The following is a 56,648-nucleotide window of genomic DNA, read 5'->3' on the forward strand; positions in this document are numbered from 1 at the left end:
CTTGGCTGGCATCTTTAGTATCACCTAAATCATCCTCTAATCCGCCCGCCATAAGCGCGTCAAGTTCCTCTTGGGTCATAAAAGCTCCTAATAAAATTTGCCTTGATTATATAGGATTTAAATAAAAAGAAAGTTTAAAAAGTATGCGTTTATCTTTAAATTTATCAAATTTTAGGTAGCATTTTTGAAAAATAAACGACTTTAAAAGGCTAAAAATGACCGTCGATCTTCACAACCACACACCTCTTTGCAACCACGCAGTTGGCGAACCACTAGAATTTGTGAGATGCGCCATAAAAGCTGGCACAAGATACTTTGGCTTTAGCGATCATGCGCCGATGAACTACGATGAAGCTTATAGGATGAAATTTGAGGAGATGCAAAGCTACGAAGACGAAATTTTACGTTTAAGAGATGAATTTAGCGGTGAGATAGAAATTTTACTTGGTTATGAGATGGACTTTTTAGATGGCTTTATGGACGAGCGAGTTTTTGCTAGAAAGGTTGATTATCTAATAGGCTCTGTGCATTTTTTTAACGGCTGGGCGTTTGACAACCCTGAATTTATCGGCGGCTACGAGGGCAAAGACTTGGATCAAATTTGGCAGGAGTATTTTGACCACATAGAAAGATCAGCTAGGCTTGGTAAATTTGACATCATGGGTCACATCGATCTTTTAAAACTCTTTAAATTTTTACCCAAAAAAGATGTCAGGATCCTAGCCAAAAACGCCATAAAAGCGATAAAAGAGGCAAATTTGGTAGTTGAGATAAACACAGCTGGCTTTAGAAAGCCTATCGGCGAGCAATATCCAAGCGTAAATTTACTTGAGCTAATCGCTGAAAATGACATCACTATCACCTTTGGCTCAGACGCTCATGCCAAAGAAGAGATCGGTAAAAACGGCGAAATTTGCGAGCAGATAGCTAGAAATTTGGGGTATTCAAAGTGTGCGATATTTAAAAATAGAGATAGAGAATTAGTAAAATTTTAGTTTGGGGTCAAATAAAATATAAAAATAATCTTAAATATAAAATTTTGTGATACAATACGAAAATTAAAAACCAGAAGGAGATAAAAAATGGGAAAATTTGTCCAAAACATCGATCATTTTTTTGATTTTTGCAAAGAAAATGAAGTTAAATTTGTAGATTTTAGATTTACCGATCTAAACGGCGCTTGGCACAGCATAAGCTACAACATAAAAGCTGTTACAAAAGAGAATTTCACAAACGGCATCCCAATGGACGCTAGCTCGATGAACGGCTGGCAGCCTATCGACAAGAGCGATATGATAATGAAGCCAGAAGCGACATCGGCGTTTTTGGACCCATTTACCTCTGACATCACAGTCGTTGTTTTTTGCGATATCTACGACATTTACAAAGGTCAAATTTATGAAAAATGCCCTCGCTCGATCGCAAAAAGAGCGATGCAATATGTAAAAGATAGCGGACTTGGCGATGAGGCATATTTTGGCCCTGAGAATGAATTTTTTGTATTTGACAACGTCAAAATCATCGACAGCCCAAACTACGCGATGTATCAAGTAGATAGCGAAGAAGGCGAGTGGAACGACGCTGCGGACTTCAAAGATAGCTACAACACAGGTCACCGCCCACGCAGAAAAGGCGGCTACTTGATGACTCAGCCAATCGACAGTATGGTCGATCTAAGAGCTGAAATGATGCAAGTTTTAGAGCAAGTTGGCCTTGAAGTATTTTTAGGACACCACGAAGTCGCACAAGGTCAAGGCGAGATCGGCGTGAAATTTGGCAACCTAGTCGAGGCTGCTGATAACGTTCAAATTTACAAATACGTCGTTCGCATGGTCGCTCACCTAAACGGCAAGACAGTTACATTTATGCCAAAACCGCTTTATGGCGACAACGGCAGCGGCATGCACGTGCATCAATCAGTCTGGAAAGATGGTAAAAATTTATTCTACAAAGAGGGCAACTACGCAAATTTAAGCGACTTTGCTAGGCACTACATCGGCGGCGTTTTAAAACACGCAAGAAGCGTTGCAGCCTTCACAAACCCTAGCACAAACAGCTACAAACGCCTAATCCCAGGCTTTGAAGCGCCATCTATCCTCACCTACTCGAGCCAAAACCGCTCAGCGAGCATCCGCATACCTTACGGAGCTGGCGAGAAGTCAGTTAGGGCTGAGATGAGATTTCCAGATAGCACAGCAAACCCTTATCTAGCCTTCTCAGCGATGCTAATGGCGGGTCTTGACGGCGTTAAAAACAAATACGAGCCAGTTGGTCCGATGGATGAAAATTTATTTAAACTTCACCTAGATGAGATCAGAGAACGCGGCATCGAGCAGCTACCACACACGCTTCGTGGCAGCCTTGAAGCGCTTATCCGCGATAACGAATACCTAAAACCGATAATGAGCGATCTTTTCATCGACACTTATCAACACATGAAATTTGAAACTCAGGTTTGGCCTTACGAAGCGCGCCCAACTGCTTATGAGTTTAAGACCTGCTTCTCTTGCTAAAACGCGATCTCCAAGCTCATTTTGGGCTTGGAGACTTTTTTAATCAAATTTAAAATATAAAATCCTGCGATTATTAAATTTAGAGCTAAATCCAATAAGCATTATCGCTTAGAAATTTTTTAAACACAACAGATAAATTTTTTAAAAATATAAAATCTATATAGTTAAATTTTGAGCTAAATTTGGCTTTACGCACAAGAATAAATTTTAAATTTAATAAGCCAAAACTCATGCAAATTTAGAAATTTAAGCTCATATCCAAAAAAGCCATACGAATAAATTTAAGACTTCAAGCTTTAAACATAAAAACAAGAATACCTATCAAAATTTTGGCTACTTTTGTTTAGAAATTTTGTCCAAAAGGACAAATTTAAAAATTAACAAGTCATAGCCATTGTAAATTTACTTTCATAGTTTGGGGATTTTACTTAGCAAAATGGTCATAACAGATAAATTTAGGCTTTAAATTTAAGTATCAAGTCTAAACGACAAGCTAAATTTTGACTAATTTTATTTAGAAATTTTGCTTTAGAAAGGTTAAATTTAATAAACCTAAACTAATACAAATTTTCAACCTTAAGTTTATATCCGAAATAGCTACAGCAGATAAATTTTGAACTAAATTTGATTTTGCAAACAAGGGGCAAATTTACCAGAATTTTAAATTTATCTGCCTCATTAAAAGCTCAAATTTAACAAGCCCTAGCTCTTTTAAATTTGCAATATAAATTTGAGATTTTATTTAGTCAGGATAGCAGCAGATAAATTTATTAAAAAGCTAAATTTGGCCACTTTTATTTAAAAATTTAGACCAAAAAGTCAAATTTACAAAAGAGCCAAATCCCTAGCTATTTTGCACTTCAGGCTGTCCAAAGAGCCTATTTGCCTCTTTTATCACGCCCTCTTCTCTTTGCTTTTTAAGCTCCTCTGGGCTTTTGCTCTGGCTTAGCGACATCAGCTCTTTTGCAAAGTCATTTTGCGGCTGAGATAGCGCATTTACCCTAGTTTCAGGCGCAGCAGGCTTGCTTACTGGCTCATCTTTTTGCTCATCTTGCTGCCTAGCCTTTATCTTAGCGATCTCATCGTCAAGGTAGCTATATTTGTCCTGTGGTTCTTGTGGCGGAGTTTGCAGCTCAGGCTTTGGGGCAGGAGCTTGGGTTTTAGCATTTACAATCTTTATTTTTCTACCAAAAATTGTATGTAAAATTTCATGCATTACGCCCCAGCTTTTTTTGAAAAATGCCAGCTCATCGCCAGTTGCATTGACGACTAGGCCAAGCTCATTTTCATTTAAAAAGCTAAAACTTATGTGATTTTTAAAAATTTCTCCAAGCTCGAAGCTTCTATCATAAATTTTTGCCACAAACTGCTCATACGGTGTCTTTGGCGCCTCTTTTACGGCTAAAATTTGCTCACTCACACCAGCTTTTGGCTCGATCACAGCCACCCTAGGTTCGCTCTTAGCAAGCTTTATGGCTTCATCGATATCTTGCAGATTTAGCGCCTCTATCATCATAAAAAGCATAAGCATGAGCACAAAGCCATTGTCGCTTGATACGCTTAGCATCGACTTTGCCTGCGCCAAAATCCTAAAAAATCTCTCATATATAAGAAGCGAAAATTTTGGATCATTGTCTAAAAATCTCTGCTTTAAATTTGCCAAAATTTCATCTATGATCATCTCTGGCTCATAGGTCTCAAGCTCAGTTACAAGCACTCTAATAGCGTTTTTATCGGCATTTGCGACGTGTTCGATGATCTGCTCGATCCTACTTGGATCAAGAAGTCCAAGCATCTCCGCCACGCTTGATTTTGTGATATTGCCAGCGCCATAAATGATAGCTTGATCAAGTAGTGTTAGCGTATCTCTTAGCGAGCCGCCGCCGCTTCTAGCTAGTATCTCAAGCGCCTCCCTCTCGTAGCTCACGCCCTCTTTACTAAGGATAAATTCAAGATGTTTTACGATCTCATACCTGCTTATTTGCTTAAATCTAAAATGCTGCGTCCTTGAAAGCACCGTCGTCGGAAGCTTAAGCGGGTCGGTCGTTGCAAGGATAAATTTAACATAGCTTGGCGGCTCTTCGAGCGTTTTAAGAAGGGCATTAAACGCCTCTTTTGTTAGCATGTGCACTTCGTCGATGATGAAAATTTTATATCTAGCAGCCGTAGGAGCGTATTTTGTCTGCTCGATGAGCTCCCTTATATCGTCGATCTTTCTGTGGCTGGCTGCGTCCATCTCGATGATGTCCATATGGCGCGACTCGTTTGCCATCACGCACTGCGCGCAGACCTCGCAAGGCCTAGAAGTTGGCCCTTTCTCGCAGACCAAAGCCTTTGCAAATATCCTAGCGCTCGATGTCTTGCCGCTTCCCCTAAGGCCTGAAAACAAATAGGCATGGCTCACTCTATTTTCGTCAAGTGCATGGGTTAGGCTCTTGCTTACGGCTTCTTGTCCGATGAGCTCGTCAAAATTTTTTGGTCGATATTTTAGGGCTAGTGCTTGCAACTGCTTTCCTTTTTGCAATTTTAATTTGCTGATTTTATAAAAAAAGGCATAAATTTATGGTTATGATAAAGTTAAATTTTGCTAAATTTAAGCCAAAATTTAGCGGAAAGGATAAATTTGCAAGCATTTATATCTGGATTTTTCACCTCTTTATCGCTCATTTTAGCCATTGGCGCGCAAAACGCATTTGTCCTAAAACAGGGCATCAAAAGAGAAAATATCTTTATCATCTGCCTTATTTGCGCCATTAGCGATGCTCTCTTGATCTTTGCAGGAGTTTTTGGGCTTGGTAGCCTCGTGCAAAATTTCTCCGTCATCAAGCAAATCGCCCTATATGGTGGCTTTTTATTTTTACTTTTTTACGCGCTAAAGAGCTTTCACACGTGCTTTTTTAAGGACCTTAGTATGGATACGAGCAGCGATTATGCCAGATCAAATTTAAAGAAAAATATCCTTTTAACGCTCGCTTTTACCTGGCTAAATCCTCACGTCTATCTTGACACCATGATCCTAATAGGCTCGGTTTCTACTAAATTTAAAGATGAAAATTTGATATTTGGCGTGGGAGCTAGTCTTGCCTCGTTTTGTTTTTTCTTTACACTTGGCTATCTGGCTAGGTTTTTAGCGCCCATTTTTGCAAGACCCATCTCTTGGAAAGTTTTAGAGTTTTTTGTCGGCCTCATCATGCTCGCCCTTGCTTTCATGCTCATTTTTGCTAGCTTCTAGCCTCTTTTTTAGAGCCTCTTTTTTACGAAGTTCGAGCTGGTAGGCTTCATTTAGCGCGTCTTCGCCATCTAAATTTGCTCCGTCTAAAAATTTGCGGTAGTCTTCAAACTGCCTATTTTTTATCCCCCAAAGCACGCCAAAAAGCAGGGCTGCCCCCATCAAAACCGAGATAAAAACAAGCATCGCAAGAGTCGTTGTATCCACTATTTGTCCTTAAATTTTCTAACTATAAAAAGCGAGTTTAGTATGACGCTTAGCGAGCTTGCCGACATGAAAAGCGCAGCAAAGAGCGGCATGACGTAGCCACACACCGCAAATGGCAGGCTAAGGGCGTTATAAAGCAGGCAAAAGAGTAAATTTTGCTTTATCGTTTTATAAGTAAATTTTGAAATTTTCACCGCTTTTGCAAGGCTTTGCAAGCTATCATCAAGTAGCACCACGTCGCTTTTTTCTAAGCTCACCGCAGCGCCACTTCCCATGCAAATAGCCACGTGAGCAAGGCTAAGCGCGGCTGCGTCGTTTATGCCGTCCCCCACCATCAGCACCTTTTTGCCCTGCTGCTTAAGACCAGCTATAAATTTAGCCTTTTCATCAGGCAGCATCCCTGCTCCAAACTCGCTCACACCAAGCTCATCTGCCACGTTTTTTACCACATTTTGCACGTCGCCACTTAGGATACATACCTTCATGCCAGCACTCTTTAGCTCGTCCATCAAAGCCTTTGCCTCAGGCTTTACGCTATCTTTTAGGTAAAATTTAGCCACCAGCTCGCCCTGCTTGCCCACAAAAAAGCTCACATTTTCTTCGCACTCATCAAATTTCACCCCATTTTCAGCCAAAAAGCGCCTACTTCCAGCCACAAAACGCTCACCCATAATATCAGCGCTAACTCCCTTTGCCACGCTTAAATTTGCATTTTCAAGCTCAACTTTTTTTGCGCCTTTTTGCTTTAAAAACTCGGCCACCGCCACACTTATTTGGTGGTTTGAGATGAGGCAAAGCGAGTAAATTTTATCGGTACCAACGCCCTCTTTTATAAAAAACTCGCCAACTTCAAATTTAGCCTTTGTAAGCGTCCCAGTCTTGTCAAATACCGCTACATCGCACTTTGCAAGGCTTTCAAAAAATTTAGCCTCCTTAAAAAGCACCTTGTTTTTAAAGGCAACCCCAAGGGCGCAAACGCTGCTAACTGGCGTGGCAAGGGCAAGCGCACAAGGGCAAGCGATCACGATGACGCTCACGGCTGTCACTACCGCTTCTGAAAAGCCAAATTTAAAATACCAAAACCAAAATGTAAAAAACGCTAGAGCAAGCACGCTAAGAGAGAATTTCGAGGCGATTTTATTGACCGCTAGCTCGATATTTGGCTTTTTTAGCTCTGCGTTTTGGAGTAAATTTATAAGCTTATTAAGGTATGAGTTTTTAAAAATTTGCCTTGCCTCATAGACGATCTGCCCGTTTAGACAGACGACGCCGCTTTTTACCTCGCCGCCAGAGCTTAGCAAAAGTGGCAAGCTTTCGCCTGTTAAGCTTGAGCTATCGATACTTGCCTCGCCGCTAAGCACCACCCCATCAAGCAGCGCCCTCTCACCAGCTCTTAGCACGATCTTTTCGCCTAAATTTACATCCTTTGGCTCTTTTAAAACGTCCTTGCCATCCTCTAAAACACACACTTTTGCAAGCAGCATGTCGCTTAAGAAATTTGAGGTCTCAAGCGCCTTTTTCTTGCCTAAAATTTCTAAAAATTTACCGATAAAAACAAAGGTTATGATCATCGCGACCGAGTCAAAATAGCTCTCGCCGCTTCTTGAGAGCATCGCAAAAATAGAATAAATATATGTTATGCTAGCCCCCGTGATAACGAGCAGATCCATATTTGGTGAGGCGTTTTTAATGGCGATCTTCGCCCCCTTGAAAAACTCGCTGCCAGTGTAGAAAAGCACAGGCGTTGCCAGCACGAACTGTGCGAAGCTTAGCAGATCCTTCACGTCGCTTCTGATACCGCTAAAGTAGCCGCCATACTGCGCGATCGCCAGCCACATGATATTCATCGTAGCAAAGATGCCAACAAGCGCTTTTGCGTAGAAATTTCGCCTTTTTTTGACTAGCTCGTCCTCTTTTTGGCTCGCTGCGTAGGCCTTTGGAGTGTAGCCAACGGCGTAAATTTTCTCGATTATTTGCTCCACCAAAAGCTCTTGCTCATCGTAAACGATGACCGCCTTTTGGCTAAGCGAGTTGATATTTACCTCCAAGATGCCAGGCAGGCTAAAAAGCGCCTTTTCAAGCAGCCAGATGCACGCAGAGCAGGTTATGCCGTCAATGAGAAGCGAAATTTTAGAAAACTCGCCCTCTTTTGTCACTAGCTCGCTAAAATTTGCCGCTAAATTTTTGACATTTGCACCGCTACTTGCAGGATTTAGCGTGTTTTTGCCAAGTCGTTCATAAAACTCGCCAAGGCCACTTTCATTTAAAATTTCATAGACGCCTTTGCAGCCAACGCAGCAAAACTTAAGCCCGCTTTTAGTCTCTATCATCGCACTTTCATCAAAGCTTTGCTTGCAATGAGCGCACCTACACTTCACGGGCGCTTCTTTTTAAGCTGGTCTAGATAGCCGTATATCGTGATCTTTGAGACGTTTAGCTTGGCTGCCACGACCTCGATAGCGCCTTTTATGTTAAAAATGCCCTTTTCGTTCATAAAGCCCACGAGCTCTAGCTTTTGCTCCTTTTTGAGCTTTTTGCCCTCATTTTTGGCGATGATCTTGTCGATCAAATTTAAGACGATCTGCATCACATCGTCGTTTTGCTCGCTTTTTGGCTCATTTTCACTAGTTTTTAAGAAATTCCCAGCCACTTCAAAAAGGCTCTTTGCCACGCTCGCATCAACATTTACGCATATCGCTCCGATGATCTCGCCGTGCTCGTCTCTGATAAATGCAGTTGATGACTTCACCAGCTTTTCATCCTTTGCAAAAAAGTAGTTTGCCACGTAGTCGTCTTTGAAATTTTTGCTATTTAAGACCTCGCTTACAAGGTGGTCAAAGCTTTGTCCGACCTTTCTGCCAGTGACGTCGCCAGCTACGTAGACGACTGAGCGCTGTGGGTGAGAGAGATCGTGCAGGACGACTTCGCAGGCAAATGGCGAGCTTTTTTGTATGAGATTTGCCGTTGGGATAAATGCCTTTAATATAGGATGCATAAGGCGCCTTTTGTTTTTTTACCGAGTAGTTTATCTAAAATATTTTTAAAACTTAGATAAGTAAAATATAATTTTTTATTAAAAATTATAAAATTTAAGCAAAAATAATAATTTTTTATCTATAATTCTTTAAATTTTTAAGGAGAAAATATGAAAATTTACGAAACCGAAATTTCAAAAAAGAAAAAGGCTCACTACTCTTTGGCAACCGAGCACAACGGCATCCTCTATATCTCAGGACAGCTTAGTATGGACCCAGAGACTAGGCAGATCCCAGAAGGGCTAAAAGCGCAAACAAGGCAGGCTTTAAAAAACCTTGATAACGTGCTAAAGCTGGCAAATGCGACAAGAAACGACATCTTGATGTGCCGCATCTATACACCAGATATCGACTTTTGGGACGAGATAGATGATGAATATGCGCTATTTTTTGGCGAGCATAAGCCAGCTCGCGTCGTAGTGCCAACAAACAAACTTCACTTTGGCTGCCTGCTAGAGATCGAAGCCACAGCGATACTCGATAGAAAACTTTAAAAAGCTTTAAAGGAGCAAAAATGCCTAAATTTATCTGTTCAAAGTGCGGCAAGAGCGTTAGTTTTGAGACGCCTATATTTGCGTGCGAGTGCGGTGGGCTATATGATCTGGAGTTTAAACCTGCCAAATTTGATCTAAATTTGATCGATCAGCGCGAGTTTAGCCTTTTTAGATACCGCAAATTTTTCCCTATCAAAAACGAGCTTTGGCGCGATATCAGCCTTGGCGAAGGGCTAACAAAGAGCGTGAAATTTAATGACTCGCTCTATCTTAAAATGGACTATGCGATGCCAACGCTCTCTTTTAAAGATAGGGGTGCGGTGATGCTTATTTGGTTTTGTAAAACTCATGGCATTAAAAAGATCTTGCAAGATAGCAGCGGAAACGCTGGAAACTCGGTCGCTGCATACGCTGCTAGAGCTGGCATAGAGTGTGAAATTTACGTCCCGAAAGGCACAAGCGAGAAAAAGATAAAGATGCTTGAGTACTACGGCGCAAAGGCGGTTGTCTTTGACGGCACGCGCGACGAGACGGCAGATGCTTGCAGAAAAAGGGCAAAAGATGAGGGCATATTTTACGCAAACCACGTATTTAACCCGCTTTTTTACCAAGGCACTAAAACATATATATATGAAATTTACGAGCAGCTTGGCTTTATCCCTGAAAATCTCTTTTTGCCAGTTGGCAACGGCACCTTGCTAATTGGCTGTGAAATCGCGCTAAACGAGCTATTTGAGGCTGGAGCGATCAAAAAACTACCTAAAATTTTCATCGTTCAAAGTGAAAAGTGTGCGCCATTTTTAGGGGCAGCAAACGAGCCACGTGCGATCAAGCCAGAGCCAACTTTGGCTGAGGGCATAGCTATCGCAAAACCTGCTCGTGGCGCTGAGATATTAGCTAGCAGTTACACAGGAGAACGCGAGGTGATCACGATAAAAGAAGAGGATATTGAGCCAGCTAGAAATTTCCTAGCAAGCCGCGGCTTTTACGTCGAGCACACCACAGCAGCGATCTACACTGCCTACGCAAGCTACGTAAAATCACACAAGATAGAGGGCAAAAGCATCATCTCGATGTGCGGTGCTGGACTGAAGAGCGAACACTGATTTAAATTTGCAGGTCATTTTGCCTGCAAATTTGCCTACTTTAGCGACTTTGGTTGTGGCATTTCTTGACAACAAAGTTTTATTTTTATAAAATGCCAAAACTTTCAAAAAACTTTTGAAGCCCAGAATTCTGCAATCTTATCCCCGCATTTAAAGAGGAAAAATGGAAAACAATAACCAAACCGAGCAAAGTGCTACTCAAAGCGCAAAAACTACAAAAAAACATCAAGCATCAAGAACTCACGTACCAGTCGACGGACACAAGATCGAAGAGCTAAGAACGCTTAGCTTAGATGAACTAGTGCAGATTGCAAATGGCGTTGGCGTCGAAAATCCACGCGAATTTCGCAGGCAGGATTTGATATTTGAGATACTAAAAACCCAGACAAAACAAGGCGGCTTTATACTATTTACTGGAATTTTAGAGATCACAAACGAGGGCTACGGCTTTTTAAGGGCTGTTGATGCAAATTTAAGCGACAGCTCAAACGACGCTTATGTTTCAAACTCTCAAATCCGCAAATTTGCACTTCGTGTGGGCGACATCATCACCGGCCAAGTAAGAGAGCCAAAAGACCAAGAAAAATACTACGCTCTTTTAAAGATCGAAGCGGTAAATTATATGCCTCTAGCAGATGCAAAAGAGAGGCCACTCTTTGACAACCTAACCCCACTCTTTCCAACTGAAAAGCTAAATTTAGAGTATGATCCGATGAAGCTAACGGGCCGTGTGCTTGACCTTTTCACGCCTATTGGCAAGGGTCAGCGTGGCCTCATCGTCGCACCTCCAAGAAGTGGTAAAACAGAGCTTATGAAAGAGCTAGCTCACGGCATCGCCAAAAACCACCCAGAAGCCCAGCTAATGGTGCTTCTAGTCGATGAAAGACCAGAAGAGGTTACCGATATGCAGCGCTGCGTAAAAGGTGAGGTATTTAGCTCGACATTTGACCTGCCAGCGCTTAACCACGTCCGCGTAGCAGAGCTAGTCATCGAAAAAGCAAAACGTCTAGTTGAAATGGGCAAAGACGTCATCATCTTGCTTGATAGCATAACCCGTCTAGCACGCGCCTACAACACAGTGACCCCACCAAGTGGCAAGGTGCTAACAGGCGGCGTGGATGCAAACGCACTTCACAAGCCAAAACGCTTCTTTGGCGCAGCTAGAAACATCGAGCACGGCGGCTCACTAACCATCATCGCAACCGCACTAATCGACACTGGCTCACGTATGGACGAAGTGATATTTGAAGAGTTTAAAGGCACTGGAAACAGTGAGATCGTGCTTGACCGCAACATCTCAGACCGCAGAATTTACCCAGCCATCAACGTGCTAAAATCAGGCACCAGAAAAGAAGAGCTACTTCAAAAGCCTGATGAGCTTCAAAAAATTTGGGCTATCCGCTCTGCGATCGCGACAATGGACGATGTCGAAGCACTTAAATTCTTATACGCAAAAATGCTAAAAACAAAAGACAATAAAGAGCTTCTCTCTATCCTAAATGAGTAAATTTAACTGAGCTTGAAGCCGCCCTTGCTTTGAGCTCAAATTTCTTTTTTTACATCAAATTTATCAACAAATATTTCATAAATTTATTAATTTATTTTTTTCAGTTTTATTTTTTTTTGTAAAATCCAAATTTCTAACTTCTACAAAAAGGAAAAATATGAAAACAAAAGTCGTTCTTTCAGGTATTACAGCAATGCTTGCTCTTGCTCTAACTGGATGTGGTGAGCCAACAACTTTGGCTGAAATTTGTAAAGCTGATATGGGAAGTATCAAGCACTTTAAAGGCGAAGTAAAAGTTTATAAAAGGGTAAATTACGACCTAGAATACAATAGCGACACAAATAAAAAAGAATTAAAAGAAGATGGCATTAAAGGCTATCTTATAGTTGATAAAGATACAAAAGTTGATCTAGAAAAATTTAACGTAAAAGCTTTTGCTTTTAGTATGCCAAAAGGTAGCATACCCGAAAATACACCACATATGTATATCTTAAAAAGATATGATGACATAGGCGAAGGTAATAAAACAGAAGTTTTAGCGACCCTAGAAACTTTAAATCCAAGATGTAATGTAGATGGTAGCCTAGAGCTTAAACAAAAAGATACAAAAATAATTGCAATAAAATAACAAAAGGTGGGCTGACCACCTTTTAAAAACTTATATCATCTCACTTTAAATTTATACGTCACTTACTAAATTTTTCTATGTCTTGATTGATTAAATTTTCATATTCGCAAAGCTCGTTGCAAGTCTTCTTGCTCTGCTCGATAAGCTCGTCAAATTTAAATCCAAGCATCACGATACGATAAAGGTTGGGCTTGTGTTTTCGCCAGTTGTAAAGCGTTGCGACATCAACGTCTAAATGATAAGCCATATCACGTTTTGTCATCTTAGCCACTTTACACTCCTTCTTTTTGAGTGATTTTATAAATTTTATTCTGATAAGAAAACAATTGAATTATTTTATTTTTTTTATTAATTTCATTGAATATTTAAACTTTATTTAATATAAGAAAACCTAAAATAGTCGCGTAACATTTTTTAAATAAGGAGTAAAAATGAAAAATGTAGTTTTAAAAGTTGCTTTAGGTTTAAGCCTAGCTAGTGCCGCTGCTTTAGCACAAGGAGCCTTTGTAGGAGTTGAAGGAGACTACTCTTTTGGATCAAAATTAAAAGTAAAAAGAGGTGATGGATCAAAAGATAGCATTAAAAAAGCACAACCAGGTCTTGGTCTAAAAGCTGGCTATGACTTTGATGTGGCTAGAGTTTATGGTGCTTACATATATGACTTTCAAGCCAAAAAGTCACTTGGTGACGAAGATGGCACAGTAGTAAAATGGAATACACATAAATTTATAGTTGGAGCTGACTACACTCCAAGCGTAGCAAAAGATCTTAAACTAATTCTTGGTGGCTACACTGGTTTTTCAAAACTTAAATTGGATGTATTTGACACACATGATGGCTCTGAAAAAGGCAACGCAACTGGCTGGATACTAGGTGCAAGATTTGGTGCTGAGTACTCTATAAATGAAAATAATGCAGTTGAGTTTGGTCTAAAAGCTGATAGAACCGACTACGGCAAGATCAGTAAATTTAATTTAGTTGATATTAAAGAGACAAATGTCGGTCTTTATATGGGATATACATATAAATTTTAATCACTCACAAGCTCAAATTTCAAAGCAAATTTGAGCTTTTACTAGAAACTATAAATTTACCAGTTTTTCTAAATTTTCGCCGTCTAAGCGGTAGGTTCTCCACTCAAGAGATTGATTATTAGCGCCCATGCTTTCATAAAATTTGATGCTTGGCTCGTTCCAGTTTAGGCAGCACCACTCAAGCCTTTTTAAATTTTCATCCTTGCAAATTTGAGCTAGAAATTTAAAAAACGCCTTGCCGATGCCTTGATTTCTAAACTCTTTTTTGACGTAGATGTCCTCAAGGTACATCCCGCCAAGCCCCAAAAATGTAGAAAATGTGTAAAAGTAGATAGCATATCCTATCGCCCTGCCCTCGCTTTCGCAGATAAGGGCTTTTGCGTGATTTTTATTAAAGATGGAGTCTGCAAAAATTTCATTTGTAAAAGTGACTTGATCACTCATCTTTTCATAGCTTGCAAGCTCTCTTACAAGCTCACAGATCACGTCTATATCGCCCTCAGTCGCTTTTCTTATTTCAAATTTCATTAGTTATCACCAAAAAGTGCTTTTAGATCTTTAACCATTTCGCCATTTTCGCCACTGCTGCTAGTTTTTGAGCCAAGCTCGTTTAGCTCGATCTCATAGCCAGTTAGCATGCTTGCAAGGCGGATATTTATGCCATTTTTGCCGATCGCCTTGCTCTTTTGCTCGCTCGCAAGTGTCACGATCGCCTTGTTTTCTTCGATCTTTACAGATGTGATGATAGCAGGTGCCATAGCGCGAGCTACCAAGATCGCTGGCTCGGTGGTGTATTCGATCGCATCGATGCTCTCACCATGAAGCTCTTTGCTTACGGCATTTATCCTAACGCCCTTTGTGCCAACGGTTGCGCCGACTGGATCGATGTTTGGAGTGGTTGAGATGAGTGCTACTTTTGCCCTTTCGCCAGGGATCCTTGCACTTCCTTGGATGATGATGCCGCCATCTTTTATCTCAGGCACTTCTGAAGTTAGCAGTGCTTCAAGAAATTTAGGCGAAGTTCTTGAAAGCTCGACCTTTATGCCTAAATTTTTATCTGTAAAAACCTTTCTAATGACCGCTTTTACCACATCGCCTACTTTAAATTTCTCGCCTTTTATGCGGTTTTTACGTGGCAAGATGGCACGAAGCTCGTCTATCTCGATAAAAGTGTTTTCATCATTATCGACTCTAACAACTGGTCCAAAGACCATGTGACCGCTCATTTCATTATATTTTTGTAAAATTTTCTCTTCTACTAGGCGCTGGATGTGATACTCAAGCTCCTTATGAAGCGTTTGAGCTGCGGTTCTACCAAGGTTATCAAGGCTTAGTTCGTAAGTGAGTTCATCGCCGATCTCTACGCCACTATCTATCTTTTTAGCCTCTTTTAAGCTTAAAAAGTGCTCATTGTCTTCAGCAAGCCTCTCATCGTCGTTTGCTACGATTGAATTTTTTTGATAAAGCTTTAAATTTTTATTAGCATCGATGCTTACGTCATACTCATAATTTTCTCCATAAACCCTTTTTGCAGTGTTTATCAAGGCTCTTATGACGCGCTCTTTTACATCTTCTATCTCTAAATTTTTCTCATTTGCAATTGACTCGATGATATCTGAAATTCTTTCCATTTTTTCTCCATTGTGACGATAAATTTCGGGGATTTTTCGTGAAGTTTTGAAATTATACATAAGCCATACTTTTAATAACATTAAGCTTGTTATTAACTTTTATTTAATCCTTTTTTTATGATGATTTGGGTATATTGACCGATTAAAATTTAAGATTTTGAAAGGATTAAAAATGGAGCTAAAACTTGCAAGAGCCGAATTAGACGCAAAACCAAAAACGATTTCACTAGAAAAGATAGAAGCAGCTGTCGAAAAAGAGGGTCAGAAAATTTTCTATTTTGATAAAGAAAACACGCACAAACAACTAATCGCCTTAGTCGAGCACTTTGAAGAAAAAGGGCTAAGCGTTTATCACAGAACCGTGAAATACGGACTTGATGATAGCGATTATATGTATGAAGTGCATATACTTTAATGAGTAAAAAACTCTTTATCCAAACTCTAGGTTGTGCTATGAATGTTCGTGATAGCGAGCATATCATAGCCGAGCTCTCACAAAAAGAAGACTACTCCTTAACACAAAACATCGAAGAAGCTGATTTAATCCTTATAAATACCTGCTCGGTTCGTGAAAAGCCAGTTCATAAGCTCTTTAGCGAGGTCGGAGCCTTTGAAAAAGCTAAAAAAAGAGGCGCAAAAATAGGCGTTTGCGGCTGCACTGCAAGCCATTTGGGTAGTGAAATTTTCAAGCGCGCACCTTATGTTGATTTTGTCCTTGGTGCAAGAAATGTTAGCAAGATCACAAAGGCTGTAAATACGCCTAAATTTATCTCAACCGATATCAACCACGACGAGAGCGAATACGCATTTGGCGAATTTAGAGGCTCGCCATATAAAAGCCACATCAACATCTCGATCGGCTGCGATAAAAAATGCACCTACTGCATCGTCCCACACACCAGAGGCGATGAAATTTCTATCCCTTCAAGCCTCATCCTAAAAGAGGTAGAAAAGGCGGCAAAAAGCGGCGCAAAAGAGATATTTTTACTAGGGCAAAATGTCAATAATTACGGCAAAAGATTTTCAGGCGTGCAAGAAAATATCGATTTTAGCGATCTGCTAGTAAAGATAAGCGAGATAGAGGGCGTTGAGAGGATAAGATTTACAAGCCCTCACCCACTTCATATGGATGATAAATTTCTTGAAATTTTCACAAATAACCCAAAAATTTGCAAGTCTATGCACATGCCACTTCAAAGCGGAAACACAAAAGTTTTGCGTGAAATGAAGCGTGGATACACAAAAGAGTGGTTTTTAGACCGCGCGCTAAGACTTAGAAAGATGTGTCCAGACGTGAGCATCTCAACTGATATCATCGTCGCATTTCCGGGCGAGAGCGAAAGCGAATTTGAAGATACGATGGACGTGCTTGAGCAAGTTAGATTTGAGCAAATTTTTAGCTTTAAGTATTCGCCTCGTCCGCTTACAAAGGCAGCTACTTTTACAAATCAAATAGATGATAAAACCGCTTCAGAAAGGCTAACTCGCCTGCAAAATCGTCACAGCGAAATTTTAGACGAGATCGTGGCGGCGCAAAAAGATAAAATTTTTGATGTATATTTTGAAGAGCTAAGAGCAAATGGCGGCGTTGCTGGGCGAAGTTTTAACAACTTTTTAGTTCAAGTTGATGGCAGCGAAGAGCTTCTTGGCACTACGCAAAAAGTAAAGATCACAAACCCAAAACGAATGGTTTTGTATGGTGAGCTGCAAATTTAAAAACACCCTTGAAAAGCTCGCCATGAGTGTTGGCGTCTTTTTCATCTACATTTTGATGTGGCTCATTTTTCTAACCTGCAAAAAGAGCTACACTCCAAATTTCTTACCACAAAATGGCTGCGTCGTCGTCTTTTGGCACGGCAGGCTTAGCTTTATGAGCTTTGCTTATAGACGCTGGTGGAGCAGCCAAAACAGAAAACAAGGCAAGGCGATAATAAGCGACCACAAAGATGGTGAGCTCATCACCAGAATAATCAAATTTTTTGGCATCGGCACCATTAGAGGCAGCAGCTCAAAAGGCGGCGCAAGGGCGCTTATAGAAGCCCTAAGAGAGATAAAGCAAGGCCACGACGTCATCATCACACCAGATGGCCCACGCGGACCAAGACACAGCGTCGCAGACGGAGCTGCAGTGATCGCACAAAAGTCATCTTGCGAAATTTACGCTCTAAATTTCGAAGCAAACTCGTTTTGGGAATTTAAAAGCTGGGATAAAATGATACTTCCAAAGCCATTTTCAACTATAAATTTTAGCCTCTCAGCACCTTTTAGCGTGGCAAATTTAGAGCCAAAAGAGGCAAAAGAGAAGATACAAAACGAGCTTTGGCAAGCCTCACAAAATGACGGTGGCAAGAGCGTGCTGCAAAACAAAGAGGACTTTAGGTCAAATTTAAAAATTTGGTGGAAAAAATATGCACATAAAAACCCGCAAATAAGCGATGAGATAAGAGAAATTTTGGACGAAATTTATGAAAAATAAAATTTCTATCTTTATAGCCATTTTTATAATAGCCTTGTTTGGGCTCTTTTTTTACAGCGACAACTCCTACAAGCTCGCTCTTGAAGCGAAATTTTACTACGAGAGCAAAGAGTATGAAAAGGCTATAAATTTAAGCCAAAAAGCTCTTGATCTTGACGCCTACAACAAAATGGCCGCCACCACGCTTAATCAAAGCAAGGCGGCGATAAAATTTAACTCATACATAAAAAATGGCAAAGAGTATCTTGAGCGCATCAAAAAAATGAGCCAAAATGGCGTCAGTAAGGCTGATAATGAGCGCATCAAAATGATGTGTGATGTGATGATAGAGGATTTTGAAAATTTAAGAAATTCTGCTTTGCTTGATGATGGCCTAAAAAGCGAAGCGCTAAGCACAAAAGAGGTTTTTGTTAAGCTCAAAAATGAGCTGTTTTAAACTTATTTAATCCCTTTTTAGCTAACATACCAAAAATAATGCACTAAATTTAGGAGAGTTATGTCTTTTAGCATCAAAAAGCTTTTTTCAAACCTTTTCTTAAGCGTCGTGATCGAGGGCAACGAGTGCATTTTCTACGGTCAGGTCTTTAGAAATGGCAAGCTTATAAAAACCACAAATGCTAAATTTACAGACATAAGCATCGATAGTGTCGATGAAAAAGTTTTAAAATACATAGAAGAGCAAGAAAAGGCCTATTTTGGCGTCTATGTTTCGCTCTTTTTTAACGACGACTCACAAGGTGCGCTGCCTACTGCTAACTTTGACGAGTACAAGAAATTTAACATCAACACACAAAATTTAACCAACCTTGTGATGCAAGATAGCTGGAGCATATATGCAAATTTAAATGCCATAAGAAGATATAAAAACCTCTTTGGGCAAGGTAGTGTCGATCTTATCTACTCGCCTATCGCCCTGCTCTTTCACGAGCTTTTAAAGCGTGGAATTTCGCCAAAAACCACGCTATATCTCTACATCCACTCGCACTCTTTTGCGCTTGCGATATTTAAAGACAAGCAGATGAAGCTCTCTACATTTTTAAATATGAGCGACGCTGAAGAGGGCAACGAAGAGATAGAAAGCCTAAAAGAAGAGGACATAACAGACATAGATAACCTTATCGTAAAAGAAGAAGATGGCGCAACGGCGCTTGATGATTTTAAAAGCTTGGATGATTTTTTAAGCGATGATAAACCAAAAGAATTTGAAGATCTAAACTACGAGCTAAACATGCCAGCTTCGTCCAATGTCGAGAAGTCAGTGGCGATCTTTGGGCGCGATATGAAGATGTTTGACTACATCGCAAAGGCTATGAAAGAATTTTATGAAAATCAGATCTACAGCGGAGATTTTATCGAGCAGATCATCGTTTTTGAAAACACAAAGACAAGCGCGACCTTTTTACAATACCTGCAGTCTGAGCTATTTGTGGAGACATCAAGCTATCCGATCAACACAAATCACATCATGAACGAGATCATGCAAGAAGAGATAACACTATGAAATTTAGCTTCATCACTCCAGAACCAAGACCGCTTCTATCTATTTTTAGTAAGCTCTGGCTAAGCCTTATCGGCTTTGTCTTTGTGGTGCTTTTGGTGGCAAATTTCTTCATAGTTTATAAAAACTACTCAACCAAAAAAAATATAGAATTTCTAGCAAACGAGCAAAAAGAGATTAGCCAAAAGATAGTCACCACGGATGAAATTTCAGCCAAACTTGCCGTGCAGATAGACTCAGCAAACGACATCTTTACATCAAATTCTATCCTAAAGCAAAGCTTGCACAACCTTTTTGACCTTGTGCCTGATAGCATCACGCTTGAAGAGGTCTTTATGGATAAAAATTCACTCATCATCCGTGGCATAACGCCAACAAAGGATGTCTTTAACCAGCTCTTAGCCTCGCCGCTAAGGTCGATTTTCACCACGTCAAACACTAGCTTTTATCAGAGCAAAAACGGCTGGTACGGCTTTATAAGCACAAATAAGATTGATAATTCTGAGGGATATAATGAGTAAAAAAGATACGAGCTTAGAAAAAATCGACCCAGTAAAGCTTTTACTTTTTATATTTGCTTTTATCATAGTTTGCTTCATTATGATATTTGGCTTTATCGTGCCAAATATAAAAGAATTTAAAAGCCTCTCAAGACAAAACTACTCGCAAACCTCATCATACACGAAGGTAAAAAATGAATTTGAAGCCAAATTTAAAGCACTTGAAGCGACAAGACAAAAAGACGGCGCTATCATCTTGGCTTATGATACAGCTTTTGATAAGGATAAATTTATAAATTTCGCATCGCAATTTTTTAGCGAAGTGAGCCTTAGCAAGATAGAAGAAGGTGAAAATAACGCAACTGAGAAGTTCTTTAGATACCGCCTAAATGTCACTAGCTCGCTTAAAACCCCGCAAAAATTTTATGACTTTTTAGATGCGCTTAGCAGCTACGATAGCATCATAAAAGCCGAATTTCCTATCGTCATGAAAGGCGAAAACGACAAGATCCACACAACCTTTAACATAAAAGTTTTTGGGTTAAAGTAACCAAATTTAATAAATTTCTTCGCATCAAATTTAAAACTGCACCGCTTCTTAGCAAATACTTGGATATAAAAAAGCTAGAGCCATCTCTGCTAAGGTGCCAAACAAGCTCTTACACGCAGATGCTGGCACACAAAGCGAGGTTATAAACTATGTAAAGAGCTTCAAACCACGATCATAATGGCGACAAAAGATATTTTTGAAAGCATGATCAAATTTAAAGAAATTTACGAATACGATATGAAGAGCAAGCAGCTTTTCAAAAATGGTGAAGAGGTGCAGATGCCAAAAAATGAGGCAAAACTCTTCTTTTTGCTCGTGAGTAATATAGAAAAAGTGGTGAGTTACGAAGTGATAGAAAACTATGTCTGGAGCGAAAAATCGATGAGCAACGAAGCGCTTAGAATGACTATCAAAAAGATAAGAGCAAAAACTGACGCCGACCTCATCAAAAACATCTCAGGCGTGGGATATAGACTTAGCGGAGCAAATTAAATTTAACTTTGTGTAGCTTTTATAAATTTAAGCTACACAAATTTTTACTTTTTATCCACGCATTTGCCAAGTTGGCAGGCTCTTTTGTAAAGTGCATCTGCCTTTGTTTCATCACCGCTTAGCTTTGCAAGCAAGAAGCACGACTGAGCATACTCAAGCTCACAGCTCTTTGCCAAAAGCTTTAAAACCCTAGCCTCAGCCTTGTTTCTATCTATCTTATGAGTTTTTAAATTTTCGCTTTCGATGTAGGATTTTAGACCCATAGCCTCGTTGTAGCAGCCAACGCCGTCGCCACTGTCGCAAGCTAGTTTATAAAGCTTTAGAGCCTTTTCGATATCTTTTTGCTCATCAACTAGCCCTTGCTCATAAATTTGACCTAAATTTGAGCACGCCGTTGCAAGCCCAGAGTTGCACGCCTTTTCGTAGTAGCCTTTTGCCTTTACGAAGTCCCTTTCGTTACTAAAATTTACAGCTAGGTTGTTGCAGTCGATGCTATTTCCGTTCTCGCAGTTTTGCACCATCTTCTCTTTTTCAAGCTCAAGACGCTCCGCCCTAACCTCCTCATCACTTTGCCAAAAGCCAAAGCTCACCATCTTTTGCCACGACCAGCAGCCACTTAGCATAAAGCTAGCAGCTACGATAAGCCCAAAATTTAAAACTTTTTTCACTTATTTTCCTACTCACATGCCAAGCTTTGCGCCAAGTCTTTTCATCTGTGGGCATGCCTTGTTTAGACCACGAAAGCAAGCGACTTTATAAATCCCATAAGCTCTCTTTTCGTCCTTGTTCATACCAAGACCTAGCTCATACATCGCGCCGATATTTGCGCAGCTTGGCAGATCCCCAGCGTTGCAAGCGTTTGTGTAGGCTTCCATCGCTAAATAGTAGTCTTGTTTTACGATCTCGCCCTTGCGGTAGGCGTTGCCTAGGTGGTAGCAAGCTTGCACACCGCCACTGTTGCAGCTATCTTTGTAAATTTCGACCGCTTTTTTTGGATCTTTTTTCACGCCAAGGCCGTTTTCATAGAGCATGCCAAGGTTTGAGCAAGCAAGCTGCACCTTCGCATCGCAAGCCTTTTTGTAGTTTGCGTAGGCATTGTCATACTCTTTCATAAGCTCAAAATTTACGCCCAAGTCGTTGCACGCTTCAGCATCGCCGCTTTCGCACTTTGGTGTTAAAAGATCGATAGCATTTTTAGAAATTTGCTCTTTGTTTTGCACCACCTTTTCGTCCTTTGGCTGTTGCCATGAGTCATCTTGCTTTGGCGTCTCTCCAATGCCAATCACGTTTAAGCAGCCTGTGAAAAATAGAGCAGTTAAAAGTAGTAGATATTTTTTCATTTTTGTCCTTTTAGTATTGTCCAAACAAGTCATTTAGGGCTTCGCTGATGCTTGGATGAGTGAAAATTTGGTTTTTAAAGAAATTTGCATCTGCTTTTAAATTCATAGCGATCGCGATCTCATTTATGATCTCATTTGCGTAGATGCAGTGAAAGCTAGCCCCCAAAATTTCGCCGCTGCTTGCTTCAACGATCGCTTTTAGCATGCCCACATCGTGATTTAGCACCTTTGCTCCTGGCACTGCTGCCATGCTAAGCTTTAGTTCTTTGAAATTTAGCCCAAGCTTGCTAGCTTCTTTTGCATTTACGCCAACTCTTGCTAGCGGAGTGTCGGTAAATAGCACGTTTGCATGGATGCTTCTGTTTTGTGTGGTGCGCTTTTTATCGCCAAAAATTTGCGAGAAAACTATCCTAAAATCATCCAAACTAGTGTAGGTAAAAAGCTCTCCGCCGCGCACATCGCCAACTGCGTAGATGTTTGACACATTTGTTTGAAGGCGCTCATTTGTCTTTATAAAGCCTTTTTCATTTAGCTCAACACCAGCTGCTTTTAAATTTAGATCATCTAAATTTGCCACTCTACCAAGCGCTACTAAGAACGCATCTGCCTTAATGAGCCTATCTTCACCGTCTTGTTTGAAATTTAACGCATTATCTTTTAGGCTCTCTATCTCGCAGCCCTCTAAAATTTCGACGCCTTGCACGTTTAACGCATCTTTTACGCTTTTAGCGATATCTTCATCTTCGTTTTTTAGCAGTTTTGAGCGTCCAACGATGGTCACTTTTGAGCCAAAATTTGCAAACATCGATGCAAACTCTATGCCGATAAATCCGCTACCAACGATGACAAGATGCTTTGGCATAGTTTTTAGATCGAGCAAGGTTTTACTTGAAAAGACGTTTGAGTTTGTTATCTCAAATGGCGCATACGCCTCTTTTGAGCCAGTATTTATGATGATAAACTCGCCTTCAACGACTTTTTGCTCGCCACTTGAGGTTGTAACTAGGACGCTATTTTTATCTTTAAACGAGCCAACGCCATCGATCACGTCGATATTTTCTTTATCATTTAGCATCGCATAGTTTTTAGAATTTAAAGCTGAGATTAGCTTATTTTTGTTTTCGATGCTAAGCGTGTAATACTCGTTTTCAACGCTATTGTCTGCATATATCGCCTCTTTTGCAGCTGTGATTAGACGTTTTGTCGGTATGCAGCCCACGTTTATGCAAGTGCCTCCATACATCTTCGGCGATCTCTCGATTAGCGCGACTTTTTTGCCAAGCGCAGCAGCCTTTACAGCTAGCGTCTTGCCAGCCTTACCAAATCCAATAATAACTATGTCATATTTCATTTAATTTTTCCCATTATGTAGTATGTAGTTTCGTTTATCTTTTTGATATCCATTTTGTATTTATTTGCCCAGCTTTTGATGATCTCATCAACACGCTCTTTTATCTCTTTGACGGTTGCAACGTTTTTTATCTTTAGCCTATCCTCACTCCCGCTCATCGCTACAAAGCAAAGGTGCGGCTTTAGATGATCGTTTAGCTCGATCACACTCTTTGGCAAAAGGCCGTCAGTGTTATTTAAAATTCTACGCATATGCTCAGTGGTCGTTTCATCTATGTTGTAGCCAAGCTGTGTCAAAAGTGCGTTATGATCCATATCGTTCCTTTTTGCTTAAATTTGCGATCATTATAAGATAAAATTCGATAAAATCGCCTAAATTTTCAAGGACAAATATGAAAAAATTTATCATTTTTCTATTTAGCATTTTGCTATTTTGGGGCTGTTCAGCAGAGCAAATTTCGCAAAATTTAGGTCTTAGCGAGCCACCACTTGATCCTGAAGTAGAGCAGATAGCAGACGCCATCTATCTATATAATGAAGGCAACTACCCAAAAGCTTGCAAGAGATTTTATGACTACGCAAAAGATGGCAACGTCCTAGCCATGCAGCAAACTGGCGTTTGTTTTCGTGACGGCAAAGGCTTTAGCAAGGATATCTTAAGGGCACTTTTTTGGTTTGAGACAGCTGGCAGATACGGCAACATAGACGGACTAAGAAGCGCTGGATATATCTACGAGTACGGCCTTGGGGTCAATAAAAATTTAGAAAAAGCGATATATTTTTATGAAAAAGCAACTAGCCTTGGCTCAAGCGAGGCTAGCTATGATCTAGGGCTTATCTACCTAGGCAAAAATGACTATAAAAAAGCTAGAATTTATCTTGATGAGGCTTGCTACCATGGCAAAGAAGAAGCTTGCACGAAGCTAAAAGAGATGAAATTTTAGCTCTCATCTCTTTAAAATTTACTACACCTCAGCCTTTTGAGCGATCAAAACGCCCTCTATCATCTTTTTGATATCACCATCAAGTATCGCGTCAGTTTGTGAAAATGCCTCGCCGCTGCGGTTGTCTTTTACTTGCTGATACGGGAAAAGCACATATGATCTTATCTGATGACCCCAGCCGATCTCGCTCTTTTCGACGCTGTTGCTCGCCTCTTGCTGCTTCATCAGCTCAAGCTCGTAAAGACGCGACTTTAGCATCTTCATCGCTGTGGCTCTGTTTTTGTGCTGGCTGCGGTCGTTTTGGCACTGCACGACGATGCCAGTTGGTATATGCGTGATGCGGATGGCTGACTCGGTCTTATTTACGTGCTGACCGCCTGCTCCACTAGCCCTATAAGTGTCTATCTTTAGATCTTTCTCTTCGATCTCGATCTCTATATCATCATCTACTTCAGGGCTTACCATAACACTAGAAAAGCTCGTGTGGCGGCGTCCTGCGCTATCAAATGGGCTTGTGCGAACGAGCCTGTGGATGCCATTTTCTGCTTTGAAATATCCATAAGCATTTTCGCCTTTTACGATAAAGCTCACATCCTTTAGTCCCGCCTCTTCGCCCTCTTGAAAGTCTAAAGTCTCAACCTTAAAGCCCTCACGCTCGCAAAATCTAAGATACATCCTATAAAGCATGCTCGCCCAGTCATTACTCTCAGTGCCGCCAGCTCCAGGGTGTATCGATACGATCGCGTTTTTGCCGTCATCCTCGCCACTTAAAAGCATAGAAATTTCTAAATTTACTATCTTTTCATCTAAATTTTTAGCATCTTCAAAGAGAGAATTTATAGTCTCCTCGTCATTTTCAGAATTTGCTAGCTCAAAAAGCTCCTTTGCGTCGCTAACTGCTTGATGAGCATCACTAAATTTAGCAAGCATATTTGAAATTTTTGTCTTTTCTTTATTTAGCGCCCCAGCTTTAGCGATATCTTGCCAAAAGTCAGGGTCTTGCTCGGTCGCCTCAATCTCTTTTAGCCTAGCCTTTATCTCGTCAGGCTTTACGATAGAGCCTATGTTTTCAACTTTTGTTTGTAGCTTCTTTAAAAGCTCGTTGTATTCGTAACTATCCAAGTTTTTCTCCATAAATTTTTGCCGATTTTAGCCAAAAGTTGCTTACATTTTTAAATTTACGCCCTTTTAATCCTTTTTTGTTACAATGCCAAGTTAAAATTTAGATAAAAAGAGTCAAATATGCAGATCATAAGAACTATAAAAGAGCTTGAAAATTTTGTCCAAAATGCAAGTGGTAAGATCGGTTTTGTGCCGACAATGGGCGCACTTCACGACGGACACGTTAGCCTCATCAAAAAATGTGTGAGCCAAAATGAGACAAGCATCGTCTCAACTTTTGTAAATCCAACTCAATTTCTACCAGGCGAGGATCTGGACAAATACCCAAGAAAAGAGCAAAGCGACATCCAAATTTGCGAGCAAAACGGCGTTAGCGCTATCTTTATACCAGATGCTAACGAGCTTTACTTTGAAGATGAGCCGCTCATCGTCGCTCCAAAGAAGCTTTCGACCATCTTAGAGGGCAAAACTAGACCTGGTCACTTTGATGGCGTCTTAAGAGTGCTAAACAAGCTATTTCGCCTAACTCGTGCAAATAGCGTCTATATGGGCAAAAAAGACACCCAACAGCTCATCATCGTGCAAAATATGATAAAGACATTTTTCTTAAACATCGAGCTGGTAGCTTGCGATATCGTTAGAGAGCCAGACGGCCTAGCACTTTCAAGCAGAAACATCTACATCTGCGACGAAGATAAGTGCAACGCGCTAAGGCTTTCAAGATCACTAAATAAAGCGCTAAATTTGATCCAAAACGGCGAAGAAGACGCAAGCGAGATCAAGGCAAATATGCTAGAAGTTTTAGAGCCTTTAAAGGTTGATTACGTCGCGGTTACGGATAGAAATTTAAATGAAATTTCAAAGGTAGAAAAAGGCAATACAATAATCTTAGTAGCCGCCTATGTTGGCAAAACTAGGCTAATAGACAACATCTGGATCTAAAAATGCCAAAACTTCATCTTATCTCGCTTGGTTGTAATAAAAATTTAGTTGATTCAGAGATCATGCTAGGGCGCTTGCAAAACTACGATATCACGGACGATATCAGCGACGCCGACGTCATCATCGTAAATACCTGCGGCTTTATCAAATCCGCCAAAGAAGAGAGCATCCAAACCATACTTGAGATGCACGAAGCTCGTAAAAATGGCTCTTTGCTGGTAGTGACTGGCTGTCTTATGCAACGCTACAAAGATGAACTTATAAAAGAGCTACCAGAGGTCGATCTCTTTACTGGCGTGGCGGATTATGACAAGATCGACGAGATCATCTTGAAAAAGCAAAATTTATTTAGTCCGCAGACTTATCTGCAAGCAAACGAAGAGCGTGTGATAACTGGCTCAAACTACCACGCCTACATCAAAATTTCAGAGGGCTGTAACCAAAAATGCAGCTTTTGCGCGATACCGACATTTAAGGGCAAGCTAAAATCACGCTCGCTTGAAAACATCGTAAATGAAGTTAAAAATTTAGTCAAAAAAAGCTACTACGACTTTAGCTTTTTATCCCAAGACTCAAGCTCATATATGCGCGATCATGGCGTTAGCGACGGGCTAATAAATTTAATAGACGAGATAGAAAAGATAGAAGGCGTAAGGAGTGCTAGGATACTTTATCTTTACCCAAGCACGACCAGCAAGGAGCTCATTTCGCGCATCATCGCTTCGCCTATCTTTCACAACTACTTTGACATGCCTATCCAGCACATCAGCGAAAATATGCTAAAGATAATGAAGCGCGGAAGTGGCGCTAAAAAGATAAAAGAGCTTTTAAATTTGATGAGAAATGCCGAGAATTCGTTTTTACGAACTGGCGTCATCGTGGGACATCCAGGCGAGAGCGAGGAGGATTTTGAGGAGCTTTGCGAGTTTTTAGAAGAGTTTAAATTTGATAGAATTTCCGCCTTTGCCTACTCAAAAGAAGAAGACACAGCCTCTTTTGAAATGGAGCAAATCCCAGCTAAGATCATCTCAAAAAGGCTAAGCAAGATAGAAAAGATCACCAAAAAAGCGATAAATGAGAGCTTGCAAAAAGAGCTTGGCAAGCAAATTTACGCATCGCTTGAGGGCATTAGCAGCGAGGGCGAGATGTTTTACGCTGCCAAAAAAGATATCTGGGACAAAGATATAGACGGCGAAATTTTGATCAATGAAAGCGACGTAAAAGAGCTTGAGATCGGCTCGCTCTACCTTTGCGAGGTTAGTGATGTGGTTGATCAAAAACTAGTCGCCACCATCGTCAAAAAAGCAAAATGATAAGCCAAAATGTACTTGATAGGCTAAGCTTGGGCGCAAACCTGCTTGCCTTCTCGCACGGCATCGATAGCACCGCACTTTTTTACATTTTGCAAGAGGCTGGGGTTAAATTTGATCTAGCCATAGTCGATCACAACGCCAGAGAGCAGAGTAAATTTGAAGTTGAAAGCGCCAAAGAGCTTGCCAGCAAATTTGACAAAAAAATCTACATAAAAAGCGTAAATTTAGGTAAGTCAAATTTTGAAAAAAATGCGCGTGAGGCGAGGTATGAGTTTTTTGGAGAAATTTGCCAAAAATATGGCTATGAAAATTTGATCCTAGCTCATCAGTTTGATGATAAATTTGAGTGGTTTTTGATGCAGCTTGGCAAGGGCGCTGGACTAAAAGAGCTCTTTGGTATGAGCGAGCTTGAGAGGAGAGGGCACTTTTGGCTAGTTAGACCGCTTTTAAATTCACGCAAAAAAGAGCTTCAAAACTACCTTGACGAGCGAGGTTTGCGCTATTTTGTCGATGAGACAAATTTAGATGGCAAGCTTAAAAGAAGCTTTGTGAGACTAAATTTTAGTGAGCCGTTTTTAAACGAGTATTTTAGCGGCGTGAAAAGAAGCTTTGAGTTTTTGGAGGCTGATAGGCAAAACCTGCTGCCAAATATCACAAAGATAGATGATGAAATTTTCATTATAAAAAATGATAGTAACGTGGTTCGGGGCGTCGATATGGCGGCAAAAGAGCTAAATGTGCTTTTAAGCAAGGCTCAAAAAGATGAGCTAAGTGCAAATTTAGCAAAGCAAACAAGCGTGGTGCTAAGTGGCAAGATCGCCGTTGGCTACGCTGATGAATTTGTTTTGGTGACGCCATTTTACAAAGCCGTAATGCCAAAAATATTTAAAGAAAAGGCTAGAATTTTAAAGCTCCCAGCGATAAATAGGGGCTATTTATTTACAAAGAGCATTCAAATAGAAAATCTTTCTAAATTTTTTAGCAAATAGAGCATTTTGGGCTATAAATTTGATCTGCTAAAGGCTAGTTTAAAACTAAATTTTGTTCCAACTTTCAAGCTAGAGCATCAATTAGGATTTAGAAAAAAACTGCAAATTTGGTTTTGGATATTTTTCTCAAACATAAACTACTTTTGCATTTAAATTTATAGTAAAAGGCAATAAATTTGACCCACAAAAGAGCAAATTTAAAGTTTATAGTGCTTAAAACTACAAATTTAATCTGATGAGTAAAAATTTAAAGCCTTAAGTAGCAAATTTACTCAGGTTTTCAGGTAAATGCCCGCTTCAACCTTGGCAAATGTGGCACTAAACCTGCAAATTTTCTATACCAAAAGTCAAATTTAAAGCATCATTGAATAAATTTAACTTCATAGCTGTTTTAAAACAGCCCAAAAACTATCTGTGATATAAATTTCTCAAGTAAAAACTCTAAATTTATCCACATATCTTTGTTGCAGGATAGCTGCCCGATCTTTAGCCTCAAATTTAAAATTCTTAGCACTCTTGCAGCTTTGAAATCGCGTATAGAAATTCGGCTTAACAATATTCATATTACTTGTAAGCCATTAAAATGTAAATTCTATATATGAAACTAAGTTTCATAAACAAGATAATGAATTTTGTAGCTCATTAAATTTAAGTTCAGTTGTAAAATTTAGTCTTAGCTTATGTGGTTATCAATCTCTCTAGCAAAAACTAAATTTGCGCATCGCTAGAATGCCAAAATATAAATTTGATCTTTCAATACAAAATTTGAAATTTTCAGCCAATAAGCATTTAAAAATTAATAAATTTTGTGGTTCATTAAATTTAAACTCTCATGCAAAATTTAGTCTCAACTCGCCTCTAATATCAAATTTAATAAACGCGTCCAAAAAGCCAAATTTATAAATCAGCGCCGATCGCAGCAAAAGCCAGCTCGTAAATTTTAAACAAGCCAGCAGTCTAAATTTACCTCATCAAAGCCGTTTGCATAAAATAATGCGTAAAATTTTATAAATTTTATTACGCACTAGTCGAGGATTTTCTCTATCAGCTCTCTTTTTAGCACAAAGTCATAGCTAAAAGCATCCACTACGACGCCAGCATAACTGCTCTCTTTTAGCATCGCAAGATACTCTTTTAGCCCTATCTCTATGCTTTCTTGCTCGCTGTCGTTTCGCCAAAGCTTCATCGACTTTTTGCTAGTAAATGCCGGAAAATAGCTAAGCTTTTCGCTTTCATCTTCAAGGAGGATAAATTTAATATTTGAGCCCTCTTCTTCATAAACTACGCCACCATCAGGCTTTGCAAGCGCTTGGTTTAAAAGCACCGGAGCAAAAAAAGTGGCCTTTTTTAAAGCCGATATCAAATTTATCTCATTTTGCTGGCAAGGATCACTTAAAAATTTATCCATCGCTTCTTGCATTTTAGCCCCTAAAAGCCTCATCTACGGCCTGGCAGATCGTGTGTATAAAAAATATGTGCGACTCTTGAATTCTTGCAGTATCGCTTGAGCCAACGACTAAATTTAGATCGCAACCTTCATTCATCGCGCCGCCACCTTTACCACTAAGTCCAAGCACTGATACGCCCATTTTCTTGGCACTTTTTATAGCTTCAAGGATATTTTTGCTGTTGCCACTCGTTGAGATCGCTACGAGCAAGTCGCCAGAGCGAGCTAAGGCCTCAAACTGGCGTGAGAAAACATAGTCAAAGCCGTAGTCGTTACCAATGGCCGTAAGTACCGAAGTATCAGTAGTTAGCGCGATGCCAGGGAGCGCTTGACGCTCGCTTTTATATCTGCCAGTTAGCTCGGCTGCAAAGTGCTGAGCGTCCGCCGCAGAGCCGCCGTTACCGCATATTAGCACCTTTTTGCCATTTTTTAGCGTATCAGCCACCATCTGGCAAGCACGCTCCAAGCTACCTATCAAATTTACATGCTCGTTAAAGGTCTTTTGGTGAGCCTCGAGCTCATTTTTTATCATCGTTTTTAGCATCTTTTATCCTTTTTATTATCCCTGTTGTGCTTTTGCCCTCGACAAAGTCAATCAGCCTGACCTCTTTTACTATCTCGCTGCCAACGACCTCTTTGCCCTTGTAGTCAGCCCCTTTTACAAGCACGTCAGGCTTTATCTTTGTTATTAAATTTAATGGCGTATCCTCATCAAATATCACGACATAATCTACAAATCCAAGCCCACTTAGCACGCAGGCTCTATCATCTTGCGAGTTTATAGGTCTAGCCTCGCCTTTTAGTCTCTTAACTGAAGTATCCGAGTTTAGCCCGACAACCAAAAGATCGCCAAGCTCCCTTGCGCGCGCTAGGTATTTTACGTGTCCAGCGTGCAAGATATCAAAGCAGCCATTTGTGAAAACGACCTTTTTCTTGCCCTTTTGGCTCAAAATTTCCTCTAACTCCTCGACGCTTTTAAGCTTGTGCTCGAAATTTGCCCCAAATGAGCTATTCAGCAGCTGTTCGATCTCGCTAAAGCTAGCCGTTGCGCTACCTATCTTTGCCACGACGACGGCTGCTGCGAGGTTTGCTATCTTTATCGCCTCTTTTATATCAGCCCCGTTTGCCAGCATATAGCCAAGTGTGGCAAGCACCGTATCTCCAGCGCCAGTGACGTCAAAGACCTCTTTTGCTTTTGCAGCAAAGATATGCAATTTGTCATCATATAGCGCGATGCCCTCTTCTGAGATCGTGATGATCGAATAGGTCAAATTTAGCTCGTCTTTTAACTGTTTTATCGCCTTTTCAAGCTCGGCCTTGTCTTTTATCTTTAAATTTGTAGCCTCGCTCGCCTCTTTTTTATTTGGCGTTAGAAGGGTTGCATTTTTATACTTTGAGTAGTCGCTGCCTTTTGGGTCTATGAGAACTGGTATTTTTAGCCTCACGCACTCGTTTATGATCTCTTGGCAGACCTTCTCGCTAAGCACGCCCTTGCCGTAGTCACTTAGCAAGACAGCCTTGAAATTTGCAAGATTTTCTTTGACCTTTAAGATGAGCTCGTCTTCTAAATTTATCTTAACAACGCTCTCTTTATCGATCCTGACAACTTGCTGATGAGATGCCATGATGCGGCTTTTTATCGAGCTTTCGCGCCCTTTTTCGGTGAGGATCAGCTCATCTTTTACATTTAGCTCAGCAAGCTTCTCTTTTATCTTTTTGCCGGCCTCATCATCTCCTAAGACGCTAGCCACGCTCACGTTTGCGCCAAGAGAGAGTAAATTTCTCACCACGTTACCAGCGCCACCAAGCGTGTAGGTTTCGTTATTTATCTTTACGACCTGCACAGGCGCTTCAGGCGAGATGCGCTCGCAACTGCCCCAGATATAGTGGTCCAGCATGAGATCACCGACGACTAAAATTTTAACTCTCTTAGCCATTTAGCTCTTCCTTATAAATTCTCTTTATCTCTGGCAAGTAGTCTTTTATCGCCTCTTCTAAGCTCCAAGTAGCGCTAAAGCCAAATGCCTCGCGAGCTGGGGCTACGTCGGCCTCTGTGTGAAACTGATAAGAGCCGATAAATGGGTTTTTTATATATTCGTTGCCTAAATTTACGCCGATCTCGCGTTGCAAGATGTCAGCGATATCTTGAAAGCTTCTAGCCTTGCCAGTAGCTGCGTTATAGACGCCACTTGGCGCATCAAGCGCTTTTATGTTTGCCTCAATGATATCTTTTACATAGACAAAGTCGCGTTTGATCTGGTCGCTGCCCTCAAAGAGCCTTGGTGTCTTGCCAGCTAAAATTTGAAGTCCAAACTGAAGCACCATCGAGGCGGTTTTATTTTTGAAAAACTCGCCCTTGCCAAAGACGTTAAAATACCTCAGTCCAACCACGCTTACGCCGCGCTTTGCGTAAATTTTATTGATATTATCCATGCTTAGCTTGCTAAAGCCGTAAACATTATTTGGCGCTTCGCACTCACCAACGGTTTGTGGGCTCTTTGCGTTGCCATAAGTCGCCCCTGAGCTAGCGTAGATCATCTTTGCGCCCAAACTCTCGCAGATGTCAAGCAAATTTACAAAGGCATTTACATTTGTTTTTATTAGCTCGTCTTGCTCTTTTACGGTCGTGTCTGAGATCGCTGCTTCGTGGTAGATGACGTCTGGACGAAAGTTTTTTATCTTCTCAAGCGTGCTAGGGTCGTTGATATCGCCAGCGTAAATTTCACCCTTAAAGCCAAGTAAATTTTTAAAATGGCCAAAGCTTTTTAAGTTGCCGTTGCTAAATGTCTCGTCGTTTCTAAATTTATCCACGACAAGCACGTGAGCGTCTTTATAGTTTTCATCAAAATAGTGCGCCAAGGCTGAGCCGATAAAGCCAGCGCCGCCAGTTATAACCATCTTTTTCCCGTTTAAATTCATAGTGATTTTTCCTTTTTTAGCTTATTTAAAACATCTCTTACATCTTTGAAATTTATGCCATCAAGCAAGAAATTTTTGCCCACACCAGCTCTTTTGCCAGCCTCGACGTCGCTTGACTTATCGCCTATCATTAGCGAGTTTTCAAGGTCTATGTCAAACTCTTTGCAAGCATCAAGTATCATTTTTGGATTTGGTTTTCTGCAGGTGCATTTTTGCTCTGGAGCGTGCGGGCAAAAATAGACTTTGGTGATAAAAATCTGCTCTTTTTTAAAGCTTTCAAGCATAAATTTGTTTAGAGCGTCAAACTGCTCCTGCGTGTAGTAGCCCCTGCCGATGCCTGATTGATTTGTCACGACAAAGAGCTTGTAGCCAGCCTTAGCAAATTCTCTTAGCGCATCAAAAATGCCATCAATAAATTTAAAGTCTTTGATCTCGCAAACATATCCAGCGTCTTCATTTATGACGCCGTCTCGGTCTAAAAAAAGTGCTTTGTTGGCTGTTTCTTTTATCATTTGGTGATTATAGCCAAAATATTTTAACCCGCCCCTTGCAAATTTACATTTTTGTATTATAATGCCGGCACGTTTTTTAAAAAGGATGACAAATGAAAAAACTACTAATCGTTTCAAGTGTTGCAGCACTACTTTCAACTGCTGCTTTCGCTGCAGATGGCGCTACTATCTATAAAAAATGCGTTGCCTGTCATGGCGCTAAAGCTGAAAAAGTTTTCAACAACAAAGTTCCAGCTTTAACATCACTTGATGCAGCAGCTATCGAAGCAGCTCTAAAAGGCTACAAAACAGGAGCAAATAAATTTGGTCTTGGTGCTATGATGAAACCTATCGCTACTCCAATGAGCGATGAAGATGCAAAAGCAGTAGCTGAATACATCCAAACTTTAAAATAATCACAGGGGCGCTCGCCCCTTTTTCTACAAATTTAAACTCACACCAAATTTCAAAAGCTCTTTTGGCAGATAGTCATCTAAATTACCAATCTTGTCGTTATCTATCTCTATTAAATTTAGACCATATTTTTTATAAAGCTCTATCTTTTGCTCTTTTCTTTTTATATACGCCTCATCATCTTCTAAGCCCCAAAATTCTATATAGATCTTGCCTTTTGGTATATAAAAGTCACAATAGACATCTTCTTTTATCGGCACTCTTTTTTCATAAGCCATGCCTTCAGCAAAAAGCCAGTTTGCTATAACTAGCTCTGCCCTACTTCTTACATAGTGACCGTCGTTTGTTCGGTATTCAGCTTTAAATTTCTCTCTAAAGTCTTCTTTTTGTTCTTCTTTGGCCGTTTTTGCGGTATTTTTCATTATCTCATCTACGAAATTTTCGTTATAAACTATCCTCTCATTCCACCTAACGCTAGCCCTACCCATGTAGTAGTTTTGCATGCCGCCATAGTATCTGCCAGCATCTGTCACGTTGTAGCCGTTGTCACATTTTTTTATGAAGCCTAAATTTAATAAAACCTCATTTACATCTTTTGCGTTTTTGCCAAATTTCTTTGCTATCTCTTTTGCGCTAAACATATCAGCTATATTTCTTTGGTTAAATTTTACGTAAGATTTTTGATGCAGTTTTCGTCTTATAAATTTCGCCATTAAATTTATCAAAATGACAAATATTATAATAGGCAGCACAAAGCTAAAAAACGCTGGCAACATTATGGATAGTAAATTTGCTGTATCAAAAATTTGCATTTTTATGGTGCAGTGAGGGTAAATTTAAATTTTAAATGATAAATTCTGGCTCAAATTTTGTCCCATTTACCCTGACAACTCTTGCAGGTATGCCAACGACAGTTGCGTTTGCTGGGACGTTTTTTAGCACAACTGAGTTCGCACCGATCTTAGCATTTTCGCCGATCGTTATAGCCCCAAGTATCTTTGAGCCAGCGGCGATAGTCACGCCATTTTTAACGGTCGGATGGCGCTTGCCACACTCTTTGCCAGTGCCGCCAAGTGTCACTTGATGATACATCATCACATCATCACCGACCTCAGCCGTCTCGCCGATAACCACGCCCATGCCGTGATCTATGAAAAATCTCCTACCAATCTTTGCTCCTGGGTGGATCTCGATGCCTGTTAGAAATCTTGCTATTTGCGAGATGAGTCTAGCTAGAAAAAACCATTTTTTCTCATATAAAAAATGAGAAATTTTGTGAAATAAAACCGCATGGATGCCAGGAGTGTTTATAAGTATCGCCAAAAAGCAACAACTATGCACCGATGGGTCTTTTTCACGGACGGTTTGGACTAGCTCTTTTAGACTCTCCCACATATTTTACGCTCCGTAAAGCTCTGTACTTAGGTATCTCTCGCCGTTATCTGGAGCTATGAAAAGCACTTTTTTGCCAGCGCCAAGTCTTTTAGCCACTCTTTTTGCAGCCACGTAAGAAGCGCCGCCACTTATGCCTATCATCAAGCCATCGCTCTTTGCGATCGCTCTAGCTGCGTTTAGTGCGTCATCGTTGCTTACTTTTTCTACTTCGCTAACTAGGCTCATATCCATTGTATTTGGTAAAAATCCAGCTCCGATGCCTTGAATTTTATGTGGTCCTGGGTTACCGCCACTTAAAACTGGTGATGCCTCAGGCTCTACTGCGATAATCTTAGTGTCATAGCCTTTTTCTTTTAGAACCTTTGCCACGCCGCTTATCGTGCCGCCTGTGCCAACGCCTGCTACAAAGGCATCAAGCTTGCTAAAATCAGCCACGATCTCAGCAGCTGTTGTTAGCTCGTGAGCTTGTGGGTTATACTTGTTTTCAAACTGGCTTAGCATTACGTGATTTGGCTGAGAAGCTAGCTCAGTAGCTCTTGCGATCGCTGCTTTCATACCGCCAGCTGCAGGAGTTAGCTCAAGATGAGCGCCATATGCAGCAACGATCTTGCGTCTTTCGATACTCATGCTCTCAGGCATGCAAAGGATCACTTTAAAGCCAAGCGCAGCACCACACATAGCTACGCCGATACCTGTATTTCCGCTTGTTGGCTCAACAATAGTGTCGCCATGTTTTAGCGTGCCATCAGCTAGCATTTTTGTGATCATATTAAATGCGATCCTATCTTTTACAGAGCCGCCTGGATTAAAAAACTCTAATTTTACGTAAATTTCAGCCTCGTCAGCACCTGTTTTAACCTTTACGATAGGTGTATTACCGATCGTTTTTACGATGTTATCGTAGATCATCACTCCTCCTAAAATAAATTTCTCGTAAATTTAGCATAGAATTTAAAATAAAACATAAAAAGTCCTAATTTGCGCTAAATTTAAAATAAAAATTTAGTTTTTAATGCTATCAAGCACCTCTCGTCCGTTTTGGCTTAAAATCTTGCCTTTGAAATTCTCTTTGCAAAACTCCAAAATAAGTGCATGATAGAGCTTTAAAACCTCAGTTTCGTCAAATTTCTCGCTATCAAGAAATTTGTAAATTTCATCATAATCAAGCGAGCTAAACCACTCAGCTGCCTCGTCGTAGCTCTCAAAAATGTAGTCAAAATATGCCATTATCCTAAGCGCATAAGCATCAACGACCATGTAAGGCTTGCCGCAAGCATAAGCAAGTATCGCGTCGCAAGTCTCTGCGCCAACGCCTCTTACGCTTATGAGCCACTCGCGACCTACGTTTTCTTTAAAGTTTTCAAAGTCACCAAATTCATTTTTTATGGCTAGGCAAAGCGTCTTTAGCCGTTTTGCCTTTGTGTTGTAAAAGCCACTTGGCTTTATGAGAGTGGCAAGCTCGCTGTTTTCAAGCGTGCAAATGCCTTGCAGGCTATCTTTGCTCGCTTTTTTTAGATTATCCAGCGCTTTTTCAACGTTTCTCCAGTTGGTATTTTGCACTAAAATAGCACCCAAAATAACCTCAAAAGTGCCCTCGCCTGGCCATTTTAGCTCATCAAAATTTCTACTTTTGTGATTTAGCAAAGCTAAAAACAGATCGGTTGATCTCATTTTAAATTTTCTTTAAAAGTTAGGTAAAACTGTTTTGCAGTCCTGCCACTTCTGCTAGCTCTAAGGGTAGCGAAATTTTTAGCAAGCGTGTGAAGCTCATCTTTGTCGCCAGCGTAGTCTTTAAAGTAAAAATCAACCATTTTTAGGTACTCGTCATAGTTGCCTTGATAAAAGCTGATCCAAAGACCAAAGCGGTCTGAGAGCGAAATTTTCTCCTGAGCTGCGTCGCTGTAGTGGATTTCTCCGTCTATCAGCTCTGAGTTTTCATTTTCGCTTTTAAACTCGCTTATTAGGTGGCGGCGGTTTGATGTGGCGTATAAAAGGACGTTTTTTGGCGGCTTTTGGATAGAGCCATCCATGATAGGCTTTAGAAATTTATACTCATTGCTGCCATTTTCAAAGCTTAGATCGTCGCAGAAAATGATAAATTTAAACTCACTTTTTCTGATCTCATCAATGATGTCGCCAAGGTATTTTAGATCCTCGCAGCCAATCTCAATGATGCGAAGTCCCTCTTTATAAAATTTAGTAAAAACAGCCCTTACAAGGCTTGACTTGCCACATCCTCTCTCGCCCCAAAGAAGCACGTGATTTGCCTCGTCGCCCGCTATAAAATTTCTAGTATTTTTTAGCAAAATTTCTTTTTGTTTCTCTAGCCCATAAAGTGAGTCGATATCGACAAAATCGATATCCTCAACCGGCTTTAGCATCCCTTTTGTGCTCTTATAAATCGCTGCGTATTTCACGCCCCAATCTATCATTTCTTATCCTTTCTTAGATAGACCAAAATTTCAGCCAAAACATCGTCGTCGTCCTTGCTGCGTGACTTTAGCCTGATCTTCTCGTCATCATTTTTTGTTATTAGTATATTTTGTTCGCTGTTTGAGATCGTCTTTATGCCAGCTTTTAGGGCTAAAATTTTGATGATGATAAGGTCTAAAAACTGCTTTGTAAATGTATCTATCTTGCCAAATCTATCCTCAAGCTCGCTTTGTATCTCATAGACTTCACTCACCTCTTTACACTTGCTAAGGCGTCTATAAATTTCAAGCCTGAGCCTATCTTCTCTTATAAATTCTTGATTTAAAAAGGCGCTTACGCTAAGTTTTAGATCGATCTTATCAAGCTTTGCGGAGTCTTGATTAAGAAGCTTGTTGATCTCATCTTCTAGCATTTTTAGATATAGCGAGTAGCCGATAGCCTCGATGTGACCGCTTTGCGCCTCGCCGATGATGTTACCGCCACCCCTTATCTCAAGGTCGTGATAAGCTAGCACCGAGCCAGCGCCCAAAAATGAGTTGCCTTCAAGTGCCACAAGTCGTTTTAGCGCGTCCTTGCTAATGGCGTTTTTATCTTCCACCAAAAAGTAGCAGTATGCCTGCTTGTCGCTTCTGCCAACGCGACCACGGAGCTGGTGCAGGTCAGCCATGCCAAATTTATTAGCATTTTCTACGATTATGGTGTTTGCATTTGGCAAGTGGATGCCGCTTTCAACGATGCTGGTGCAAAGCAGCAAGTCATACTCGCCCCGCTCAAATTTCATCATCTCATCTTCAGTGACTTTCGCATTTATCTTTGAGTGAAGTATTAAAATTCTAAGCTTTGGCAAAATTTTTCTTAGATCATTTGCCGTCTGCTCGATGTCTGCGATGTGGTTGTGGATGTAAAAGGTCTGCCCGCCGCGTCTTAGCTCACGCATGATAGCCTCTTTGACGACCTTCTCGTCCCACTCTCTCACGCTTGTTCTCACATCGAGCCTCGAGCTTGGCGGAGTGGCTAAAATGCTATATGTTTTTATCTTGCTAAGCGCCATATTTAGGCTTCTTGGTATCGGCGTGGCACTCATACTTAAGATGTGTGAGTGCTGAGAAATTTCTTTTAGTTGCTCTTTTTGCTTAACGCCAAATTTATGCTCTTCATCAACGACGATAAGCCCTAAATTTTCAGCCTTTACGCCAAGAAGTGCATGCGTTCCCACGCAAACTATGGGCTCATTTTCTTTTAGCGCTTTTTGCAAGCTTGATTTTTCTTTGGCACTTGAGAAGCGATCCAGCCTAAAGACTTTTATGCCAAATTTGCTAAATCTCTGGCTTAGCGTCTTGTAGTGCTGCGAGCTAAGAAGCGTCGTTGGCACAAAGAAAAATGCGCTAAAGCCTGATTTTATGCAGGTAAATATGGCATTCATCGCAACTTCAGTCTTACCAAAACCCACGTCGCCGCTAAGCAGTCTATCCATCACCTTGCCGCTTTTTAGCTCATCTTTTATATCATTTACCGCTTTTTGCTGGTCGCTCGTATATGAAAAGCCAGCGTCTTGGACGAAATTTAGATAAGAGATATCCTCTTTTTGTAAAATTTTACCTGCGATTAGCTCCCTTTTTGCCGCCATCGCCACGATCTTTGAAGCGATCGCGAAGAGTTTTTCTCTAACCTTCTCTTTTATCTTGGCAAAATTTGCCTTACCCAAGCGATCAAGCACCGCCATAGAGCCATTTTGCGCGATGTAGCGATCTATCAAATTTAGATGCTCGACTGGCAAAAGAAGCTTATCGTCATTTTGGTAGGCAATTACTACAAATTCTTTCGTCGCGCCCAAAACCTTGATCTTTTCAAGCCCCAAAAATCTGCCTATACCATAATCTTCATGCACGACGTAGTCATTTACTTTTAGCTCATCGACCACGAGGCTTGAGCGTTTTACTCGCCTTTTTTTCTCAAATTTATTTAGTGATACTACGATCTTGTCATTTGAGGTTAAATTTACTACAAGGGGCGAAATTTCAAGCTTTACGTTGGCAAAGCCATCAAGCTCATAACCCTTAAAAAGCCCCTCATTTCTTGAAAGAACGGTTATACTTTTACTCTTGTTTAGCTCAAAAAAGTCAAAATTTAAAGTAACTTCTAAATCTTTATAGACCTTTGGCTCAGGCAAAATTTCAATGCCCTTAAATTTCTCCTCAGGCGTATCATAAATTTCAAAATCGATCTTTTTAACAAGCTTTGAGTCAAAATCTTTTAAGTAGTCGCTAAAGCTATCTATCGCCCAAAATCCAAGTGAATTTAGATCACTCACCAAAGCATCGCTTTGCATATCCTCGATCTTTTGGCTCACTTTTTCAAACTCATCTTTGCTCAAATTTGCGATAAATGGCACGATCTCAGCTTCGCTTAGCTCATTTTTGTTGCTAATTTGCGTGGCGGTATTGTAGTTTCTGATGCTCTCCACCTCATCGCCAAAGAGTAAAATTCTAATAGGGTCGTCTATATTTACGCCGTAAATGTCGATCACTTCGCCACGAATGCTAAACTCGCCAACGCTCTCAACGATATCGACGCACTCGTAGCCAAATCGTATGAGCAAGTCGGCAAATTCGCTTAAATTTAGACTATCTTTTAACTTGATCGTTGAGCTTTCTAGGTTTTTTTGCGTTGGAAGTGGGTTTAAAAGCGTGCTAAATGGGCTTATGATGATCTTTTTGCCATCAAATTTATAGTATTTGCTAAGCACGGATGAAATTTCAAAAAGCTCTTCGTTAAAGCTTCTTAGATCATCGCCTTTTTTAGCTCTAAAATCAGGTAGTTTAAAGGCGCTAAAGCCAGCAAAACTGGCCGCATCAGCGCAGAGCGCCGCCTCTTTATCATCTTCGCAGATGAGAATTTTTGGGGCGTGTGTTAAAAGATACTCATAGACCTTTGCTTGCATAGTACTCTTTTAAAAAGGCTTCGGCTAGGTGAAACGAGCCAAATGCTAGGTAAATTTTGCCGTTTTTTGCCTCTTTTATATCATTCATATCGCTTGACTCAAACTCTCTATGCGAAATTTCAAGCTCATTTAGCGCTTTGTTTATGAGCTCTCCGCCAAGCTCTCTGCCCTCGCAGTGGTAGTGATAAAGCAGCACGCTCTCAACGACTGGCTTTAGAGCTGCTAAGACCGCCTTGAAATCTTTATCTAAAAATGAGTTATAAACTAGCGTTATCTTCTTGCCGTTAAATTCATCAGAGCTAAATTTCTTAGCCACAGCCTTTGCGCCAAGCTCGTTGTGACCGACATCAACGTATAAATTTGAATCAATCTTTTCACATCTACCACGAAGCGATAAAGAGCCAAGCTTTTTGATATCTATGCTGCTATCTAAAATTTTAGCCGCGGCGTAGGCTAGAGTTAAATTTGAGCGCAAAAACTCTGGTAGGTTAAATTTATCTGCATAGTTTGCGATCTCGTTTAAATTTTCTTTGGTTAAAATTTCTCTTGGAAAGCTTAAAAGCGCTTTTTTCTCGCTAGCGATCTCTTTTGCGATAGCGATACTTGCCTCGTTCATATCGTTACTCAAAACCGCTCTTGCGCCCATGGCTTCAAATTTGGTACGTGAAATTTCTTCTATGCTATTTCCCAGTATCGCCGTGTGATCAAAGCCGATCGGAGTAAAGATGCTTAGCTCTTTTTCAAAGACATTTGTCGCGTCCAGCACACCACCCATACCAGCCTCGCAGACAAAGTAGTCGCAACCCTCAAAAAGCACCGCAGAAAGCAGCGTCATATACTCAAAATAGCTCGTTTTTATCTTGTACTCATCACTCAAAAGAGCTTGTAATCGCTCGTGAGCCACCTCTAAAATTTCATCGCTAGCGACCTCGCCATTTAGCCAAAATCGCTCGTTAAATTTAAATATATGTGGGCTCGTGTAATGCCCTACTTTTGCACCATTTTGGCTTAGAATTTGCGCTAAAAAGCGGCCCGTGCTACCTTTGCCATTTGTGCCGATGATGTGGATTATCTTAAAAGGTTTTAGATGACCTTTGATCGTATCATAAGCCCTTATGATCCTGCCATAGTCGATCTCTTTGTAGTAAAGTGGCTTGCCGTCAAGAAATTTCGCTAGGCTCATTTTTCCTCGATTATCTTTGGCATGACTTGGTTTCTGCCGCCCTCTTTTGAAAGATAGAGCATCTTATCAGCGCCCTCAAGTGTCATCGTGTCACTTAAATTTGCACTTCTTGTCGCCACACCAGAGCTAATGGTAACTTTGATGCGCTCGTTTTTATAGATAAATTTGAAATTTTCGATCATGCTTCTTAGCTTCTCGCCAAATCTCACGCCATCTTTTAGGCTCGTACTTGGTAGCAAAATGACAAATTCTTCGCCACCATATCTACCGACAAAATCAACCTTTCTAGCATTTTTCTTAAGCACCTGAGCCACGGCTGAAAGGATCACATCGCCAGCTTCGTGGCCGTAAGTATCGTTTATCTTTTTAAAGAAGTCGATATCAACAAAGCAGATCGAATAGTCCGTGCCGTAACGTTTATAGGCCTCTTCGATACGCTGAATTTCACTCATCAAAGCTCTTTTTGTAGCAACTTTTGTCAAAAAGTCCTCTTTGCTCTCAAGCTTAGCAGCTTCAAGCTCTTTTTCTAGGCTTGTGACCCTATTTTGAAGCTCAGAAATGGTAGCTTGCTTGCTGTTCATCTCAAGGCCAAGCTCCTTACTCTCGATCTCCAAGGCACCTGCGATCTCGATAAGCATGCTCTTTACATGATCGATGCTATTTGCATTTAAATTTACATTTTTAAGATCATTTTTGATGCTTTGCACCTTAGCTGAGCTACTTTGAGAGCTAGCTGCGATATCTGAAATCCTCTCGCCTATGCTTTGCAAGATGTTGTTTAATGAGCCAACCTTTTCGATGATCTCGGTTCTATCTTCTTCTATCCTGCGATCGACAAAACCTTTTATCTTATCTTGAAATTCTTTGCTATTTAGGCTTTGTGGATTTTGCTTTAAAACACTTCTAATGTTGCCAAGCTCCTCGCTAAGCTCCTTTGTGATAGAAGGCTCAAGGGCAAAATTTAAAAGCTCAACTAAAGCGTTTTCTTCTGCATTTTCATTTTTTTGAGATAAGAATTTCTCAAGCTCAGCGCTCATAGTCTTTAGATCGTCAAAGTCTCTCACGCCGTAATATTTCAAAAAGTCCAAAAATTCAGTATCGTAAGAGCTTACAAAGTCAAACCATTTAAGGCACATCTCTTCAAGATTTTTCTCATCATATCTTCTAGCAAGTAGCTGCATACCCTGCTCTGCTAGAGCTTTTGCATCTTTGTTGTGAAGCATAGAGATGGCTTGGAGAATTCTTCTTGCAAAGGCATTTAGTGACTTTAACTTTTTATCATCGACCACTTGGGCTGTGCCATTTTTAGCACCATGAGAGAGCCTAGCTGTCATAAAAGCTACAAACTCATCAACCGTTTTTATATGAAGACTTATAGCTTGCGCTTTATAGTCATCACCAAGCCTTGAGATATATTTTTCTATCTTTTTGCTCTCTTCGGTAGTAAAGCCATATTTTTTAGAAATTTCATTATAAACTTCGGTGTAATTTTCTGGCGTTAGCATCAAATGGCGATCTTTTATCTCGCTCAAGGCCTCCTTGACTATTTGACTAACGGTTACTGCTGCCATTTTTATATCCTTTTACAGCTAAATTTGCGATGTACTCATCAAACGCCTCTTTTGAAGCCTCTTTTATAGCTTCATACTTTTGAGTATCACTAAGAACACTATCTGCGTATCTTACGCTCTTTTGACGTCTTGCCACACTAAAATCATACTCGCCAGTAGCAGGTATATCTATGACACGACCATCTTTAAATTTGGTTTTATAATTTAGAATTAAAAAAGCTTTATACGATGTAATATAGCCATATTCATCATAGATTATCGCCTCATAGGTTAAATTTTGCACAGAGACAATTATCGAAGTATCAGCGCTATCTTTGCTTGATAGTGATTTATGCAGCCTTGCGACCATACCTTCTTTTACTGCATCTTTTATCCAGACACTATTTTTTGGCTCTTCTTTGCTGATAATAACATCAACATAAACTCTATCTCCAACCAAATCCTGCGAGATCTTTGAAACTGGTTTATAGCCACATCCGCATATAAATATCGCAATAAAAAACGCTAAAAAATATCTCAAAATTTATCCTTTAATGACAAAATTTACCAATTTGCCTTTTATATAAATCTCTTTTAAAATTTCTTTTCCTTCAAGCCATTTAGCCACGTTTTGCTTAGCTTGTTTTAAAATTTCACTCTCACTCTCGCTTGCTGCCACTTCAAACTCGGCTCTTTTCTTGCCATTTACTGTAACTGCAAGAGCGATGCTATCTCTTACAAAGACCTCTTCTTTTACAGCTATCTTTGTGAAATTTTTTCTACCAAAAAGCTCTTCACTAAGCTCGTTTGCAATGTGCGGCACGATAGGCTCTAGTAAATTTAAGATGATGAAAAAGCCCTCAGCATTTACATCCTCATTATCTTGCGCATTTATAGCGTTTAGTGCCTCCATGCAAGCAGCGATTAAAGTGTTAAAAGCAAATGTATCGCCAAAAACCTCGGTTGATTTTTTAAGCGCTTCATAAATTTTAAGCCTTGCAAATTTCTCATCTTTATTTAAGCTTTCATGATCTATCTCAGGCAGCTTGTCTATCTTTTTAATAGTTTGCGCCTTCTCCCAAAGCCTATTTAAAAACCTAAATGCACCTTCAACTGCGCTGTCGTTCCACTCAAGCTCTTTTTGAGGAGGAGCAGCAAAAAGTATAAAAAGCCTTGCCGTATCGGCGCCGTATCTATTTATGATATCATCAGGATCTACGACGTTGCCCTTGCTTTTACTCATCTTTTTGCCATCTTTTAAGACCATGCCTTGAGTTAGTAAATTTTCAAACGGTTCATCATCTCTTAGATAGCCAAGGTCTCTTAAGACCTTTTGGAAAAATCTAGCGTATAAAAGGTGCAAGATCGCATGTTCGATACCGCCGATGTACTGATCTACATTCATCCAATAATTCACACTTTTTTCATCAAGTGCTTTTTGCTCCCAAGTCTTCTCATCACTTGCAAATCTAGCAAAATACCAGCTACTCTCCACGAATGTATCCATCGTATCAGTCTCTCTGATCGCGTCTTGGCCGCATTTTGGACACTTTGTAAATTTCCAAGTTGGATGTTTATCAAGCGGGTTGCCCTCGCCTGTGATCTTGACATCTTCAGGCAGTGCGATAGGTAAATTTTCCTCTTTTTCAGGCACTACGCCGCAGCATTTGCAGTGCACGACAGGTATCGGCGCACCCCAGTATCTTTGGCGAGAGATTCCCCAGTCTCTTAGTTTGTAGTTTGTGATCCTTTTACCAAGACCATCTTTTTCAAATTTCTCTATTATAAAGCTTTTGGCATCCTCTGAGCTAAGGCCATTTATAAGCTCAGAATTTATAGCAACTCCGTATTCTGAAGACGCTTTAGAGCCGTCACTCTCACCCTCAAGTGGCTTTACGACTAGTTTTATAGGTAGATTAAATTTACTTGCAAACTCGAAGTCTCTTTGATCATGCGCAGGCACAGCCATGATAGCGCCACTGCCGTAGTCAGCTAGGATGAAATTTGCAACCCAAACTGGGATCTTTTCATTTGTGAGTGGATGAACGACGTAAATTCCTAAAAATTCTCCATCTTTATCGCTTGCTTGACGCTCTCTTGGGCTTTGATTAAGTATTGCTTTTATCTTTGCCTTCTTGCTTTCATCAAATTTATCACTTTCAAGAAGCGCTTTTACGATAGGATGCTCTGGCGCAAGGGCTGTGTAGCTAACGCCATAAATAGTATCAGGTCTTGTTGTAAATACCTCAAAACCATCAAATTTGCCGCCTAAAGTCTCTTTTGAAGCCTCATCAAGGCTAAATTTAAACTCCAAGCCGTAGCTTCTGCCGATCCAGTTTTCTTGCATTGTGATGACTTGATTTGGCCATTTGCCCTCAAGAAGTTTTAGATCTTCAAGTAGCTCGCTAGCGTATTTTGTGATGTTGAAGTAGTATCCTGGAAGCTCCTTTTGCACAACATCATTACCGCATCTCCAGCATTTACCGTCTTCAACCTGCTCGTTTGCAAGCACAGTTTGATCGTACTCACACCAGTTTACGATGGCATTTTTTCTATAAACAAGCCCTTTTTCAAACATCTTTATAAAAAAGCTTTGCTCCCACTTTGTGTAAAGTGGGTCAGATGTAGCTAAAATTCTCTTTTTAGAGAATGAAAAGCCAAGGCTTGCAAGCTCCTTTTTCATATAGTCGATGTTTTCGTAAGTCCAAATTTTAGGGTGAATTTTATGTTTTATGGCTGCGTTTTCAGCTGGCATACCAAAGCTATCAAAGCCGATAGGATGAAGCACGTTAAAACCGCTTTTTCTATATGATCTAGCCAGCGCATCGCCGATAGAGTAGTTTCTCACATGCCCCATATGTATGCGTCCGCTTGGATATGGAAACATACTTAGGATATATTTTTTTGGCAAGCTTAGATCATCTTTTGGTTCAAATTCTTCATTTTTATCCCAAATTTCTTGCCACTTCTTTTCTATCTTTAAAGGCTCATATTTTCTCTTCTCAGCCATTTTTTCTCCTAAAATTCTTCTTGTGATTTGCTTGATTCTATTAGTACCAAGGCTAGTGAAAATATATTTGCAATGACCGCTCCAATAGCTAGTGAATAGCTAAGCGTTGCATTTTCAGAGACTTGCAAAATAACAAAAGCTGGTATAAGGTGCAAATCAGCAACCAACGAGCTAGCAAAAAGCTCAGCTGATAGTAAATTTTTAACACCGATCTTAAGTAGCGTAGAAACTAAATTTATACTAGCTGCCACAAAAAGGGCGATCTCGTTTTTATCATATAAAAACTCCGCCGTAGTCGTAAGACTCATCAGCGCAAAAAATATGTAGATAACTTTTCCCCAGTTCATTATCCCTCCTTACACAACGCCTTTTTCAAACATGGCACGCTCTTTATCACGCTCTTTTTTGATCCTTTGCTTCTCAGCCTCTCTAGCTCTAAAATGCTCGATGCTAAATTTAAACCAGATAAGAAATGGCGATGAGATGTAGATCGAGCTAATCGTTCCTATAACGATACCAACGATAAGGATAAATGAAAATCCATGTATCATATCTCCACCAAATAAAAATAACACAACAACAGTCATCATCGTAGTGGCTGAAGTTAGGATAGTTCTTGAAAGTGTAGCTGAGACTGACTCGTTGATAACGCCCTCGATATCAGTTCTCTTACTCTCTTTTATGCCCTCTCTTATCCTGTCAAAAATGATGATCGTATCATTTAGCGAGTAGCCAAGCACCGTTAGAACAGCCGCTAGTGTGTCTAAATTTACATCGATGTTAAATAGCGAAATAGCACCAACAGTTATAACGATATCGTGAATTTCAGTTGCGATCGCAGCAAGCGCAAATCTCCACTCAAATCTAAATGTGATATAGATCAATATGCCAATTAGTGAAATTCCAAGAGCCATTAGACCTTTTTCTCTAAGCTCATCACCAACCTTTGGACCAACGATATCAACACGTCTTACTTCAAAATTTCCAGTATCTTTTAAAATTTGCTTTATCTCAGTGCCGATGTCACCAGTTAAATTTGAACTTGATCCTGAAAATCTAATAACAGCCTCATCTTCGCTTCCAAACTCAGTAACAGAGGCGTTTTTAAGCACTTCATTTGTGCCAAAAGCGTCGCGAATTTTATCAAGTGGCGCTTTGGTATCGTATTTTAGTTGGATAAGCGTACCACCAGAAAAATCGATGCCGTAGTTTAGACCCTTTGTTGCAAGTAAAAAAATAGAGCCAACAAATAAAAATATAGAAAGTGCGAGTGACACAAATCTAAACCGCATAAAATCATAAACTTTTGCCTTAGTGAAAATTTGCATCCCTAGCTCCTTTTATAACCAAACCAAAGTCTGGTATTTCCGCTTTTTTCTATCTTGTCCATGACTGCATCAAACATGCCATGTGTGCCTAAAATGGCCGTTAGCATCGAAGCCATGATACCTATGGCCATTGTCACAGCAAAGCCTTTAACTGGGCCAGTACCATAAGCATAAAGCACCGCAACTGTGATGATGGTAGTTAAGTTTGAGTCGATGATCGCACTCATAGCGTGCTCATAGCCCTTTTGCACGGCTGTCCTTATCGCCACGCCTTCACGCAAAAGCTCACGTATACGCTCGTTTATGATGACGTTTGCATCAACCGCCATACCAATAGTTAGCACTATACCAGCCATACCAGGTAAGGTAAGCGTCGCTCCAAAAAGCGCCATGACAGCAACTAATATAACAACGTCTGCAACTAGCGCGATATTTGCAAAAATTCCAGCAATTCCATAATAAACTAGCATAAATAGCACAACCAAGATAGATCCAGCAGCAAGAGCTACCATGCTTTGATTGATACTCTCTTGTCCCAAAGATGGACCGACACTTCTTTTTTCTAGCATCTTAACAGGTGCTAAAAGTGCGCCACTTCTAAGTGCGATCGCCACGTCGTGAGCCTCGTCAAGTGTAAAGCCACCGCTGATCTGGCCGCTGCCACCGCCTATTCTTTCATTTATAACTGGAGCTGAATAGACCTTACCATCAAGCACGATAGCAAGCCTTTTACCGACATTTGCACCAGTAAAATCACCAAAAATTCTAGCACCTTCTGAATTTAGTGTGAAATTTATGATCGGTAGGTTATTTTGCTGAGAAAATGCGACCTTTGCGTCAGTTAGCATCGAGCCATCAAGCACAGGGATATTTTTAACGACATATTTTACGCGGTCATTTTTAGCATCTTTAAAGATCACGTCGCCATAGCTTTCAGCCTCGGCCTCGCTCATGGTATTAGCTTGATCTTGTCTTTTGTCATCGACTGCCATAAGCTGCAAGTGAGCAGCCTTTGCGATAAGATCTCTCGCTCTTTGCTCGTCTTCTTCGGTTTTTATGCCAGGAAGCTCGACTAGGATATTGTCTTTGCCTTGTCTAGCGACTGTTGGCTCAGCTAGACCAAACTGATCAAGCCTGTTTCTAATGGTCTCAACAGCTTGTGAGATCGCATACTCGATCGTATCAAGCCTCTCTTGCTCTGTAAGAGTGATATGATAGTTTAGACCATCTTTTTTGATATCAAGCCCTTTTATCTCAGCCAAAGCCTTATCAACCTTTGGAGCCTCGTCACTATCAAGCAGCGCAAAATCAACACTATCTTCTTTTATCTTAAATTTATCAATAAGCACATCTTCTTTTTTGGCATAATAATTTATGCTTCCAGCGATTGACTTGATCTTAGAGTGGATGGCTTCGTTAGTTTCAACACCAAGAAGCATATGAAGACCACCTTGAAGGTCAAGTCCTAGCGAAATTTTAGCTCCGCTTTGAGTCTGAAAAAAAGATGGCACCGAAAAGCCAAAACCAAAAACCAAGGCCAATATTAATATAATCAGCCTATATGTAACTCTTGCGTTACGCATTATTTATCTTCGATCTTTTTAGCTACAAACTCGCGTGCTATACGAACGATTACATCATCGTTAAGTTTAACTTTGATAAAATCATTTTCGGCTTTAATCACTTCGCATATAAGTCCGCCATTAGTTACTATCTTATCGCCTTTGTCAAGAGCCGCAAGCATTGCTGCGTGGGCTTTTTGTTGTTTTTGTTGAGGTCTGATAACCAAAAAGTAAAATATGGCGAAAAGCACAACAAGAGGTAGTAATGATGTTAAAAAATCAGCGTTTTGCATGGATTTCCTTATTTGTAAGATTTTTAAACGGACATTTTAGCACTAAAATTATAATAAAAGCCTTTGTCGGTGCTTTTTTGCTTTCTAATTTCATTTTTTTAGCTATGGCTGAAAATCAAATTTTAAATTTCATCTCACCTTTTCTCACACTAGCTGGAATTTTCGTCATAATAAATTTAAGCAGGGCTGGCTTTTTCGCGGCTGGATTTTTCACTGGGGTTTTGTGGTTTTACTGGATCGGCTTTAGTTTTATCTACTATGAGCTTGTCTGGCTTATCCCATTTATCATCCTATTTGTAGCCCTTGTTTATGGGCTTTTGTTTTGGATAGCCTCTTTCCCAAGCTTTGTGCCACTAAGAGCCGTTTTGTTATTTTTAATAAGCTACGTGCATCCATTTGGCTTTAACTGGTTTAACCTTGAAGCAACGCTTGTTTTAGGCGCTTTTGAGCCAAATACTAGAGGGCTTATATTTATATTTTTAGCAGCCATCTCTTTAAGTCTAAATAATAAATTTTTAAAATTTAGCCTAGCTTTTATCTGCCTCATCGCCGCTTTGCAGTTTAAAAGTAACGAGGCGAAAACTCTACCATTTGACGTGGAGCTAGTAAATACCAATGTCGCTCAAAGAGCGCGCTGGGATAAAAGCTTGCGCATGAAATTTACAAATGAAAATTTAGACATGATAAATAGCGCCATCGCCGAGCAAAAACGTCTAATCGTGCTGCCTGAGAGTGCGTTTCCATTATTTATGACAAATGAGCCGCTACTTGTTGATGAGCTAAAAGAGCTTTCAAAAAAGATAACCATCGTAGCTGGTGCGCTTGCCTATGAAAATAATCAAATTTATAACTCTGCATTTTTGTTTCAAGATGGTGCTCTTAGGCGAATGGACAAGAAATTTTTAGTGCCATTTGGAGAAGAAATTCCTCTGCCAAAATTTATGCAAGATGCGGTAAATAAGCTATTTTTTGGCGGAGCTAGCGACTTTAAAAAGGCTGAAAATTTTAGCGACTACGAGATAGACGGGGTTAAAATCAGAAATGCTATCTGCTACGAGGTGACAAGAGAGGAGCTTTATAAGGGTGAATTTGACGTGGTCGTAGCTATCACAAACAACGGCTGGTTTGTGCCAAGTAGCGAACCTGTGCTTCAAAGGGTTCTTATAAAACACCTTGCCACAAAGTATAATAAAGCGGTCTATCACAGCGTAAATGGCTCAAAAAGTGAAATTATTTTGCCAAAAAAAGCGTTTTGGGATGAGTTTTAAAAGAAATTTAAAGTGGCTTTTAGATAAAGCCACTTTTTTGATTATTTTTTTAGTAAAGCCTTGAAAGTATCGACCGCATCAAGCTTTTCCCAAGGGTATTTTGCATTTCCCACTTGGCCTTTTGCAGCTACTTTTGCGTATAAAAATGTCTCTTTACTTGGCTTATCAAGACCAAATTTATTTGTTATCCAGCGAGGTGTTAGAGAAAAATGCTCGCTTACAAAATTTGAAAGCATATCGTCATTTACGCCGTTTGCGTGAGTTCCCATAGTATCAACACTAACTGAAGTTGGCTTTGCAACACCGATTGCGTAGCTTATCTGAACGATGCATTTTTTAGCAAGACCAGCTGCGACTATGTTTTTAGCTATCCAGCGCGCTGCGTAAAGTCCGCTGCGATCAACCTTTGTGTAGTCCTTACTTGACTGAGCGCCACCACCTATTGGGCTATATCCGCCAAAGCTATCGACGATCAGTTTTCTGCCTGTTAGGCCGCTATCGTGAAGTGAGCTGTGATTTACATATCTGCCTGTTGGGTTTATATAGATGATCGTTTTTTCTTTATTATATAGCTCTTTTGGAAGGCCAGTTTCGTCTATTAAATTTTGTATTAGTGCGCGAAGCTCTTCTATCTTTATGCTCTCCACGCAAGGGGCAGAGACGACGATAGTGTGGATGCTTTGAGGTTTGCAGTTTTCAAAGTTATCTTTACTGCCGTAATCAATCGTAACCTGCGTTTTTATATCAACGCCAAGTTTATCAGGGTTTGCTTTGGCAAATTTATATACTTTTTCACAAAGCATTCTTGCGTAAGTTATAGCTGCTGGCATAAATTCTTTCGCTTCGCAACTTGCAAAGCCAAACATAATGCCTTGATCACCTGCTCCGATCTCGCCGTCACTTTGATCAACGCCTTGATTTATATCTGGACTTTGTTGATTTAGGCAGACTTTGACCTCGATATCATCTGGATGCAAGCACTGCTCTTTTGTAAAGTTGCTCTTTCCGTCATATCCAATATGCGCAAGAGCGTCTTTTACGATCTTTTCGTAGTCTTTATAAGAGAGTTTTACTTTTGAGTTTATCTCTCCGCCTATTACTATATTTTTTCCGGCTACAAAAACTTCGCTTGCGACGCGTCCATTTGGATCTTGTGTTAAGATAGTATCAACAATGCTATCAGCGATGATATCAGCGCATTTATCTGGATGACCTGGACTTACAACTTCAGAAGTAAATAGATACATTTTCGTCCTTTTCCTTGGTTAAATTTTCGTGCAATTGTAACAAATCTATATAAAAAGCGAATTAATCTTTTTAAATTTCTTTATATTTAAAAATCATTTAGCTAAAATCAACAAAAAACTAATTTATTAAGGTGTCAAATGAATATGTTTAAAAACATTGCAAGAAGATACGCCGATGGAAATTTGATCGTTCAAATTTTAGTTGGTATCATCCTAGGTGCCCTAGTTGGCTTTTACACACATTATCAAGCAGCCCCTTACAACCAAATCTCAGCTAAAATTCAAACCATCCAAAAAGAGAGTGGCTTAAGCGTAGATGAAGTCATAAAAACTCGCCTTAGCCAAGATGAAGCAAAGCAACTTGATGATGCCAAAGAAAAGGCTAGTTCGGCTGATTCTATCGCTGCTTCAGCCTCAGTTTTAGGAGATTTGTTTAAAGGTGCTCTAAAAGCGATCGCACCTATTCTTGTATTTGTTTTAGTTGCAACCTCTATCATTTTAAAAGATTTTGGTCATACAAAAGGCATGCAAAAGATCATCGCACTCTACCTTGTTGGCACCTTTTTAGCAGCTGTTGTGGCGGTTATTGCAAGCTTTTTATTTCCTATCGAAATACCGCTAAAAGGTCTGCAAAGCGCTGATATGTCAGCACCTCAAGGCATCACAAACGTGCTAAAAGATCTTATCTATAAAATGGTCGAAAATCCGATAACCGCCCTAGCAAACGGCAACTATATAGGCATCATCACTTGGGCGATAGGCGGTGGCATCGCTATGAGATATGCTACACCTGAAACCAAAAAGGTATTTAAAGATATAAGCGACGGCGTAACTCATATCGTTAAATTTATCATTAGACTTGCTCCATTTGGCATATTTGGTATGGTTGCTATCAGCATTCATGACACTGGATTTGAGGCACTTGCAGGATATCTAAAACTAATCTTAGTCCTTGTTGGAGCGATGCTTGTCGTGGCATTTATCGTCTATCCAGCGATGGTTTTTGCACTAACTAAGAAAAATCCTTATCCACTTGTGATGATCTGCCTAAAAGAGAGCGCGATCTCAGCATTTTTTACAAGAAGCTCGGCTGCAAACATCCCTGTAAATATGGCGCTTTGTAAAAAGCTTGGGCTAAAAGAGGAGCTCTACTCGATCTCTATCCCACTTGGCGCTACTATAAACATGGGCGGTGCGGCAGTTACTATCAGTATCCTAGCGCTTACTGCGGTAAATTCTATCCCATCTATCACAGTTACATTTGGCGATGCGCTTCTTCTTTGCTTCATCTCAGCTCTTGGCGCGTGCGGCGCATCTGGCGTGGCTGGAGGATCGCTTCTTCTAGTGCCATTGGCGTGCGGACTTTTTGGCATTGGCAACGATATCGCTATGCAGTTTGTCACAGTTGGCTTTACGATAGGCGTTATCCAAGACTCAGTTGAAACTGCGCTAAATAGCTCATCAGATGTGCTTTTTACAGCAGTTGCCTCAGAGACTTCAAACTAACCTTCATAAAATTTCAGCTAAATTTTGGCTGAAATTTTACTTTTATCCATTTTTTTGTAAAATGTCCCAAAAATTTAAAGGATAAATATGCAAATTTGGGATCTAAAAGCACTTTTTGCAAACGAAAAAGAGTGCGAGCAAAACGCACTAAATTTACAAAAAGAGTGCAAGAAATTTAAAGATAAATACCTAGAAATTTATGAAAATTTAAAAACAGACGAGTTTTTAAAGGCTTTTTCTGAATATGAAAGCTTGATAGCTAAAATTTCAAAGGTAATGACTTACGCTTTTTTAAATTTTGCCAAAGATACAAGTAAGGGCGCATTTTACGCAAAGATCGATGAGATAGCGACAAAAGCAAATGAAAATTTGATATTTTTTGAGATCAAATTTAATGAATTTAGCCCTAAAAAACAAGAAGAGATCATCAAAAGCTCCAAAAAATACGGCTACTATCTAAGCAACCTCGCCAAAGCAAAACCGCACCAGCTAAGCGTTGCCGAAGAGAGAGTGCTACTTCGCACGGCAAGCACCGGAGCTGAGGGCTTTTCAAGGCTTTTTGATGAGAGTATGAGCAAGATGAGGTTTAAATTTAAAGGCGAGCTTTTAAACGAAGAAGAGATTTTGGCCAAGCTTCATGAGAGCGACCAAAGCGTGCGAAAACTGGCTGCCAAAAGCCTTTCAAACGAGCTTAGCAAGCACCAACACCTCCTTGGCTACATATATAATATGATAAAAACTGATCTAAAAACGAGCTGCGAACTGCGAAATTTCAAGCTTCCTGAAGAGCCAAGACACCTTGAAAATCAAATCACTAAAAAAAGCGTTGATTCACTAATTGCTGTGACTGAGAAAAATTTTGATTTAGTTTCTAAATTTTACGAGCGAAAAAGAGAGATTTTAGGCCTTAAAAAGCTTTATGACTACGATAGATACGCGCCTCTTAGCAGCGAAGGTGAATATAAATTTGATGAGTGCAAAAAGATAGTTTTAAAGGCGTTTGGGACATTTTCACCTAAATTTGGCGATATAGCTAAAAGCGCCTTTAATGACGGCTGGATCGACGTTTATCCAGCGCCAAACAAGCGAGGTGGCGCGTTTTCTCACTCAGGATCAAGCGACACTCACCCTTATGTTTTGCTAAATCACACAAACCAGCGAAGAGACCTTTTCACGCTTGCCCACGAGCTTGGTCACGCTGTGCATCAAAAGCTCTCTTATAGCGTAAGCTACCTAAACTCAGACACCCCGCTGACCACGGCTGAGACGGCTTCAGTCTTTTGCGAGATGCTAGTTTTTGACCACGTAAAAGATGGCCTTAGCAAAAAAGAGAAAATTTCACTGCTCGCTGGCAAGATCGAGGATATATTTGCCACGCTTTACCGCCAGATAAATTTCACCACCTTTGAAAGGGCCGTGCATGCACACGAGGGCGAGATCAGCCTAGATGAGCTAAATAAAATTTGGCTAAGAGAGAGCAAAAAGATGTTTGGCAAAAGTGTCACACTAAATGACTATTACAAAGTTTGGTGGAGCTACATCCCACACTTCATCCATACGCCATTTTACTGCTACGCCTACTCTTACGCGCAGCTTCTTGTGCTTGCACTTTTTGGGCTTTACAAAAGTGGCAAATGCGAAAATTTTGTTGAAATTTACACCGAGTTTTTGAGCCTTGGCGGGAGTCTTAGCCCAAGGGAGCTTGTGGGTAAATTTGGCTTTGATATAGATGATAAAAATTTCTGGCAGATCGGCATAAACGAGGTCAAAAAACTAGTAGATGAGTTTTTAGAAATTTCAAAGGATTAAGATGTTAGACGAAATTTTAGACGATGAGAAATTTGCGCTTTTGATGAAGATGCACGTCTATGAGTGCATTGATTTTTTGCTTGAAAAGGGGGTAAATTTCTCAGTTATGGCAAATTTGCCTCTAGTTAGCTTTGAGCCTAGCTTGCCAGATGAGATAAGTGGCAGCTCTAGTATGCCAGTCATTATGTTCTCACTTGGTGGCTACACGCTTGAGAGTGCTAGGCTAACGCAAGATGAGCTAAGTTTTGAGGCTGGCTTTGGTAGTGAAAATTTTGCCTCAGTGGTATCATTTCCACTTGGCGCAGTGGTTCAAATTTTGGTTGAAAATAGCCCGATCCTTGTAAATTTTTCCATTTATAAGCCAAAAGAGAAGCAAGTCGATCACGCTAAAAAATCAGCCTCAGTCTTTTTGCAAAACCCAAAAAATAAAGATATATTTAAGAAAAAATAGTAATTTTAAGCATTTTTGGCTAAAATCAAAAGAAAATTTAAAAAGCGAAAAATGGAAAATTTACTATCAAATTTAAACGAAGCCCAGCGCGAAGCGGCCACCCACATAGATGGTGCGATGCTTATACTTGCAGGTGCTGGCAGTGGCAAGACAAAGACTATCACGACTAGGCTTGCCTATCTCATCGGCGAGGTCGGCATAGACGCGGCAAACACGCTAACTCTTACTTTTACAAACAAAGCCGCCAACGAGATGCGCAGCAGAGCCATGGCGATGCTAAGCCAAAGCGGCAAAAACTACTCGCCGCTTCTTTGCACATTTCACAAATTTGGGCTTTTGTTTTTAAAGCTCTACATAGAAAAGCTTGGCAGAAAAAATAACTTCGTCATAATCGACACAGACGATAAAAAACGCATCATCAAAAGCTTTGAAAGCCCAGTCGCCACGGCGATTTTGTCAAGTGAAATTTCAAACTACAAAAACTCACTTTTAAGCGTCGAA

General features: G+C 40.3%; 59 protein-coding genes (1 of these 59 running past the window's edge). 26 read left to right on the top strand and 33 right to left on the bottom strand.

Features of this window, described 5'->3' with window-relative positions; translation table 11 throughout:
* Positions 1-215: 215 nt before the first annotated feature.
* Positions 216-995, top strand: a complete 780-nt coding sequence (locus UNSWCS_RS06695; RefSeq protein ID WP_021087937.1) for a histidinol-phosphatase — start codon at positions 216-218, stop codon at positions 993-995.
* An 87-nt stretch (positions 996-1,082) separates the two neighbouring features.
* Entirely contained in the window at positions 1,083-2,513 is a 1,431-nt protein-coding gene (gene glnA / locus UNSWCS_RS06700) for a type I glutamate--ammonia ligase (RefSeq protein ID WP_021087910.1), read from the top strand.
* Positions 2,514-3,357: 844 nt separating this feature from the next.
* On the opposite strand, the gene UNSWCS_RS06705 is transcribed toward glnA, so the two are convergent.
* A complete protein-coding gene (locus UNSWCS_RS06705; RefSeq protein ID WP_021087889.1) occupies positions 3,358-5,019 on the bottom strand; it encodes a DNA polymerase III subunit gamma/tau in 1,662 nt (553 codons plus the stop codon).
* Positions 5,020-5,136: 117 nt separating this feature from the next.
* Between UNSWCS_RS06705 and UNSWCS_RS06710 the strand changes: the two genes are divergently transcribed.
* Positions 5,137-5,745 (top strand): LysE/ArgO family amino acid transporter, encoded by a 609-nt coding sequence (locus UNSWCS_RS06710; protein WP_235044395.1) that lies wholly within the window; start codon positions 5,137-5,139, stop codon positions 5,743-5,745.
* On the opposite strand, the gene ccoS is transcribed toward UNSWCS_RS06710, so the two are convergent.
* From ccoS to UNSWCS_RS06725, 3 genes are read right to left on the bottom strand one after another with little or no spacing between them, the layout of a single operon-like run.
* Positions 5,680-5,949, bottom strand: a complete 270-nt coding sequence (ccoS, locus tag UNSWCS_RS06715; RefSeq protein ID WP_103558499.1) for a cbb3-type cytochrome oxidase assembly protein CcoS — start codon at positions 5,947-5,949, stop codon at positions 5,680-5,682. The two genes, UNSWCS_RS06710 and ccoS, sit on opposite strands and share 66 nt — an antisense overlap.
* Positions 5,949-8,327, bottom strand: coding sequence for a heavy metal translocating P-type ATPase (locus UNSWCS_RS06720; protein WP_021087938.1), 2,379 nt, complete (start codon positions 8,325-8,327; stop codon positions 5,949-5,951). Before UNSWCS_RS06720 ends, ccoS begins: the two co-directional genes overlap by 1 nt.
* Positions 8,324-8,944, bottom strand: coding sequence for a transcriptional regulator (locus tag UNSWCS_RS06725; protein ID WP_021087904.1), 621 nt, complete (start codon positions 8,942-8,944; stop codon positions 8,324-8,326). Before UNSWCS_RS06725 ends, UNSWCS_RS06720 begins: the two co-directional genes overlap by 4 nt.
* Positions 8,945-9,094: 150 nt before the next feature.
* Between UNSWCS_RS06725 and UNSWCS_RS06730 the strand changes: the two genes are divergently transcribed.
* The 4 genes from UNSWCS_RS06730 to UNSWCS_RS06745 all read left to right on the top strand — a co-directional run bounded on the left by UNSWCS_RS06730 (position 9,095) and on the right by UNSWCS_RS06745 (position 12,719).
* On the top strand, positions 9,095-9,478 hold the full coding sequence (locus UNSWCS_RS06730; protein ID WP_021087901.1) for a RidA family protein: 384 nt from the start codon (positions 9,095-9,097) through the stop codon (positions 9,476-9,478).
* A gap of 20 nt (positions 9,479-9,498) precedes the next feature.
* Positions 9,499-10,584 carry a pyridoxal-phosphate dependent enzyme gene (locus UNSWCS_RS06735; protein ID WP_021087903.1) on the top strand — a complete coding sequence of 362 codons (1,086 nt, stop codon included), beginning with the start codon at positions 9,499-9,501 and terminating at the stop codon, positions 10,582-10,584.
* 163 nt (positions 10,585-10,747) lie between these two features.
* Positions 10,748-12,091 carry a transcription termination factor Rho gene (rho, locus tag UNSWCS_RS06740; protein ID WP_021087945.1) on the top strand — a complete coding sequence of 448 codons (1,344 nt, stop codon included), beginning with the start codon at positions 10,748-10,750 and terminating at the stop codon, positions 12,089-12,091.
* 157 nt (positions 12,092-12,248) lie between these two features.
* Positions 12,249-12,719 (top strand): hypothetical protein, encoded by a 471-nt coding sequence (locus UNSWCS_RS06745; RefSeq protein WP_021087940.1) that lies wholly within the window; start codon positions 12,249-12,251, stop codon positions 12,717-12,719.
* 58 nt (positions 12,720-12,777) lie between these two features.
* Here the strand turns inward: UNSWCS_RS06745 and UNSWCS_RS06750 are convergent, their stop codons facing one another.
* Entirely contained in the window at positions 12,778-12,990 is a 213-nt protein-coding gene (locus tag UNSWCS_RS06750; protein WP_002941953.1) for a transcriptional regulator, read from the bottom strand.
* Positions 12,991-13,150: 160 nt separating this feature from the next.
* On the opposite strand from UNSWCS_RS06750, the gene UNSWCS_RS06755 reads away from it, so the two are divergent.
* Positions 13,151-13,753: an outer membrane beta-barrel protein gene (locus UNSWCS_RS06755; protein WP_021087918.1), complete on the top strand. Its 603-nt coding sequence runs from the start codon at positions 13,151-13,153 to the stop codon at positions 13,751-13,753.
* 48 nt (positions 13,754-13,801) lie between these two features.
* Here UNSWCS_RS06755 and UNSWCS_RS06760 read toward each other — a convergent pair whose 3' ends face one another.
* Both UNSWCS_RS06760 and nusA read right to left on the bottom strand, forming a co-directional pair.
* Complete coding sequence (locus tag UNSWCS_RS06760) at positions 13,802-14,281, bottom strand: GNAT family N-acetyltransferase (protein WP_021087887.1); 480 nt, start codon at positions 14,279-14,281, stop codon at positions 13,802-13,804.
* Positions 14,281-15,384, bottom strand: a complete 1,104-nt coding sequence (gene nusA / locus UNSWCS_RS06765) for a transcription termination factor NusA (protein ID WP_021087893.1) — start codon at positions 15,382-15,384, stop codon at positions 14,281-14,283. Before nusA ends, UNSWCS_RS06760 begins: the two co-directional genes overlap by 1 nt.
* A 172-nt stretch (positions 15,385-15,556) precedes the next feature.
* Between nusA and UNSWCS_RS06770 the strand changes: the two genes are divergently transcribed.
* From UNSWCS_RS06770 to UNSWCS_RS06805, 8 genes are all read left to right on the top strand, one after another.
* Positions 15,557-15,799 carry an HP0268 family nuclease gene (locus tag UNSWCS_RS06770; RefSeq protein ID WP_002941786.1) on the top strand — a complete coding sequence of 81 codons (243 nt, stop codon included), beginning with the start codon at positions 15,557-15,559 and terminating at the stop codon, positions 15,797-15,799.
* The gene (gene miaB, locus UNSWCS_RS06775) at positions 15,799-17,100 is read left to right on the top strand and encodes a tRNA (N6-isopentenyl adenosine(37)-C2)-methylthiotransferase MiaB (RefSeq protein ID WP_021087930.1); all 1,302 of its coding nucleotides are present in this window, start codon (positions 15,799-15,801) and stop codon (positions 17,098-17,100) included. Before UNSWCS_RS06770 ends, miaB begins: the two co-directional genes overlap by 1 nt.
* A complete protein-coding gene (locus tag UNSWCS_RS06780; protein ID WP_021087895.1) occupies positions 17,081-17,860 on the top strand; it encodes a lysophospholipid acyltransferase family protein in 780 nt (259 codons plus the stop codon). The genes miaB and UNSWCS_RS06780 overlap by 20 nt, the downstream gene beginning before the upstream one ends.
* Positions 17,850-18,296 (top strand): hypothetical protein, encoded by a 447-nt coding sequence (locus UNSWCS_RS06785; protein ID WP_021087944.1) that lies wholly within the window; start codon positions 17,850-17,852, stop codon positions 18,294-18,296. Before UNSWCS_RS06780 ends, UNSWCS_RS06785 begins: the two co-directional genes overlap by 11 nt.
* 60 nt (positions 18,297-18,356) lie before the next feature.
* Positions 18,357-19,361: a hypothetical protein gene (locus UNSWCS_RS06790; RefSeq protein ID WP_021087947.1), complete on the top strand. Its 1,005-nt coding sequence runs from the start codon at positions 18,357-18,359 to the stop codon at positions 19,359-19,361.
* A complete protein-coding gene (locus UNSWCS_RS06795) occupies positions 19,358-19,879 on the top strand; it encodes a hypothetical protein (protein ID WP_021087911.1) in 522 nt (173 codons plus the stop codon). The genes UNSWCS_RS06790 and UNSWCS_RS06795 overlap by 4 nt, the downstream gene beginning before the upstream one ends.
* Positions 19,872-20,408 carry a hypothetical protein gene (locus UNSWCS_RS06800; RefSeq protein ID WP_002942078.1) on the top strand — a complete coding sequence of 179 codons (537 nt, stop codon included), beginning with the start codon at positions 19,872-19,874 and terminating at the stop codon, positions 20,406-20,408. Before UNSWCS_RS06795 ends, UNSWCS_RS06800 begins: the two co-directional genes overlap by 8 nt.
* A gap of 177 nt (positions 20,409-20,585) precedes the next feature.
* Positions 20,586-20,900 carry a winged helix-turn-helix domain-containing protein gene (locus UNSWCS_RS06805; RefSeq protein WP_021087913.1) on the top strand — a complete coding sequence of 105 codons (315 nt, stop codon included), beginning with the start codon at positions 20,586-20,588 and terminating at the stop codon, positions 20,898-20,900.
* A 44-nt stretch (positions 20,901-20,944) separates the two neighbouring features.
* Here the strand turns inward: UNSWCS_RS06805 and UNSWCS_RS06810 are convergent, their stop codons facing one another.
* Genes UNSWCS_RS06810 through UNSWCS_RS06825 form a run of 4 tightly spaced genes read right to left on the bottom strand, consistent with a single transcriptional unit; the run spans position 20,945 to position 23,905 of the window.
* Positions 20,945-21,568: a tetratricopeptide repeat protein gene (locus tag UNSWCS_RS06810; protein ID WP_021087896.1), complete on the bottom strand. Its 624-nt coding sequence runs from the start codon at positions 21,566-21,568 to the stop codon at positions 20,945-20,947.
* A 12-nt stretch (positions 21,569-21,580) separates the two neighbouring features.
* Positions 21,581-22,240, bottom strand: coding sequence for a tetratricopeptide repeat protein (locus UNSWCS_RS06815; RefSeq protein ID WP_021087929.1), 660 nt, complete (start codon positions 22,238-22,240; stop codon positions 21,581-21,583).
* Between the two features lie 10 nt (positions 22,241-22,250).
* A complete protein-coding gene (locus UNSWCS_RS06820) occupies positions 22,251-23,591 on the bottom strand; it encodes a dihydrolipoyl dehydrogenase family protein (protein WP_021087907.1) in 1,341 nt (446 codons plus the stop codon).
* Positions 23,588-23,905 (bottom strand): hypothetical protein, encoded by a 318-nt coding sequence (locus UNSWCS_RS06825; protein WP_002941809.1) that lies wholly within the window; start codon positions 23,903-23,905, stop codon positions 23,588-23,590. Before UNSWCS_RS06825 ends, UNSWCS_RS06820 begins: the two co-directional genes overlap by 4 nt.
* A gap of 77 nt (positions 23,906-23,982) precedes the next feature.
* On the opposite strand from UNSWCS_RS06825, the gene UNSWCS_RS06835 reads away from it, so the two are divergent.
* Positions 23,983-24,534 (top strand): tetratricopeptide repeat protein, encoded by a 552-nt coding sequence (locus UNSWCS_RS06835; protein ID WP_021087954.1) that lies wholly within the window; start codon positions 23,983-23,985, stop codon positions 24,532-24,534.
* Between the two features lie 21 nt (positions 24,535-24,555).
* On the opposite strand, the gene prfB is transcribed toward UNSWCS_RS06835, so the two are convergent.
* Positions 24,556-25,656, bottom strand: coding sequence for a peptide chain release factor 2 (gene prfB, locus UNSWCS_RS06840; RefSeq protein WP_021087952.1), 1,101 nt, complete (start codon positions 25,654-25,656; stop codon positions 24,556-24,558).
* A gap of 120 nt (positions 25,657-25,776) precedes the next feature.
* Here prfB and panC point away from each other — a divergent pair, with 120 nt between their 5' ends.
* The 3 genes from panC to tilS are packed head-to-tail and all read left to right on the top strand — an operon-like array spanning position 25,777 to position 28,900.
* Entirely contained in the window at positions 25,777-26,598 is an 822-nt protein-coding gene (gene panC / locus UNSWCS_RS06845) for a pantoate--beta-alanine ligase (RefSeq protein ID WP_021087941.1), read from the top strand.
* Between the two features lie 2 nt (positions 26,599-26,600).
* A complete protein-coding gene (gene rimO, locus UNSWCS_RS06850; protein ID WP_021087899.1) occupies positions 26,601-27,911 on the top strand; it encodes a 30S ribosomal protein S12 methylthiotransferase RimO in 1,311 nt (436 codons plus the stop codon).
* On the top strand, positions 27,908-28,900 hold the full coding sequence (gene tilS / locus UNSWCS_RS06855) for a tRNA lysidine(34) synthetase TilS (protein ID WP_021087894.1): 993 nt from the start codon (positions 27,908-27,910) through the stop codon (positions 28,898-28,900). Before rimO ends, tilS begins: the two co-directional genes overlap by 4 nt.
* Positions 28,901-29,291: 391 nt before the next feature.
* Here tilS and UNSWCS_RS12665 read toward each other — a convergent pair whose 3' ends face one another.
* The 6 genes from UNSWCS_RS12665 to gmhB all read right to left on the bottom strand — a co-directional run bounded on the left by UNSWCS_RS12665 (position 29,292) and on the right by gmhB (position 33,778).
* Positions 29,292-29,414, bottom strand: a complete 123-nt coding sequence (locus tag UNSWCS_RS12665; protein WP_021087948.1) for a hypothetical protein — start codon at positions 29,412-29,414, stop codon at positions 29,292-29,294.
* A gap of 510 nt (positions 29,415-29,924) precedes the next feature.
* Positions 29,925-30,320 (bottom strand): SseB family protein, encoded by a 396-nt coding sequence (locus UNSWCS_RS06860; protein ID WP_021087951.1) that lies wholly within the window; start codon positions 30,318-30,320, stop codon positions 29,925-29,927.
* Between the two features lies 1 nt (position 30,321).
* A complete protein-coding gene (gene gmhA, locus UNSWCS_RS06865) occupies positions 30,322-30,891 on the bottom strand; it encodes a D-sedoheptulose 7-phosphate isomerase (RefSeq protein WP_021087888.1) in 570 nt (189 codons plus the stop codon).
* Entirely contained in the window at positions 30,866-32,284 is a 1,419-nt protein-coding gene (gene rfaE1, locus UNSWCS_RS06870; protein WP_021087928.1) for a D-glycero-beta-D-manno-heptose-7-phosphate kinase, read from the bottom strand. Before rfaE1 ends, gmhA begins: the two co-directional genes overlap by 26 nt.
* Positions 32,277-33,266 (bottom strand): ADP-glyceromanno-heptose 6-epimerase, encoded by a 990-nt coding sequence (gene rfaD / locus UNSWCS_RS06875; RefSeq protein WP_021087915.1) that lies wholly within the window; start codon positions 33,264-33,266, stop codon positions 32,277-32,279. Before rfaD ends, rfaE1 begins: the two co-directional genes overlap by 8 nt.
* Positions 33,263-33,778 carry a D-glycero-beta-D-manno-heptose 1,7-bisphosphate 7-phosphatase gene (gene gmhB, locus UNSWCS_RS06880; RefSeq protein WP_021087943.1) on the bottom strand — a complete coding sequence of 172 codons (516 nt, stop codon included), beginning with the start codon at positions 33,776-33,778 and terminating at the stop codon, positions 33,263-33,265. The genes rfaD and gmhB overlap by 4 nt, the downstream gene beginning before the upstream one ends.
* A gap of 92 nt (positions 33,779-33,870) precedes the next feature.
* On the opposite strand from gmhB, the gene UNSWCS_RS06885 reads away from it, so the two are divergent.
* Positions 33,871-34,173 carry a c-type cytochrome gene (locus UNSWCS_RS06885; protein WP_009294052.1) on the top strand — a complete coding sequence of 101 codons (303 nt, stop codon included), beginning with the start codon at positions 33,871-33,873 and terminating at the stop codon, positions 34,171-34,173.
* A gap of 24 nt (positions 34,174-34,197) precedes the next feature.
* Here UNSWCS_RS06885 and UNSWCS_RS12525 read toward each other — a convergent pair whose 3' ends face one another.
* The 14 genes from UNSWCS_RS12525 to yajC form a co-directional block, all read right to left on the bottom strand.
* Positions 34,198-34,983 (bottom strand): hypothetical protein, encoded by a 786-nt coding sequence (locus UNSWCS_RS12525; protein ID WP_021087917.1) that lies wholly within the window; start codon positions 34,981-34,983, stop codon positions 34,198-34,200.
* A gap of 31 nt (positions 34,984-35,014) precedes the next feature.
* Entirely contained in the window at positions 35,015-35,566 is a 552-nt protein-coding gene (gene epsC / locus UNSWCS_RS11840) for a serine O-acetyltransferase EpsC (protein WP_002941946.1), read from the bottom strand.
* A 3-nt stretch (positions 35,567-35,569) separates the two neighbouring features.
* Complete coding sequence (cysK, locus tag UNSWCS_RS11845) at positions 35,570-36,475, bottom strand: cysteine synthase A (protein WP_021087886.1); 906 nt, start codon at positions 36,473-36,475, stop codon at positions 35,570-35,572.
* 93 nt (positions 36,476-36,568) lie between these two features.
* Positions 36,569-37,237, bottom strand: coding sequence for an endonuclease III domain-containing protein (locus UNSWCS_RS06905; RefSeq protein ID WP_021087914.1), 669 nt, complete (start codon positions 37,235-37,237; stop codon positions 36,569-36,571).
* The gene (locus UNSWCS_RS06910; RefSeq protein ID WP_021087922.1) at positions 37,234-37,998 is read right to left on the bottom strand and encodes an ATP-binding protein; all 765 of its coding nucleotides are present in this window, start codon (positions 37,996-37,998) and stop codon (positions 37,234-37,236) included. The genes UNSWCS_RS06905 and UNSWCS_RS06910 overlap by 4 nt, the downstream gene beginning before the upstream one ends.
* Positions 37,995-40,940: a transcription-repair coupling factor gene (mfd, locus tag UNSWCS_RS06915; protein ID WP_021087912.1), complete on the bottom strand. Its 2,946-nt coding sequence runs from the start codon at positions 40,938-40,940 to the stop codon at positions 37,995-37,997. Before mfd ends, UNSWCS_RS06910 begins: the two co-directional genes overlap by 4 nt.
* On the bottom strand, positions 40,921-42,123 hold the full coding sequence (locus UNSWCS_RS06920; protein WP_021087881.1) for a Mur ligase family protein: 1,203 nt from the start codon (positions 42,121-42,123) through the stop codon (positions 40,921-40,923). Before UNSWCS_RS06920 ends, mfd begins: the two co-directional genes overlap by 20 nt.
* A complete protein-coding gene (locus UNSWCS_RS06925) occupies positions 42,120-43,694 on the bottom strand; it encodes a GGDEF domain-containing protein (protein ID WP_021087936.1) in 1,575 nt (524 codons plus the stop codon). Before UNSWCS_RS06925 ends, UNSWCS_RS06920 begins: the two co-directional genes overlap by 4 nt.
* Positions 43,675-44,214: an LPS assembly lipoprotein LptE gene (lptE, locus tag UNSWCS_RS06930; RefSeq protein ID WP_021087926.1), complete on the bottom strand. Its 540-nt coding sequence runs from the start codon at positions 44,212-44,214 to the stop codon at positions 43,675-43,677. Before lptE ends, UNSWCS_RS06925 begins: the two co-directional genes overlap by 20 nt.
* Positions 44,215-44,217: 3 nt before the next feature.
* A complete protein-coding gene (gene leuS / locus UNSWCS_RS06935; RefSeq protein WP_021087934.1) occupies positions 44,218-46,683 on the bottom strand; it encodes a leucine--tRNA ligase in 2,466 nt (821 codons plus the stop codon).
* An 8-nt stretch (positions 46,684-46,691) separates the two neighbouring features.
* On the bottom strand, positions 46,692-47,030 hold the full coding sequence (locus tag UNSWCS_RS06940) for a DUF6394 family protein (protein ID WP_002942000.1): 339 nt from the start codon (positions 47,028-47,030) through the stop codon (positions 46,692-46,694).
* A 9-nt stretch (positions 47,031-47,039) separates the two neighbouring features.
* Positions 47,040-48,011: a protein translocase subunit SecF gene (gene secF, locus UNSWCS_RS06945; RefSeq protein WP_021087884.1), complete on the bottom strand. Its 972-nt coding sequence runs from the start codon at positions 48,009-48,011 to the stop codon at positions 47,040-47,042.
* Between the two features lie 2 nt (positions 48,012-48,013).
* Entirely contained in the window at positions 48,014-49,594 is a 1,581-nt protein-coding gene (gene secD, locus UNSWCS_RS06950; protein WP_035143673.1) for a protein translocase subunit SecD, read from the bottom strand.
* Positions 49,594-49,866 (bottom strand): preprotein translocase subunit YajC, encoded by a 273-nt coding sequence (yajC, locus tag UNSWCS_RS06955; RefSeq protein WP_002941849.1) that lies wholly within the window; start codon positions 49,864-49,866, stop codon positions 49,594-49,596. Before yajC ends, secD begins: the two co-directional genes overlap by 1 nt.
* Here yajC and UNSWCS_RS06960 point away from each other — a divergent pair.
* Positions 49,842-51,134 (top strand): apolipoprotein N-acyltransferase, encoded by a 1,293-nt coding sequence (locus UNSWCS_RS06960; protein WP_021087916.1) that lies wholly within the window; start codon positions 49,842-49,844, stop codon positions 51,132-51,134. The genes yajC and UNSWCS_RS06960 overlap by 25 nt on opposite strands.
* Before the next feature lie 41 nt (positions 51,135-51,175).
* Here UNSWCS_RS06960 and metK read toward each other — a convergent pair whose 3' ends face one another.
* Entirely contained in the window at positions 51,176-52,381 is a 1,206-nt protein-coding gene (gene metK / locus UNSWCS_RS06965; protein WP_021087931.1) for a methionine adenosyltransferase, read from the bottom strand.
* 138 nt (positions 52,382-52,519) lie between these two features.
* Between metK and sstT the strand changes: the two genes are divergently transcribed.
* From sstT to UNSWCS_RS06985, 4 genes are all read left to right on the top strand, one after another.
* Positions 52,520-53,887 (top strand): serine/threonine transporter SstT, encoded by a 1,368-nt coding sequence (gene sstT / locus UNSWCS_RS06970; RefSeq protein ID WP_021087925.1) that lies wholly within the window; start codon positions 52,520-52,522, stop codon positions 53,885-53,887.
* An 87-nt stretch (positions 53,888-53,974) separates the two neighbouring features.
* On the top strand, positions 53,975-55,696 hold the full coding sequence (locus UNSWCS_RS06975; protein WP_021087920.1) for a M3 family oligoendopeptidase: 1,722 nt from the start codon (positions 53,975-53,977) through the stop codon (positions 55,694-55,696).
* Between the two features lies 1 nt (position 55,697).
* Complete coding sequence (locus UNSWCS_RS06980; protein ID WP_021087927.1) at positions 55,698-56,147, top strand: hypothetical protein; 450 nt, start codon at positions 55,698-55,700, stop codon at positions 56,145-56,147.
* Positions 56,148-56,198: 51 nt separating this feature from the next.
* Positions 56,199-56,648 carry the 5' end (the start) of an ATP-dependent helicase gene (locus UNSWCS_RS06985; protein ID WP_035143675.1) on the top strand. It continues 1,620 nt past the right edge of the window, so 450 of the gene's 2,070 nt are visible here — the first part of the coding sequence; the start codon lies at positions 56,199-56,201; its stop codon lies off the right edge, out of view.

The organism is Campylobacter concisus UNSWCS (genome assembly GCF_000466685.1).
Taxonomy (GTDB): Bacteria; Campylobacterota; Campylobacteria; order Campylobacterales; family Campylobacteraceae; genus Campylobacter_A; species Campylobacter_A concisus_A.

Coding starts and splice junctions, on each gene's coding strand:
- UNSWCS_RS06695 (WP_021087937.1), top strand. CDS start 216: ATGACCGTCGATCTTCACAACCACACACCTCTTTGCAACCACGCAGTT.
- glnA (WP_021087910.1), top strand. CDS start 1,083: ATGGGAAAATTTGTCCAAAACATCGATCATTTTTTTGATTTTTGCAAA.
- UNSWCS_RS06725 (WP_021087904.1), bottom strand. CDS start 8,944: ATGCATCCTATATTAAAGGCATTTATCCCAACGGCAAATCTCATACAA.
- UNSWCS_RS06730 (WP_021087901.1), top strand. CDS start 9,095: ATGAAAATTTACGAAACCGAAATTTCAAAAAAGAAAAAGGCTCACTAC.
- UNSWCS_RS06735 (WP_021087903.1), top strand. CDS start 9,499: ATGCCTAAATTTATCTGTTCAAAGTGCGGCAAGAGCGTTAGTTTTGAG.
- rho (WP_021087945.1), top strand. CDS start 10,748: ATGGAAAACAATAACCAAACCGAGCAAAGTGCTACTCAAAGCGCAAAA.
- UNSWCS_RS06745 (WP_021087940.1), top strand. CDS start 12,249: ATGAAAACAAAAGTCGTTCTTTCAGGTATTACAGCAATGCTTGCTCTT.
- UNSWCS_RS06755 (WP_021087918.1), top strand. CDS start 13,151: ATGAAAAATGTAGTTTTAAAAGTTGCTTTAGGTTTAAGCCTAGCTAGT.
- UNSWCS_RS06760 (WP_021087887.1), bottom strand. CDS start 14,281: ATGAAATTTGAAATAAGAAAAGCGACTGAGGGCGATATAGACGTGATC.
- nusA (WP_021087893.1), bottom strand. CDS start 15,384: ATGGAAAGAATTTCAGATATCATCGAGTCAATTGCAAATGAGAAAAAT.
- UNSWCS_RS06770 (WP_002941786.1), top strand. CDS start 15,557: ATGGAGCTAAAACTTGCAAGAGCCGAATTAGACGCAAAACCAAAAACG.
- miaB (WP_021087930.1), top strand. CDS start 15,799: ATGAGTAAAAAACTCTTTATCCAAACTCTAGGTTGTGCTATGAATGTT.
- UNSWCS_RS06780 (WP_021087895.1), top strand. CDS start 17,081: ATGGTGAGCTGCAAATTTAAAAACACCCTTGAAAAGCTCGCCATGAGT.
- UNSWCS_RS06785 (WP_021087944.1), top strand. CDS start 17,850: ATGAAAAATAAAATTTCTATCTTTATAGCCATTTTTATAATAGCCTTG.
- UNSWCS_RS06790 (WP_021087947.1), top strand. CDS start 18,357: ATGTCTTTTAGCATCAAAAAGCTTTTTTCAAACCTTTTCTTAAGCGTC.
- UNSWCS_RS06795 (WP_021087911.1), top strand. CDS start 19,358: ATGAAATTTAGCTTCATCACTCCAGAACCAAGACCGCTTCTATCTATT.
- UNSWCS_RS06800 (WP_002942078.1), top strand. CDS start 19,872: ATGAGTAAAAAAGATACGAGCTTAGAAAAAATCGACCCAGTAAAGCTT.
- UNSWCS_RS06805 (WP_021087913.1), top strand. CDS start 20,586: ATGGCGACAAAAGATATTTTTGAAAGCATGATCAAATTTAAAGAAATT.
- UNSWCS_RS06815 (WP_021087929.1), bottom strand. CDS start 22,240: ATGAAAAAATATCTACTACTTTTAACTGCTCTATTTTTCACAGGCTGC.
- UNSWCS_RS06820 (WP_021087907.1), bottom strand. CDS start 23,591: ATGAAATATGACATAGTTATTATTGGATTTGGTAAGGCTGGCAAGACG.
- UNSWCS_RS06825 (WP_002941809.1), bottom strand. CDS start 23,905: ATGGATCATAACGCACTTTTGACACAGCTTGGCTACAACATAGATGAA.
- UNSWCS_RS06835 (WP_021087954.1), top strand. CDS start 23,983: ATGAAAAAATTTATCATTTTTCTATTTAGCATTTTGCTATTTTGGGGC.
- panC (WP_021087941.1), top strand. CDS start 25,777: ATGCAGATCATAAGAACTATAAAAGAGCTTGAAAATTTTGTCCAAAAT.
- rimO (WP_021087899.1), top strand. CDS start 26,601: ATGCCAAAACTTCATCTTATCTCGCTTGGTTGTAATAAAAATTTAGTT.
- tilS (WP_021087894.1), top strand. CDS start 27,908: ATGATAAGCCAAAATGTACTTGATAGGCTAAGCTTGGGCGCAAACCTG.
- UNSWCS_RS06860 (WP_021087951.1), bottom strand. CDS start 30,320: ATGCAAGAAGCGATGGATAAATTTTTAAGTGATCCTTGCCAGCAAAAT.
- gmhA (WP_021087888.1), bottom strand. CDS start 30,891: ATGCTAAAAACGATGATAAAAAATGAGCTCGAGGCTCACCAAAAGACC.
- rfaE1 (WP_021087928.1), bottom strand. CDS start 32,284: ATGGCTAAGAGAGTTAAAATTTTAGTCGTCGGTGATCTCATGCTGGAC.
- rfaD (WP_021087915.1), bottom strand. CDS start 33,266: ATGAATTTAAACGGGAAAAAGATGGTTATAACTGGCGGCGCTGGCTTT.
- gmhB (WP_021087943.1), bottom strand. CDS start 33,778: ATGATAAAAGAAACAGCCAACAAAGCACTTTTTTTAGACCGAGACGGC.
- UNSWCS_RS06885 (WP_009294052.1), top strand. CDS start 33,871: ATGAAAAAACTACTAATCGTTTCAAGTGTTGCAGCACTACTTTCAACT.
- UNSWCS_RS12525 (WP_021087917.1), bottom strand. CDS start 34,983: ATGCAAATTTTTGATACAGCAAATTTACTATCCATAATGTTGCCAGCG.
- epsC (WP_002941946.1), bottom strand. CDS start 35,566: ATGTGGGAGAGTCTAAAAGAGCTAGTCCAAACCGTCCGTGAAAAAGAC.
- cysK (WP_021087886.1), bottom strand. CDS start 36,475: ATGATCTACGATAACATCGTAAAAACGATCGGTAATACACCTATCGTA.
- UNSWCS_RS06905 (WP_021087914.1), bottom strand. CDS start 37,237: ATGAGATCAACCGATCTGTTTTTAGCTTTGCTAAATCACAAAAGTAGA.
- UNSWCS_RS06910 (WP_021087922.1), bottom strand. CDS start 37,998: ATGATAGATTGGGGCGTGAAATACGCAGCGATTTATAAGAGCACAAAA.
- mfd (WP_021087912.1), bottom strand. CDS start 40,940: ATGCAAGCAAAGGTCTATGAGTATCTTTTAACACACGCCCCAAAAATT.
- UNSWCS_RS06920 (WP_021087881.1), bottom strand. CDS start 42,123: ATGAGCCTAGCGAAATTTCTTGACGGCAAGCCACTTTACTACAAAGAG.
- UNSWCS_RS06925 (WP_021087936.1), bottom strand. CDS start 43,694: ATGGCAGCAGTAACCGTTAGTCAAATAGTCAAGGAGGCCTTGAGCGAG.
- leuS (WP_021087934.1), bottom strand. CDS start 46,683: ATGGCTGAGAAGAGAAAATATGAGCCTTTAAAGATAGAAAAGAAGTGG.
- UNSWCS_RS06940 (WP_002942000.1), bottom strand. CDS start 47,030: ATGAACTGGGGAAAAGTTATCTACATATTTTTTGCGCTGATGAGTCTT.
- secF (WP_021087884.1), bottom strand. CDS start 48,011: ATGCAAATTTTCACTAAGGCAAAAGTTTATGATTTTATGCGGTTTAGA.
- secD (WP_035143673.1), bottom strand. CDS start 49,594: ATGCGTAACGCAAGAGTTACATATAGGCTGATTATATTAATATTGGCC.
- UNSWCS_RS06960 (WP_021087916.1), top strand. CDS start 49,842: ATGTTAAAAAATCAGCGTTTTGCATGGATTTCCTTATTTGTAAGATTT.
- yajC (WP_002941849.1), bottom strand. CDS start 49,866: ATGCAAAACGCTGATTTTTTAACATCATTACTACCTCTTGTTGTGCTT.
- metK (WP_021087931.1), bottom strand. CDS start 52,381: ATGTATCTATTTACTTCTGAAGTTGTAAGTCCAGGTCATCCAGATAAA.
- sstT (WP_021087925.1), top strand. CDS start 52,520: ATGAATATGTTTAAAAACATTGCAAGAAGATACGCCGATGGAAATTTG.
- UNSWCS_RS06975 (WP_021087920.1), top strand. CDS start 53,975: ATGCAAATTTGGGATCTAAAAGCACTTTTTGCAAACGAAAAAGAGTGC.
- UNSWCS_RS06980 (WP_021087927.1), top strand. CDS start 55,698: ATGTTAGACGAAATTTTAGACGATGAGAAATTTGCGCTTTTGATGAAG.